At 46.7% G+C, this 57,671-nt stretch carries 44 protein-coding genes and 4 tRNA genes (2 of these 48 cut by a window edge); 31 read left to right on the plus strand and 17 right to left on the minus strand.

What is annotated here, in order from left to right:
• Positions 1-421: the end of a penicillin-insensitive murein endopeptidase gene (gene mepA, locus DPF93_RS11855; RefSeq protein WP_114766378.1), read on the plus strand. It extends 452 nt beyond the left edge of the window; the window shows 421 of its 873 coding nt (coding positions 453-873); its start codon lies beyond the left edge, outside the window; its stop codon occupies positions 419-421.
• Positions 422-668: 247 nt separating this feature from the next.
• Positions 669-977 (plus strand): hypothetical protein, encoded by a 309-nt coding sequence (locus tag DPF93_RS11860; RefSeq protein WP_114766379.1) that lies wholly within the window; start codon positions 669-671, stop codon positions 975-977.
• Positions 978-1,024: 47 nt separating this feature from the next.
• On the opposite strand, the gene DPF93_RS11865 is transcribed toward DPF93_RS11860, so the two are convergent.
• The 3 genes from DPF93_RS11865 to rdgC all read right to left on the minus strand — a co-directional run bounded on the left by DPF93_RS11865 (position 1,025) and on the right by rdgC (position 3,774).
• On the minus strand, positions 1,025-1,279 hold the full coding sequence (locus DPF93_RS11865) for a YfhL family 4Fe-4S dicluster ferredoxin (protein WP_075650395.1): 255 nt from the start codon (positions 1,277-1,279) through the stop codon (positions 1,025-1,027).
• Positions 1,280-1,281: 2 nt separating this feature from the next.
• On the minus strand, positions 1,282-2,682 hold the full coding sequence (gene trhP / locus DPF93_RS11870) for a prephenate-dependent tRNA uridine(34) hydroxylase TrhP (protein WP_114766380.1): 1,401 nt from the start codon (positions 2,680-2,682) through the stop codon (positions 1,282-1,284).
• A 177-nt stretch (positions 2,683-2,859) separates the two neighbouring features.
• The gene (gene rdgC, locus DPF93_RS11875) at positions 2,860-3,774 is read right to left on the minus strand and encodes a recombination-associated protein RdgC (RefSeq protein WP_075650391.1); all 915 of its coding nucleotides are present in this window, start codon (positions 3,772-3,774) and stop codon (positions 2,860-2,862) included.
• A gap of 296 nt (positions 3,775-4,070) precedes the next feature.
• On the opposite strand from rdgC, the gene phoB reads away from it, so the two are divergent.
• The 3 genes from phoB to DPF93_RS11890 are packed head-to-tail and all read left to right on the plus strand — an operon-like array spanning position 4,071 to position 7,051.
• Positions 4,071-4,760, plus strand: a complete 690-nt coding sequence (gene phoB / locus DPF93_RS11880) for a phosphate regulon transcriptional regulator PhoB (RefSeq protein ID WP_114766381.1) — start codon at positions 4,071-4,073, stop codon at positions 4,758-4,760.
• A 23-nt stretch (positions 4,761-4,783) separates the two neighbouring features.
• Positions 4,784-6,082: a phosphate regulon sensor histidine kinase PhoR gene (gene phoR / locus DPF93_RS11885; RefSeq protein ID WP_114766382.1), complete on the plus strand. Its 1,299-nt coding sequence runs from the start codon at positions 4,784-4,786 to the stop codon at positions 6,080-6,082.
• Positions 6,083-7,051, plus strand: coding sequence for a PstS family phosphate ABC transporter substrate-binding protein (locus DPF93_RS11890; RefSeq protein ID WP_114766383.1), 969 nt, complete (start codon positions 6,083-6,085; stop codon positions 7,049-7,051).
• A gap of 64 nt (positions 7,052-7,115) precedes the next feature.
• Here DPF93_RS11890 and ppx read toward each other — a convergent pair whose 3' ends face one another.
• Both ppx and ppk1 read right to left on the minus strand, forming a co-directional pair.
• Positions 7,116-8,621, minus strand: coding sequence for an exopolyphosphatase (gene ppx, locus DPF93_RS11895; protein ID WP_114766384.1), 1,506 nt, complete (start codon positions 8,619-8,621; stop codon positions 7,116-7,118).
• Positions 8,605-10,689 carry a polyphosphate kinase 1 gene (gene ppk1 / locus DPF93_RS11900; protein WP_114766385.1) on the minus strand — a complete coding sequence of 695 codons (2,085 nt, stop codon included), beginning with the start codon at positions 10,687-10,689 and terminating at the stop codon, positions 8,605-8,607. The genes ppx and ppk1 overlap by 17 nt, the downstream gene beginning before the upstream one ends.
• 510 nt (positions 10,690-11,199) lie before the next feature.
• Between ppk1 and DPF93_RS11905 the strand changes: the two genes are divergently transcribed.
• Genes DPF93_RS11905 through phoU form a run of 4 tightly spaced genes read left to right on the plus strand, consistent with a single transcriptional unit; the run spans position 11,200 to position 16,602 of the window.
• Entirely contained in the window at positions 11,200-13,386 is a 2,187-nt protein-coding gene (locus DPF93_RS11905; RefSeq protein WP_114766386.1) for an ABC transporter permease subunit, read from the plus strand.
• Between the two features lie 24 nt (positions 13,387-13,410).
• A complete protein-coding gene (gene pstA, locus DPF93_RS11910; RefSeq protein ID WP_114766387.1) occupies positions 13,411-15,057 on the plus strand; it encodes a phosphate ABC transporter permease PstA in 1,647 nt (548 codons plus the stop codon).
• 2 nt (positions 15,058-15,059) lie between these two features.
• Entirely contained in the window at positions 15,060-15,878 is an 819-nt protein-coding gene (gene pstB / locus DPF93_RS11915) for a phosphate ABC transporter ATP-binding protein PstB (protein WP_114766388.1), read from the plus strand.
• 25 nt (positions 15,879-15,903) lie between these two features.
• Complete coding sequence (phoU, locus tag DPF93_RS11920) at positions 15,904-16,602, plus strand: phosphate signaling complex protein PhoU (RefSeq protein WP_114766389.1); 699 nt, start codon at positions 15,904-15,906, stop codon at positions 16,600-16,602.
• On the opposite strand, the gene DPF93_RS11925 is transcribed toward phoU, so the two are convergent.
• From DPF93_RS11925 to DPF93_RS11950, 6 genes are all read right to left on the minus strand, one after another.
• Positions 16,599-16,910 (minus strand): hypothetical protein, encoded by a 312-nt coding sequence (locus tag DPF93_RS11925; protein WP_244204718.1) that lies wholly within the window; start codon positions 16,908-16,910, stop codon positions 16,599-16,601. The two genes, phoU and DPF93_RS11925, sit on opposite strands and share 4 nt — an antisense overlap.
• Positions 16,911-17,070: 160 nt before the next feature.
• Positions 17,071-17,823 (minus strand): copper homeostasis protein CutC, encoded by a 753-nt coding sequence (locus DPF93_RS11930; RefSeq protein WP_114766390.1) that lies wholly within the window; start codon positions 17,821-17,823, stop codon positions 17,071-17,073.
• 241 nt (positions 17,824-18,064) lie between these two features.
• Positions 18,065-18,149 (minus strand) — tRNA-Tyr (locus DPF93_RS11935).
• A 72-nt stretch (positions 18,150-18,221) separates the two neighbouring features.
• Positions 18,222-18,306: transfer RNA gene (locus tag DPF93_RS11940), tRNA-Tyr, on the minus strand.
• Positions 18,307-18,378: 72 nt separating this feature from the next.
• Positions 18,379-18,463: transfer RNA gene (locus tag DPF93_RS11945), tRNA-Tyr, on the minus strand.
• A gap of 92 nt (positions 18,464-18,555) precedes the next feature.
• A tRNA-Tyr gene (locus DPF93_RS11950) sits at positions 18,556-18,640 on the minus strand.
• 271 nt (positions 18,641-18,911) lie between these two features.
• Between DPF93_RS11950 and DPF93_RS11955 the strand changes: the two genes are divergently transcribed.
• Both DPF93_RS11955 and vexH read left to right on the plus strand, forming a co-directional pair.
• Positions 18,912-19,964 carry an efflux RND transporter periplasmic adaptor subunit gene (locus tag DPF93_RS11955; RefSeq protein ID WP_114766391.1) on the plus strand — a complete coding sequence of 351 codons (1,053 nt, stop codon included), beginning with the start codon at positions 18,912-18,914 and terminating at the stop codon, positions 19,962-19,964.
• Positions 19,964-23,077 carry a vibriobactin export RND transporter permease subunit VexH gene (gene vexH, locus DPF93_RS11960; protein WP_114766392.1) on the plus strand — a complete coding sequence of 1,038 codons (3,114 nt, stop codon included), beginning with the start codon at positions 19,964-19,966 and terminating at the stop codon, positions 23,075-23,077. Before DPF93_RS11955 ends, vexH begins: the two co-directional genes overlap by 1 nt.
• Positions 23,078-23,175: 98 nt before the next feature.
• Here the strand turns inward: vexH and DPF93_RS11965 are convergent, their stop codons facing one another.
• Together DPF93_RS11965 and DPF93_RS11970 are read right to left on the minus strand one after the other, a co-directional pair.
• A complete protein-coding gene (locus DPF93_RS11965; protein WP_114766393.1) occupies positions 23,176-23,481 on the minus strand; it encodes a YebG family protein in 306 nt (101 codons plus the stop codon).
• Between the two features lie 144 nt (positions 23,482-23,625).
• Positions 23,626-24,516: a LysR family transcriptional regulator gene (locus tag DPF93_RS11970; protein WP_114766394.1), complete on the minus strand. Its 891-nt coding sequence runs from the start codon at positions 24,514-24,516 to the stop codon at positions 23,626-23,628.
• A 111-nt stretch (positions 24,517-24,627) separates the two neighbouring features.
• Between DPF93_RS11970 and DPF93_RS11975 the strand changes: the two genes are divergently transcribed.
• The 4 genes from DPF93_RS11975 to recD all read left to right on the plus strand — a co-directional run bounded on the left by DPF93_RS11975 (position 24,628) and on the right by recD (position 35,302).
• On the plus strand, positions 24,628-25,605 hold the full coding sequence (locus tag DPF93_RS11975; RefSeq protein WP_114766395.1) for a TDT family transporter: 978 nt from the start codon (positions 24,628-24,630) through the stop codon (positions 25,603-25,605).
• A gap of 149 nt (positions 25,606-25,754) precedes the next feature.
• Positions 25,755-29,225 carry an exodeoxyribonuclease V subunit gamma gene (gene recC, locus DPF93_RS11980; protein ID WP_114766396.1) on the plus strand — a complete coding sequence of 1,157 codons (3,471 nt, stop codon included), beginning with the start codon at positions 25,755-25,757 and terminating at the stop codon, positions 29,223-29,225.
• Positions 29,226-29,516: 291 nt separating this feature from the next.
• Positions 29,517-33,131, plus strand: coding sequence for an exodeoxyribonuclease V subunit beta (gene recB / locus DPF93_RS11985; RefSeq protein ID WP_114766397.1), 3,615 nt, complete (start codon positions 29,517-29,519; stop codon positions 33,129-33,131).
• Positions 33,128-35,302 carry an exodeoxyribonuclease V subunit alpha gene (gene recD / locus DPF93_RS11990; protein ID WP_114766398.1) on the plus strand — a complete coding sequence of 725 codons (2,175 nt, stop codon included), beginning with the start codon at positions 33,128-33,130 and terminating at the stop codon, positions 35,300-35,302. The genes recB and recD overlap by 4 nt, the downstream gene beginning before the upstream one ends.
• A 123-nt stretch (positions 35,303-35,425) precedes the next feature.
• Here the strand turns inward: recD and DPF93_RS11995 are convergent, their stop codons facing one another.
• On the minus strand, positions 35,426-35,605 hold the full coding sequence (locus tag DPF93_RS11995; protein WP_114766399.1) for a hypothetical protein: 180 nt from the start codon (positions 35,603-35,605) through the stop codon (positions 35,426-35,428).
• 220 nt (positions 35,606-35,825) lie between these two features.
• Positions 35,826-37,166, minus strand: coding sequence for an amino-acid N-acetyltransferase (argA, locus tag DPF93_RS12000; RefSeq protein ID WP_114766400.1), 1,341 nt, complete (start codon positions 37,164-37,166; stop codon positions 35,826-35,828).
• A gap of 158 nt (positions 37,167-37,324) precedes the next feature.
• Here argA and DPF93_RS12005 point away from each other — a divergent pair, with 158 nt between their 5' ends.
• From DPF93_RS12005 to DPF93_RS12065, 13 genes are all read left to right on the plus strand, one after another.
• Positions 37,325-37,753, plus strand: a complete 429-nt coding sequence (locus DPF93_RS12005) for a DUF2850 domain-containing protein (RefSeq protein ID WP_114766401.1) — start codon at positions 37,325-37,327, stop codon at positions 37,751-37,753.
• A 95-nt stretch (positions 37,754-37,848) separates the two neighbouring features.
• Positions 37,849-38,949 (plus strand): murein transglycosylase A, encoded by a 1,101-nt coding sequence (mltA, locus tag DPF93_RS12010; RefSeq protein WP_114766431.1) that lies wholly within the window; start codon positions 37,849-37,851, stop codon positions 38,947-38,949.
• A gap of 96 nt (positions 38,950-39,045) precedes the next feature.
• Positions 39,046-39,855: a tRNA cyclic N6-threonylcarbamoyladenosine(37) synthase TcdA gene (gene tcdA / locus DPF93_RS12015; RefSeq protein WP_075648986.1), complete on the plus strand. Its 810-nt coding sequence runs from the start codon at positions 39,046-39,048 to the stop codon at positions 39,853-39,855.
• A 9-nt stretch (positions 39,856-39,864) separates the two neighbouring features.
• Positions 39,865-40,293 carry a cysteine desulfurase sulfur acceptor subunit CsdE gene (gene csdE, locus DPF93_RS12020; RefSeq protein WP_114766402.1) on the plus strand — a complete coding sequence of 143 codons (429 nt, stop codon included), beginning with the start codon at positions 39,865-39,867 and terminating at the stop codon, positions 40,291-40,293.
• 186 nt (positions 40,294-40,479) lie between these two features.
• Positions 40,480-41,604 (plus strand): dual-specificity RNA methyltransferase RlmN, encoded by a 1,125-nt coding sequence (gene rlmN / locus DPF93_RS12025; protein WP_114766403.1) that lies wholly within the window; start codon positions 40,480-40,482, stop codon positions 41,602-41,604.
• Between the two features lie 409 nt (positions 41,605-42,013).
• Positions 42,014-42,964, plus strand: a complete 951-nt coding sequence (gene rodZ / locus DPF93_RS12030; protein WP_114766404.1) for a cytoskeleton protein RodZ — start codon at positions 42,014-42,016, stop codon at positions 42,962-42,964.
• A 5-nt stretch (positions 42,965-42,969) separates the two neighbouring features.
• Positions 42,970-44,088, plus strand: coding sequence for a flavodoxin-dependent (E)-4-hydroxy-3-methylbut-2-enyl-diphosphate synthase (gene ispG, locus DPF93_RS12035; protein ID WP_114766405.1), 1,119 nt, complete (start codon positions 42,970-42,972; stop codon positions 44,086-44,088).
• A 35-nt stretch (positions 44,089-44,123) separates the two neighbouring features.
• Positions 44,124-45,392, plus strand: coding sequence for a histidine--tRNA ligase (gene hisS, locus DPF93_RS12040; protein ID WP_114766406.1), 1,269 nt, complete (start codon positions 44,124-44,126; stop codon positions 45,390-45,392).
• A gap of 65 nt (positions 45,393-45,457) precedes the next feature.
• On the plus strand, positions 45,458-46,072 hold the full coding sequence (locus DPF93_RS12045) for a YfgM family protein (RefSeq protein WP_114766407.1): 615 nt from the start codon (positions 45,458-45,460) through the stop codon (positions 46,070-46,072).
• Between the two features lie 11 nt (positions 46,073-46,083).
• Entirely contained in the window at positions 46,084-47,244 is a 1,161-nt protein-coding gene (gene bamB / locus DPF93_RS12050) for an outer membrane protein assembly factor BamB (protein ID WP_114766408.1), read from the plus strand.
• 175 nt (positions 47,245-47,419) lie between these two features.
• Positions 47,420-48,907 carry a ribosome biogenesis GTPase Der gene (der, locus tag DPF93_RS12055; RefSeq protein WP_114766409.1) on the plus strand — a complete coding sequence of 496 codons (1,488 nt, stop codon included), beginning with the start codon at positions 47,420-47,422 and terminating at the stop codon, positions 48,905-48,907.
• 79 nt (positions 48,908-48,986) lie between these two features.
• On the plus strand, positions 48,987-49,871 hold the full coding sequence (locus DPF93_RS12060) for an alanyl-tRNA editing protein (RefSeq protein WP_114766410.1): 885 nt from the start codon (positions 48,987-48,989) through the stop codon (positions 49,869-49,871).
• 317 nt (positions 49,872-50,188) lie between these two features.
• Positions 50,189-50,416 (plus strand): zinc ribbon domain-containing protein, encoded by a 228-nt coding sequence (locus DPF93_RS12065; protein ID WP_114766432.1) that lies wholly within the window; start codon positions 50,189-50,191, stop codon positions 50,414-50,416.
• Here DPF93_RS12065 and xseA read toward each other — a convergent pair.
• Positions 50,413-51,744, minus strand: a complete 1,332-nt coding sequence (xseA, locus tag DPF93_RS12070) for an exodeoxyribonuclease VII large subunit (protein WP_114766411.1) — start codon at positions 51,742-51,744, stop codon at positions 50,413-50,415. The genes DPF93_RS12065 and xseA overlap by 4 nt on opposite strands.
• A gap of 230 nt (positions 51,745-51,974) precedes the next feature.
• Here xseA and guaB point away from each other — a divergent pair, with 230 nt between their 5' ends.
• The 3 genes from guaB (at position 51,975) to DPF93_RS12085 (ending at position 56,171) form a co-directional block, all read left to right on the plus strand.
• The gene (gene guaB / locus DPF93_RS12075) at positions 51,975-53,438 is read left to right on the plus strand and encodes an IMP dehydrogenase (protein WP_075648998.1); all 1,464 of its coding nucleotides are present in this window, start codon (positions 51,975-51,977) and stop codon (positions 53,436-53,438) included.
• 210 nt (positions 53,439-53,648) lie between these two features.
• Positions 53,649-55,202: a glutamine-hydrolyzing GMP synthase gene (gene guaA / locus DPF93_RS12080; protein WP_114766412.1), complete on the plus strand. Its 1,554-nt coding sequence runs from the start codon at positions 53,649-53,651 to the stop codon at positions 55,200-55,202.
• Positions 55,203-55,574: 372 nt separating this feature from the next.
• Positions 55,575-56,171: an acetate uptake transporter gene (locus DPF93_RS12085; protein ID WP_114766413.1), complete on the plus strand. Its 597-nt coding sequence runs from the start codon at positions 55,575-55,577 to the stop codon at positions 56,169-56,171.
• A 104-nt stretch (positions 56,172-56,275) separates the two neighbouring features.
• Here the strand turns inward: DPF93_RS12085 and DPF93_RS12090 are convergent, their stop codons facing one another.
• Positions 56,276-57,671 carry the 3' portion of an alanine/glycine:cation symporter family protein gene (locus DPF93_RS12090; protein ID WP_114766414.1) on the minus strand. The gene runs 155 nt beyond the window's last position, so the window shows 1,396 of its 1,551 coding nt (coding positions 156-1,551); the start codon falls outside the window, past its right edge; its stop codon occupies positions 56,276-56,278.

Raw genomic sequence — 57,671 nt, forward strand, 5'->3', positions numbered from 1 at the left:
TACTAAGAACTGGGATAACCGTCATTTTCGTCTGATAAAGATGGCGGCAAAAGATGAAGAGGTCGCGCGCATTTTTGTCCACCCAGTGATTAAAGAGCAGCTTTGTTCCCTTGAGGGGGGCGACCGAACATGGTTGCGTAAGGTTAGACCTTGGTGGGGACACAACTATCACATGCATGTGCGATTACGTTGCCCGAAAGGGGATAGTAGCTGTGTTGATCAGAGCCCACCGCCCAAAGGTGACGGTTGTGGCGCAGAAGTGGCGAGTTGGAAACCAAAGCAGCCAGTAAAAACCTACCGTGGTAGTAGTGAAACAAAGAAAAGTGACAAAAAAACCACGGCTAAAGCGTCGACATCACGACCTAAAGCAAAAAAAATCCTGCCAATGCAATGCGCCCAGCTTATTGATCCTGTTAAATAAAACGCCCAGTCACTTATCTTGTAATACTCCGATGTCGTGAGTTTGACAGTTTTTCGCTGGAGAATCGCCTTATCCTCTCCTAGATTTAAAAGGTCTAAAGATTGATATGTATCTAGATGCGTTAGCTGATTGTTCCGACAGCGGCATCACACTATAAATTTATAATGATAAGTTGGTTATAACGACGTGTAGAGAGAAATAGGATGCTCGGCTTACTTCCTATGAGATGAAAAGCAAGGACACTCCCATGACTATGGTATGTGCAAAAGATTTTGCCGAGTGGCTAAAGCTGAGATTTGGCAGTGCTACAGAATCAGTATCGATTAATCGTGAGGAGGTTAATCATTTAACTGGCCGGCAAAGATTGGACCCTGGATTTGTTCACGATGTGCATTATGAGTTAATGCCACACGGTTTAGCCTTTGTAACCGATACTTCACGCGAGACTTTTTACTTGATCCCCATCGGTAAAGCAGTCAACTGGCGCGAGCATTTGGAGTATCAGTTTGAGAAAGAGCTCTATTGCAACATCTTTCCAATCATCAAATCTGGTTGAGGTCATCACAACAAAAAAGGCTCATCGAATGATGAGCCTTTTGTTTTTTACGCTAAACCTTGAATGATAACGAACTTCTCAAGCAGTTCTTCGTCCGTTTCCACATGGTCTGGGTCAGTGATAATACACTTGGTAATTGGGCATACCGATTGGCACGTTGGCTTCTCGTAGTGACCTTTACACTCAGTACACAGATTAGGATCGATTTCGAAAATGCTATCACCCATTGAGATCGCGCCATTTGGGCACTCAGGGTCACACATATCGCAGTTGATACACTTATCTGTAATTAGTAATGCCATGATTACTTACCCGTTGGGTTACGAGTGTCCTGACCGTCGTTCAGGTTACGCATCAGTAGCGCGTACTCAAGATCCATATCTTGTGGTACTGGAATAAATACAAAGTGACCGTTGCCTTTCGCATCGTCAATCACTTCTGACTTACGGTTTTCCATCGCTTCTAGCGTGAAGTTAACGTTACCTTTTGGCGTCATTAGCTCTAGGTTGTCACCAACCACAAACTTGTTCTTCACTTCTACTTCAGCAAGATCGCCACGGCGTTTACCAGTAAATTCACCCACAAATTGCTGTGCGTCAGACACTGAGTAGCCGTAGTCGTAGTTTTGGTATGCATCGTGAGTATGACGACGTAGGAAGCCTTCGGTGTAGCCACGGTGTGCTAGGCTTTCTAGCGTAGTCATTAGGCTCTCATCGAATGGACGACCCGCAACCGCGTCATCAATCGCTTTACGGTAAACTTGTGCGGTACGTGCACAGTAGTAGAACGACTTAGTACGACCTTCGATTTTCAGTGAGTGAACACCCATCTGAGTCAAACGCTCAACGTGTTGGATAGCACGTAAGTCTTTTGAGTTCATGATGTAAGTGCCGTGCTCGTCTTCAAATGCCGCCATTTTTTCTTCAGGGCGGTGGCTTTCAGATAGCAGCACTACTTCGTCAGTAGGCTTGCCGCGACCGATAGTCGTTTCTGGACGTTCGTCAGCTACTTCAATTGCTTGCGCTTCGTTTGGATCGAACGCTTCAACGATCTGACCAGCATCGTTTTCTTTTGCGTCTTCAACCTTGTACTCCCAACGACATGCGTTAGTGCAAGTACCTTGGTTCGGGTCACGTTTGTTGATGTAACCAGACAGTAGGCAACGACCTGAGTAAGCCATGCAAAGCGCGCCGTGAACGAATACTTCGATTTCTGTTTCAGGACACTGCTCGCGAATTTCTTCGATTTCTTCTAGAGAAAGCTCACGCGACACGATTACGCGCTCAACACCTTGAGTTGACCAGAATTTTACTGTTGCCCAGTTAACTGCGTTCGCTTGAACAGACAGGTGAATAGGCATTTCTGGGAACGCTTCGCGAACCATCATGATTAGACCAGGATCAGACATGATTAGTGCGTCTGGACCCATTTCTACTACAGGTTTAAGGTCACGAATGAAGGTTTTTAGCTTTGAGTTGTGCGGTTGGATGTTACATACCACGTAAAGCTTTTTGCCTAGGGCATGCGCTTCATCGATACCAATTTTTAGGTTCTCGTGGTTAAACTCGTTGTTACGTACACGTAAGCTGTAGCGAGGTTGACCTGCGTATACTGCATCTGCGCCGTATGCGAATGCGTAACGCATGTTTTTAAGGCTACCTGCTGGTGATAGTAGCTCAGGTACGAATACTTTATCTGTCGTCATTGCTCAATTCTCTATGTAATCTGATCTCAAGTCAGGCCAATTCCACCTGATGGAATTGGGGCGCAAATTTTACGTCAAAATGTGATATGTGACTAGGAAAAACTCGATAACTGTCAACCGTGGCGATCAAAAAAGCCTTCCGCAGAAGGCTTTTGTTTTTATTTTGATGCGAGATGACTACGCATTTGGGTTTGGTAGACCACCCAGTGCTTCGTACAGATTTGGTAAGAAGGCACCCATTTCACCGCACATTAGTGAGAAATCGGCGTCAAATCGCGCAGCTTGGTCTTCACGAGGAATGTCATCATTTTGATCTTTCAGCTCGTCAGAGAACTTCAAACGCTTGATGCTGCTATCTTCGGCAAGAATAAATTCAATGCGGTCTTGCCAGTTAAGCGCCAGTTTAGTCACCATCTTATCCGCTTCAATATGGCTGCGAATTTCATCGGCGGTTAACTCTTGCTTCTTACAACGGATCACGCCGCCTTCTTCCAGTACCGATTTAAGCTCCGCTTCATCAAGCATGGTAATGCCAGCTGGTGTATTACCGGTTTTTACCCATTCTGTCAGAGTCAGTTCGACGGCATTTTCTGGAATCGCTGGCACAACCGGCAGGCTACCCATGGTCTTACGCAGTAGAGCAAGTACGTCTTCGGCTTTTTTGTAGCTGCTCGCATCTACAAGGATAAAGCCTAGTTTTGGCATGATCAGCACGTATGTGTGGTTGCTGCGGCTAAACGCGCGTGGCAGTAGATCCATCACGATGTCATCTTTCAGGTTGTCTTTCTCTTTTTTCTTCAGAGGGCGACCTTCTTGTGCTTCCATTGCTTCAACCTTAGCGTTCAGTGACTCTTTGATCACCGATGCTGGTAGCATTTTTTCTTCTTTCTTCGCACAGATTAGGATGTGGTTTTCTGATACGTGAGTCATCATATCGCCATGGCGACCCATTGCTGAAACCCAACCAAACTTTTGCTTATCTTGGCTGCCGCAAGGGGTAAAACGAAACTCAGCCAATTGTTGCTCTAGCTGGTCTGCTTTGAAGTCGATCTCGCGGTTAACGCGATATACCAGACAGTTTTTAAACCACATACATTTTCTCTAATTGAACATTGAAGACGCCCATCTTAGGCAAATTTTCCTCGCTTGTCTGTCTGGATGTGAAAAATATGAATCGAGGCAGAAATCACTAGCGTTTATTGATTGAATTTCAACCATTCAATTGCGAATCTTGTATGAAAATTTGTTTGCAAAGGTCACAAAAGTGTCATAATTGCTAGTAATAATGCCTATGCATCGAGGCAAGCTATCCTCTTCATTTTTATTGTATTGATGAGGAAGAGTTGCTCCTATCATAGAGAAACTGAACTAAAGTAAGGTTATTTATTATGTCTAGAAGGATTCTAGTTGTTGAAGATGAAGCACCTATTCGCGAAATGCTGTGTTTCGTTCTTGAACAAAAGGGTTACCAAGCAGTAGAAGCGGAAGATTATGACACTGCGGTAACTAAACTAGCTGAACCCTTCCCAGATCTTGTATTACTGGATTGGATGCTACCGGGTGGTAGCGGTATCAACTTCATTAAGCACATGAAACGTGAAGAGCTTACCCGCAATATCCCTGTTGTTATGTTAACAGCGCGTGGCGAGGAAGAAGATAAGGTTCGTGGTCTTGAAGTGGGCGCGGATGATTACATCACTAAGCCATTCTCTCCAAAAGAGCTGGTGGCTCGCCTTAAAGCGGTGATTCGTCGTGTAACTCCGACGGCGCTAGAAGACGTGATTGATGTCCAAGGTCTTAAGCTTGATCCAGTTTCACACCGTGTCACGGCGAACGATCAACCGCTGGATATGGGACCAACCGAATTCAAGATGTTGCATTTCTTTATGACGCACCAAGAGCGTGTGTACAGCCGCGAGCAGCTATTGAATAATGTTTGGGGCACCAACGTGTACGTTGAAGACCGCACGGTCGATGTTCATATTCGTCGTCTGCGTAAAGCACTGGAAGCTGAAGGTCATGATAAATTGATCCAAACAGTGCGTGGCGCGGGCTATCGTTTCTCAACCAAGGCTTAATACCCCGTCCTATGGAGAAGTAAGTGGTTGAAAGGTTAACTTGGAAAAGGCTGGCCTGGGAGCTGGCTTTTTTTTACACCCCTTGGGTGATCGTTGGTTTAATTTTCGGATATATGCCGTGGTTGCTACTCGCTGCCACGGTTTTGCAGCTTGTGTGGCACTTACACAACCAAATGCGCCTTGCCGCTTGGTTGTGGGATGAAAAACGCCTGACACCACCTTCAGGGACTGGTAATTGGGAAGAGCTGTTTAATGGCATCTATCGTTTGCAGCAGCGCCAGCGCCGCAAACGTAAAGAGCTGACCAACCTTATTCGTCGTTTCCGCAATGGTGCTGAATCTCTGCCCGATGCCGTAGTGGTGTTTCGTAGCGAAGGTAACATTGTTTGGTGTAACAAACTGGCTCAACACTTATTGGGTTTTCGTTGGCCAGATGATTCTGGTCAGCCAATCTCAAACTTGATCCGCACCCCTGACTTTATCAAATACCTCAATAAGCAAGACTATTCAGAGCCATTAGAGATGCGCTCGCCACTCAATGTCGAACGTATGCTGGAATTGCGTATCGTGCCATACACTGAAGGTGAGCACTTGATGGTAGTGCGTGATGTGACTCAGCTAAAACAGCTTGAGGGCATGCGTCGTAACTTCTTTGCCAACGTTTCTCACGAACTTCGTACACCGATGACGGTGCTGCAAGGTTATCTTGAGATGACGGAAGACCCAGACATGTTGGTGGGTCCAATGTGGTCACGCGCGCATGGCGTGATGACAGAGCAGCTTAACCGTATGAATAGCTTAGTGAATCAGCTATTGACGCTGTCGAAGATTGAAGCGGCGCCGATGCATGAGCTAGAAGAGGTGGTGAACGTGCCTGCGATGCTCGAAGTGCTGGAGAAAGAAGCGGTCAGTCTTAGCGGCGAGCAAAACCATAAGCTTAAATTTGACGTCGACGAGCAACTTTTGGTGCTTGGCGATGATGATCAACTGCGCAGCGCCATCTCCAACCTAGTTTACAACGCGGTGAAATACACCCCAGCAGGTGCTGAAGTGAACGTACGTTGGTACCTCACAGCACAAGGTGCTTGCTTAGAGGTTGAGGATAGCGGTGAGGGCATTGAGCCACAACACATTCACCGTTTGACCGAACGTTTTTACCGCGTGGATAAAGCGCGCTCACGCGATACGGGCGGTAGCGGGCTTGGTCTTGCGATTGTAAAACATGCGTTGACCCACCATGACTCTCATCTTGATATCGAGAGTAAAGTTGGCGTTGGCAGCAAATTCTCTTTCATTCTTCCGCAGCGTTTGGTGGTGAAATAAATGAAAGCAGCTATCGCACTCGCAGTTACTGCACTTTTAACTAGTGTCACGACCAGTTCGGCAAGTGCTCAAGAGCAGTTTCGTCACTACAGCAAAGTGCCGGGCATTAGTGGCGAGTTGACCAGTGTCGGTTCGGATACGTTGGCTGGCATGACCACCTTGTGGGTTGAAGAGTTTAAACAACTCTACCCAGGCGTAAATGGACAAGTCCAAGCGTCGGGATCTTCTACAGCGCCGCCAGCACTTACCGAGCAAACGGCTCAGTTTGGTCCTATGAGCCGCCCAATGCGCAATAGCGAGATTGAAGCGTTTGAGCGCGCACACGGCTATAAACCGACTGCGTTAAGAGTGGCAATCGATGCGATTGGTATTTTTGTGCACCAAGATAACCCGGTTAAAGGGCTTAACTTTGCCGAGCTAGACAGTGTCTTCTCTGCGACGCTGCGTTGTGGCGCCGATAAACCGGTTAACACTTGGCAAGATTTGGGTTTGAACTATTCGTGGGCGCAACGCTCAATTCAAATGTTCGGGCGCAACTCAGTTTCTGGTACCTACGGTTACTTTAAGAAAAATGCCTTGTGTGGCGGCGATTTTCGCAACAATGTCAATGAGCAACCGGGCTCCGCTTCGGTCGTGCAGTCGGTCGCGTCTTCGATCAATACCATCGGTTATTCGGGCGTTGGTTATCAAGTGTCAGGGGTGAAGCGCATTCCTATCGCACGCGAGGGTTCTCAATATGTGGAGCCGACACGAGAAAACATTTTGTCAGGTAAGTACCCACTATCACGCTATTTGTATGTATACATTAACAAGCACCCAAGCAAAGTGTTGTCACCGCTTGAGCGTGAGTTTATCCGCTTTATCTATTCTGAGCAGGGACAAAGCTTAGTTGAAAAGGATGGTTACGTGGCAATTTCGCCACAGATTGCTGAGCAAGAGTTGCGTAAAGTTGGCATTGAGCTCAAGTAATTTTGCTGTTGGTGGTAAACAAAAAGGCGCGAGAAGCGCCTTTTGTCTTTCGCTAGGCAGCGATTTAGCTAAAGGTTAACTGCCACTCTACGCTATGCCAATACGCCTGTTCACTGACAAGGTCTGCGTGTAGCAGTTTGTTATTCTCCAACCAAGTATTATCTTTGCAAGTAAGTGACCACTTATCTTCAGCGTCTACACCAAGCGATATTTCAGGTAGCGGCTCATCACTGCGCTGCCCGTTGAGCACTATCGCGAGGCGCAGCACACGCACCAAGTTGATGATGTGTTTTTTCTTATACAGCGCGAACTCTTCCATTTCGCCGAGCTTGAGAGATTTGCGCTGAAAACGAGCGAGCGTGGCGAGTAAGCGCTGCTGCTCAAGGTTAAAGCCGGGCATTGTAGTATGACGAAGAATATAAGCGGAGTGGCGATGAAAGGCTTTCAAGCTGATGCTCAAACCGACCTCATGCAACAGCGCACTCCACTCCAGTAGAGCAAATAGTTCAGACTTTGCTTTGATGCCAATCTCTTTATGCACTTGTGTTAAAAAGGTACTGGCTTGCGCTTTCACTCGGGCAGCGTGATCAAGATCCACTAAGTGTTTTTGCGCTAAGTTTTCAGTGGTGCGCATACGAATATCTAAACGTTTAAAGCGCTCTTCCATTTCATACAGCAAGCCTTCACGTAGCGCACCTTCCGAAAAGTGCATTTCGCTGATCTTAAGGTCAAGGAAAATGGCGTACATGATCGCCACACCCGCAGCAAAGACGGGCTTACGTTCAATGGTTAAGCCTTCCAGCTCAATCTCGTCAATATGCTTCCACTCACACAGCTTATCAATCAGGGCATTGAGGCGTTTGGCGGTGATAATGCCATCTTCATACCCTAAGCCGATCAATACTTCGCGAATCGCTTTGGTCGTTCCGGACGAGCCAAATGCAACCGTCCAGCCCTTTTGTCGATAAGTGCGCGCGATTGACTCGAGTTTTTGTTCGGCAGCGAGAATGGCATTGGTGAAGTTTTTGTTCGACAGCTTGCCATTGGCAAAGTATTGCTTGGTAAAGCTGACACACCCCATACGTTTACTGTTAAGCAATTTAGGCTCAAAACCTTGCCCGCAGATTATTTCGGTACTACCGCCACCAATATCGACGATGAGCTTGGACTCGGTTTGTGGCTGGGTATGCGAGACGCCCTGATAGATCAAGCGCGCTTCTTCTTCTCCGGGAATAATCTCAATCGGGAAAGGCAGTACTTCACGTGCTCGTTGAATAAAGATGTGCGCATTGTTGGCTTGCCTTAATGTGTGCGTTGCGGCGATACGAACATTGCTAGGCGCAAAGCCTTGTAAGCGTTCGGCAAACATTGCCAAGCAGGCTAACCCACGTTCGATAGCGGCATTGTCGAGGTTACTTTGTCCGTCCAAGCCGTCGGCTAGACGAACCCGTTGCTTATGGCGACTGACTAGTTGCAAGTCCTGTCCCACGACTTTTGCCACTACCATATGGAAGCTGTTGGATCCCAGATCAATAGCGGCGACATCTCTTACATCAGGCGTTTGATTCATTCTTCTTCTTTGCTTGCTTCTCTACATTTTTAAGATAGTCATAAATTGCTAATTGTGAACGAACTTTTTTGCGGTTGCCGCGAGCGACATAGCTGTTGCTCATCTCTTTATCTATCCAGCGCGCTTTTACTGTATCGATAAAATGAATATTAACGATATCGATAATGCGTTGTTTAAGACGTGGGTCACGAACTGGCGCGCCGACTTCAACGCGATGGTCGATATTGCGTGTCATCCAGTCTGCCGAAGAGATATACACCTGAGGATCGCCATCATTGTGGGTGATGAGTACACGTGGATGCTCTAAGAAGCGATCGACAATACTGATGATTTTAATGTTGTCACTGACGCCTTCTACACCTGGCACCAGTGCGCACATGCCGCGAATCACCATCCGGATCTCTACCCCTGACGCGCTGGCGCCATAGAGTTTATTGATTAAGCCCTTGTCGACTAGGTTGTTTACCTTAAGCGTAATTTTCGCCTTTTTGCCTTGCTTGGCGTTGGCAATTTCCGTATCGATTAAGCGATAGAGTTGGCTGCGAGAATTGCGCGGTGAAACAATCAGTTGATTGAATTTCACCGGGCGATAAGGATTTTCAATATAGCCAAACACATTGCGCACTTCATTGGCAATTTCAGGATCGGCAGTCAGTAAAGAGAAATCGGTATAGATGCGCGCGGTTTTCTCATGGAAGTTACCCGTGCCGATATGAGCATAGCGCACAATATCGTTGTTTTCTCGGCGGTTAATAAGCAGTAGCTTGGAGTGAATTTTGAGTCCCGGTGTGCCGAAAATAACTTGGACGCCAGCCTCGGTTAGCACTTTAGCCCACTCGATATTCGCTTCTTCATCAAAACGCGCTTGCAACTCGACCACCACGGTGACTTTCTTGCCGTTGTGTACCGAATCAATTAAGGAATTCATTAAGCGAGAGTCTTTGGCAACACGATAGATATTAATCTTTATGCTCAACACCTTAGGATCAAACGACGCTTGGCGAACCAGTTCGGTAATGTGCTCAAAGGTGTGATAAGGGTAGTAGAGCAGAATATCTTGGTTTTTGATCGCATCAAAGCTATTAGCATAGCCATCAAAATCGGCGCAGCGCATGGGAGGTAGTGGCTTGTTCTCTAAATAGTCACGCCCAACATTGGGAAAGGCGATAAAGTCTTTAAAGTTGTGGTAACGCGCACCGGGGATCAAACTATCGTAATTGGAGATACCAAGCTTTTGGCACAAGAAATGGAGCATAGCTTCGGGCATATCGCGCTCGTAAACAAAGCGTACTGGCATGGCGGTTAAACGCTGGCTAACCCCCTCAGACATTTGTTCCAGCAAGCTGTATTCTACTTCACGACTTAAGTCATATTCGGCATCACGAGTCATTTTCATCGCAAAGCCGCTGATTTCATCATATTCGAAAAAGCCGCGGAACAAGTCATCAAGGCAATAGCGAATAATATTATCGAGCAGAATAATGGTTTTGCGTCGTTTGCCTTTTTGTTCTGGCACCATCACAAAGCGCGGTAGATGATCAGTTGGGATCTCGAGCAGCACGTATTGGGTGTGTTCTTGGCGTTTTAACTCGACGGCGATATAGGCGTATTCGTCCTTGAGAAACTGCAGTAAATCAATCTCTTCGGTTAATAGTACCGGCGACATATGCGGTAGAACTTGGCGACGGAAGTATTTTTGAATCCAGCCTTTTTGTGTGTCACTTAATTGATGCTCATTGACGAGGAAAATACGGCGGCGCGCCATTTCACGGATAAGTTCTTGGTAGAGATCGTCAAAACGTTCATTGAGTTTCAATGCCTTGGACTGCATTTTTGTCAGCAGGTGTTTCGAATTATCGTTCCCACCACGTTCTTGGTTGATCAAGATACGTCGTTTAACGTCAGCAAAGCGGACTTTGTAAAACTCGTCGAGGTTATTGGAGAAAATACCTAGAAAGCGAATTCGCTCAATCAAAGGGACCGATTTGTCAGCGGCTTCTTGTAACACGCGCTCATTAAACGACAACCAACTCAGCTCTTTCTCTATATATAGTTTTTCTGAACTCATCCTAAGATCCTTGCATTCCTATACCTAAGCAACCTCTAGGGATTCGTTGTAAAAAAATCGCTGCTAACGCTAGTTGATTGAAGTTACTGGGGTATAACCATAAAAAGTGTAGGTTAGGTGAAGAAAAGTAATGCATTTTTGTGACGGTTTTATTGCAAAATATGACTAGTTTGTGAACGATGCGAGATGGAAGAATGATCACTTTAGGCAAAAAGATAATTGATTATATTCAGTAATTTATTAAACGCTGTAATATAATTGTCATCAAAGCGAAATAGTATATCCTCGGGCAGAAATAGAAACTTAGCGGCTAATTTATACGCATTTAGTTTTTTATCACTCCATGATCCCATCACGGCTCTCTTAGCAAATATGCAGACAGAGAGTAGTTGGTGCTGTCGATAGTCCCCGTTGCAAGATAAAGCGGATAGGTAGCGACTCATCGCGCTAATCTATTATTAACTCGCGATTTTTCGCATAACCACAGGTATAAGGTAAGAGAATCGGACAATGACCAAAGCTGACTTTTCGCTCAAGGAAAAAGATCGCAAGCGGCTGATCAAAGATCGCCTGGTCAAATTTGCCGTCTCTGCTGGTGGGGTGGGAGTGCTAGCGGCGTTGGTACTGATCTTCGTCTATTTGGCGATGATGGTATTGCCACTCTTTTCTGATGCCAAGTTAACGCCCAATATTGCCCAGCAAACCATCACCACGCCGGAACCGCTGGCGGCGGGAATTGACGATTATGGCGAGCATGCTTTTGTTATTTCTAAGCAAGGGCAAGTCGATTTCTGGGCATTGGGTAAAGGCGAGTCTGCGCCAAAGCTTTCGGTCGACTTTGCACAAGAATTTACGCTATTTTCGGCATTATCAACCGCGGATGACTGGTTTGCTTTTGCGACCACGAGTGGACAAGTAAAACTTTTTCAGCCGAAGATGGACCACGTGATTGAAAATAATCACCGCGTGTTTGCGCCAGAAGTTGCGCAATACGATGCCCCAATCGATTTACGTTTTGCGGATGTTGCGCTGAAAAAGTTTGCATTTGCCAATGACAAACAACTGGTTTTGGCCGGCTATTACAACGATAACAAAGTGCGTATCCGTTGGCTTGATGAGCAGGGTGAAGCCTATAGCTATCAGTTTCCACAGCCATTCGGTCATCTTGATCAGTTAATTGTTACTCCGGATGGTCAGACGATTTATTTACGCCAAGGCTCAGAGTTGATTGTGGTGAAAAATCATGGCGATCACTTTGCAGTGCGAGAAATTCTCGATTTAAGCCAAGGTAAAGCTAAGCATGCGGTGACCAATATTGATTTACTCTCTGGTGCTTCTTCTTTGCTGGTCAGTCATCGCGATGGTTTGGTTTCTCAATGGTTTGACGTGCTAAAAGATAGCCAGCGCCAACTGACTTTTATTCGCGAATTTAAGCTCGCGGCAGAGCTGCAATTTCTGCTGCCGGACTCTTATCGCAAAGGGTTTTACAGCTTTTACATCAATGGCATGGTGCAAAGCCACTACACCACCAGTGAAAAACTGGTGATTTTTGAACGCGCCTACAACAAAGCTCCTCAGTTGGCTGCGATGTCCGACAACGAACAATATTTAGTCGCGTTTGCTGACGGTGCGCTGAGCGTGGCTCACTTAGACAACCCATTCCCAGAAGTGTCATTGTCGTCACTGTGGCAAAAAGTTTGGTATGAAAGTTACCCAGAGCCGGTTTATGTGTGGCAAACCACGTCCGCCAGTGATGAATTTGAAGCCAAGTTTAGTTTGGTTCCGATTGCCTTTGGTACGCTTAAAGCAGCCGCTTTTGCCATGCTGTTTGCGATACCGATAGCGGTTCTTGGCGCGATATATACCGCGTACTTTATGACGCCGCGCATGCGCCGCTTTGTTAAGCCATCGATTGAACTCATGGAAGCGCTACCGACCGTGATCATCGGCTTTTTGGCTGGGCTTTGGTTTGCGCCAATTGTTGAGACGCACTTAACGGCAGTGGTGGTACTGTTGCTGTTTTTACCCATCGCGATCATTGCCATTGGCGTGTTGTGGCATAGTTTACCAACGCGTTGGACACGCCGTTTACCCAATGGCTGGCATGCGCTGATTTTAATGCCCTGTTTAGTTGCTATTACCGCTTTGATTTTAGGGCAAAGTTACAATCTAGAGGCGTGGTTATTTGCCGGTGATGTTCGTATTTACTTGGCGGAAATCGGCATTGATTTTGACCAGCGTAACGCTTTAGTGGTGGGCTTCGCCATGGGCTTTGCGGTTATCCCAACCATTTTTACCATCGCCGAAGACGCCATTTTCTCGGTGCCTAAGCACCTTTCTGATGGCTCGCTCGCACTGGGTGCGACGCCATGGCAAACCTTGATTCATGTGGTGTTGTTAACGGCCAGCCCAGGTATTTTCTCCGCCATTATGATGGGGCTTGGACGAGCAGTGGGCGAAACCATGATTGTGTTGATGGCAACCGGTAATACGCCAATTCTTGATTGGAATATTCTCGAAGGTATGCGCACGCTATCGGCAACCATTGCTGTGGAAATGCCAGAGTCTGAAGTGGGCAGTTCACACTTCCGTATTCTGTTCTTAGCGGCGCTAATTTTGCTGGTCTTCACCTTTGCCGTGAACTCGATAGCAGAGTGGGTACGCCAACGTCTGCGTGAAAAGTACCGAGCGTTATAGATTGAATGAATAGGATTTTTGTTTGTGTTTAAGTGGCTAAAATCAGGCGCGCCTTGGATATGGTTAACGGGCGGTGCGGTAAGCATTAGTTTGCTTTCTGTGCTGGGCTTGTTGCTACTTATTGGCTGGAAAGGTCTGTCCTATTTCTGGCCTGCTCCTTTATATCAATGGACCAAAACTGATGGTGAGATCTTAGTTGGTCAGCTGTATGCGCAAGACTCGGTCTCTGTCGATTACCTGCAAGAGTTAGGCATCGCGCTACCGCCAGAGGTACTTAAGCAAGATCAAGTAGAACGACTGAATATCAAAGTTGCCAACCGCGATATCTATCCCGCTGATTTTGTTTCTATTTTGGATATTGATATCCAAAGTCGTACTCAACCGCCTGAATGGGCGGTGATTGAGCGGACACGCAGTGGTGATTTTTATGGTCGCCCGGTCGCTTATCAAGATGCGCAAGGCAAGGTACACCAAGATTTTCAAGCACGTTTGACGGAATCTCTCGAGTTTAGCCAGTTAGTCCGTGAGGAGATTAAACGCGTTATTGAAGAAGAAGTGCAGACCATCAGTGCTAAGGCGAACGATCTGCGGCTAGAAAAGCGTAAGCGCGAATTAAACGCTCAACTGGATGAAGATTACCTAGCCAAGTACAACGCGCAATCTCAGCAATTTAGCCTGCAACTGTCGCGTGCAGAAGCGAAATTGGATGATTTGCGTAGTAAGTTGGCGAAACAAGGTTTGTTGGTGGAAGATATGACCGGACAGCAAGTGTTGCTGCCGCTCAGTCAAATCCTCGACTTTTGGTACCCAAACCAAATGAGCGTGACAGAGAAAGCGTTGCAGTGGTCTAAAGAAGTGTGGAAGTTTCTTTCGACATCACCACGTGAGTCAAACTCAGAAGGTGGGGTCTTCCCGGCGATGTTTGGTACGGTATTACTGGTGCTGATCATGTCGGTGATCGTGATGCCACTTGGGGTTGTTGCTGCGATTTATATTCACGAGTACGCTAAGAACAATATCTTTACCCGCATTATTCGCGTCGCTGTTATTAACTTGGCTGGCGTACCTTCGATTGTTTATGGCGTATTTGGTTTAGGCTTTTTTGTATACACATTAGGCGCTTCAATCGATAACCTGTTTTATGCCGAGCGTCTGCCAACCCCAACCTTTGGTACCCCAGGTCTGTTGTGGTCGGCTTTAACGCTTGCGGTATTAACGTTACCAGTGGTGATTGTTGCCACCGAAGAGGGTTTAACTCGTATTCCTAACTCAGTGCGTCATGGCTCGTTAGCGCTGGGAGCAACACAATTTGAAACCATGTGGCGCATTGTATTGCCTATGGCAAGCCCAGCGATTATTACGGGCTTGATTCTGGCGGTGGCACGTGCTGCAGGTGAGGTAGCGCCATTGATGCTGGTTGGCGCAGTCAAACTAGCGTCTAGCTTGCCGGTGGATGGGCAGTTCCCTTATATCCACCTAGAGCGTAAGTTTATGCACTTGGGCTTTCATATTTATGATGTGGGTTTTCAAACCACCAATATCGAAAGCGCGCGACCTCTGGTATACGCAACTTCATTCTTGCTCGTGACAGTGATTGTCGGGTTAAACTTAACCGCAATCAGTATTCGCAATAACTTACGCGAGAAATATCGAACTTTAGGACAAGACTAAGTATGTTTTCAGTCAATCAAACATTGGGCTACCAAGCCCCATTAGATGTGAATAACCTCAGTGATGAGCAAACGGCCATCGCGATTGAAGGGCTGAATTTGTTCTATCAAAACAGCCAAGCGCTGAGCGATATTTCAATGCGTATTCCTAAAGGGCAAGTGACCGCATTTATCGGTCCATCGGGCTGTGGTAAATCGACCCTGCTGCGCTGCATAAACCGCATGAATGATCTGGTCGAAGGCTGTCGTGTCACTGGTGAAGTGAAGCTGCATGGTAAGAACGTTTACCATCCTGATGTTGACGTTGCCACTTTGCGCCGCCGTGTTGGTATGGTGTTTCAACGTCCGAACCCATTTCCTAAGTCGATTTATGAGAATGTGGTGTATGGCTTGCGCTTGCAAGGGGTGAAGAACAGTCGTGTGCTTGATGACTCAGTTGAGCGAGCACTGCGAGCGGCTGCGCTGTGGGATGAAGTAAAAGACCGTCTGCATGAGAATGCCTTTGGTTTGTCTGGCGGTCAGCAGCAGCGTTTGGTCATTGCCCGTGCGATTGCGATTGAGCCAGAGGTATTATTGTTAGATGAGCCGACTTCAGCGCTCGATCCTATTTCTACTTTAACCATCGAAGAGCTTATTAATGAGCTCAAAACCAAATATACTGTAGTTATCGTTACCCACAACATGCAGCAAGCGGCGCGCGTGAGTGATCACACCGCATTTATTCATATGGGGAGATTGATCGAGTACTCAGATACCGATTCTATTTTCACTTCCCCATTGAAAAAGCAGACAGAAGACTACATTACAGGTCGATACGGATAATCATCACTTTTTGCTAAGGATCCCAATGAACTTTGGACGTCACATTTCAGGTCAATTTAACGTCGAACTAGAGTCGATTCGTACCCATGTTCTTACCATGGGCGGCTTGGTTGAGCAGCAGCTCTCATTTGCGATGCAGGCTTTGCACAATGATGATATTGAGCTGGCACGTAAAGTCGTGCGTGATGATCATAAAGTGAATGCGATGGAAGTGTCGATTGATGAGGCGTGTACCCGCATTATTGCCAAGCGTCAGCCAACCGCAAAAGATCTGCGTTTGATTATGGCTATCATCAAGACCATCACCGACCTTGAGCGTATTGGCGATGTAGCAACTCGCATTGCCAGAGTGGCGATAGAGACGCCTTCATCGAAAGATAAGCTGTTTAATGTCTCTCTAGAGCCTTTGTGTCGTCAAGCGGTAAACATGTTGCATCAAGTGCTAGATGCGTTTGCTCGTATGGACGTCGATGCGGCAGCCACCGTATATAAAATGGATGATCGCATTGATACTGAATATGAAGCGGTGATCCGTCAGCTAATGACTTACATGATGGAAGATCCGAAGAATATTCCGCAGATCTTACAGGTTATGTGGTCAGCTCGCGCGATTGAACGTGTCGGTGACCGCTGTCAGAATATCTGTGAGTACATTATCTACTTTGTAAAAGGCAAAGATATTCGCCACTTAGGTGAACAGAGCATTGACGACGTGCTGCGTTAAAAGCGCAGCACAATACCGGTATTGAGGGTGGTGGAAAAATTGCTGCTGAGATAAGTTTTGTCATTATCGATGTAGTTAAGATCCATGCCCGCTCTCAATGCCAGATTATCATTCACATCTAACACCCAAGCCGCTGCCACACTCCCCCCAGAGCCTTCGCGATACTCGGTAGGTTTACTCCAAAAATAGTAACGGCTGCCTTCATATTTCACCCCACCGACTTCCAACTGAAAACCCAGCATAGGCACTTGCGGCAAATTGTATTGCGCGCCGATGCGATAGGTTTTTAAGCGGTCTTTGTCTGTCAAAATCTCTGCTGAAGTGTGGCTAATACCCGAAAAGTGCACAGTAAGTTTAAATCCAAATTAAAAAATAGATCTTTGTTCATCGGGGAATCTGTTGCCTCCTTGCAATGCTTTCATCCTAGCATCACAAGGAGTGACTGCACTATAGCGACGTCGCGAGAGATTAACCCAGAGTAGAGAGTGTTTTCACTACCTGGGCGATAGTTTGCGTTGAGGTAATGGGAACGATGAAATCATCCAGATCTTGATTACCCATTTTGGCTTGTTCGGCGATAAGCATCATGCCGCTGGCTCGTGTAGTTTTACCTGATAAGTGCAATTGAGTAATGCCAGTCATCGAAGCAATTTTTACCGCGTTATCAGGGGTTACGCCGGCGCCAGCCATAATCGCGAAGCGACCGTTTGCCAACTCAACCATCTGATTTAATATATCAATCCCTTGCTCAGCATTGGCTGCAAGTCCAGAGGTAAGAATGCGTTCACAGCCTAGCTCGGCAATTTGCTCAATAGCTTGGGTAAAATCACGGCACTGATCGATGGCACGGTGGAAGGTTATACCCAGTTGATGTTGGTTCGCTCGCTCGGCTAAGCGCTGGGCTTGCTGCATATCGATATCACCTTGGGCTGTTAAGGTGCCGAACACGACCCCTTGCAGACCTGCTTGCGCTGCAGAATCAATATCGAGCAACATAGCTTCAATATCTTCTTCACTATAAAGAAAATCACCTTGGCGTGGGCGGATCATGGCATAGACTGGAATGGTGGCAATCTTGGCGGCTTGTTGCATAAAACCAAAGCTTGGTGTTAAACCACCTAAAGCCAGTGAGGAACAAAGTTCAATTCGACTTGCACCACCGGTAATGGCGTAGTGCAGTGATTCTAGGTTGTCGATGCATACTTCTACTTGGCATGTCATTTTTAAATGCTCTTACAGATACAGATGTGATTATTTTAGCTAACTAGAGATCGCTGAATAGGGTAAAGATAGCAAGATTGATTTCCACAATTTAGCCGTCGCGATAGTCGCTGAGCTTCACTTAGCTGAATGGTGTTGTGGCGTGAAGAGGAAAATGCGCAAAGCAATATAGTATTGAAAGAGTGGGATAAATTTTGCGTAGAAATGAAAAAAGCCAGCTCGATGAGCTGGCTTTTCAATATGGTGGAGGGGGACGGATTCGAACCATCGAAGGCGGAGCCGGCAGATTTACAGTCTGCTCCCTTTGGCCACTCGGGAACCCCTCCAGGGTGTTTTTATCCTTAGCTGTTGTTTTCCCAACACAAACATCCAAGCTTTTCTCTCTACTGAGAGGAATATGGTGGAGGGGGACGGATTCGAACCATCGAAGGCGGAGCCGGCAGATTTACAGTCTGCTCCCTTTGGCCACTCGGGAACCCCTCCAGGGTATTTTTATCCTTAGCTGATGTTTTCCCAACACGGACAGCCAAGCTTTTCTCTCTACTGAGAGGAATATGGTGGAGGGGGACGGATTCGAACCATCGAAGGCAGTGCCGGCAGATTTACAGTCTGCTCCCTTTGGCCACTCGGGAACCCCTCCAAGGGATTTTTATCCTTAGTTGCTGTTTTCCCAACACGAACAACCAAGCTGTTTCTCACGACTGTCTCTATTGAGCGTCACAAGAAGAAATATGGTGGAGGGGGACGGATTCGAACCATCGAAGGCGGAGCCGGCAGATTTACAGTCTGCTCCCTTTGGCCACTCGGGAACCCCTCCAGGGGATTTTTATACTTAAGAGTTGTTTTCCCAACGCTTCCCTCAAGTGCGGAGCGCATCATAGCAAACTCATAAACACTGTAAAGCGTTTTTCTTCTAATTTTGAGTTGAATGGTGTCTTTTTCGACAAAGAAGCTTAGAAATGAACGTTTTGCTTGCTTGTTGAGCGGATAAATTTGCGAATAGTGTATGAGGATTTACATTCCTTGACGTTACTTGCCCTCTTTTGCGCGTACAATATTTGATAGATTATTCTGGAAGTATATCAACGATGAAAAATAAACTGATTTTAAGCTTACTGACGGTTTCAATTTTGAGTGCTTCGCCAGCCGTTTTGGCGCAAGGACCACGCGGACCTCAGGCAGTAACGGTTGTTACTGAGCAAGTCCAAACCCATCAAGTTTCTCAATCTCTTTCTTTAGTGGGTAAATTGGAAGCGGCTCAATCGGTGATGGTCTCTCCTGAGACCACGGGCAAAGTGGAAAATATTGCCGTTTCAGCGAACCAAGATGTCAAAAAGGGTCAGTTACTGATCCAATTAAATGATGACAAAGCGCGCGCGGCAGTCAAAGAAGCCAGCGCTTACCTTAGAGATGAACAGCGTAAACTGAGAGAGTTTGAGCGCCTTGTATCACGTAATGCGATTACTCAAACCGAAATTGACGCGCAAAAAGCCAGCGTTGAAATTGCCCAAGCACGTTTAGATGCGGCTAACGCGAACCTCAAAGATCTGCACATCAGTGCGCCATTTGCCGGTACGGTAGGTTTTATTGATTTTAGCCGCGGCAAAATGGTCTCGGCAGGGACAGAGCTTCTGTCTCTCGATGATTTGTCGGTGATGGAACTCGATCTGCAAGTGCCAGAGCGTTATTTATCTCAAATTTCAAAAGGTATGGCGGTGACAGCCACTACCAGTGCTTGGGGTGAACAAGTGTTTAGTGGTGAAGTGGTGGGCATTGACTCGCGTATTAACCAAGAGACCTTGAACTTACGAGTTCGAATTAACTTCCAAAACGACGAATTGAAACTAAAACCGGGGATGTTGGTCTCTGCCGATATGGACTTCCCAGCAATTAATGCGCCGATTATTCCAGTTCAAGCGCTGGAGTACTCAGGTACTAAACGCTTTGTCTACGTGATTGGTGACGATAATGTGGCTAAGCGCACGGAAGTAATTTTGGGTGCTCGCGTTGAAAACCAAGTTGTGATCAACAAAGGTCTTGAGATTGGTGAGCGTATTGTGGTGCAAGGCATTGTCAATATGCGTGATGGCGCAAGCGTAAAAGAGCAAGGTGCGAAACCTGCGGTTAAAGGTGACAAGTAATGTGGTTATCTGACGTATCGGTTAAGCGTCCAGTCTCGGCACTGGTGCTCAGCCTATTGCTTTGTGTGTTCGGTATTGTTTCGTTCTCGAAACTGGCCGTACGCGAAATGCCGGATATTGAAAACCCGGTAGTATCGATCAGTACCCGTTATGAAGGGGCATCAGCCACCATCATAGAAAGCCAGATCACCTCTATTTTAGAGGATCAGCTTTCGGGTATCAGTGGTATTGATGAAATTACCTCAACCACGCGTAACAGTATGTCGCGTATCACCATCACCTTTGATTTAGGTTATGACCTCAATACCGGGGTTAGTGATGTGCGTGATGCGGTTGCGCGTGCCCAGCGTGCGCTGCCTGAAGAAGCTGACGATCCGATTGTGTATAAAAACAACGGTTCTGGTGAGGCATCACTCTATATCAACCTGAGCTCGTCCGAGATGGACCGTACTCAGCTGACCGACTATGTTGAACGCGTGCTAATTGACCGTTTCAGCCTATTAACGGGTGTCAGCTCGGTCGATATCTCCGGTGGTCTTTATAAGGTTATGTACGTCAAGCTGAAGCCTGAGCTGTTAGCCGGTCGCGGCGTGACGACTGCTGATATCACCCAAGCGCTACGCAGTGAGAACTTAGAAAGCCCGGGTGGTCAGGTCCGTAACGATCAAACCGTGATGTCAGTGCGTACTGCTCGAACCTACCAACAAGTTGAAGACTTTGAATATCTAGTAGTTCGCCGCGCCAGCGACAATACGCCTATCTACCTCAAAGATGTTGCTGATGTGTACATCGGTGCTGAGAACGAAAACTCGACCTTTAAGAGCGATGGCGTGGTTAACGTCAGTTTAGGTATTGTGCCGCAATCCGATGCCAACCCATTGGAAGTTGCCGATTTAGTGCATGCCGAAGTCGAAAAGATCCAAAAGTTCCTACCAGATGGAACTCGCCTTGCGATTGACTACGACTCGACGGTATTTATCGAGCGTTCCATTGAAGAAGTCTACAGCACTCTGTTTGTGACAGGTGGCTTAGTGATACTGGTTTTGTATGTGTTTATCGGTCAAGCGCGTGCGACCTTGATCCCAGCCGTCACTGTGCCAGTGTCTTTGATTTCAGCTTTTATTGCCGCTTACTTCTTTGGTTTTTCAATCAACCTAATCACCTTGATGGCGCTGATCCTCTCAATCGGTCTCGTGGTGGATGACGCTATCGTGGTGGTAGAGAATATTTTCCACCATATCGAACGGGGTGAAAAACCTCTGCTAGCGGCTTACAAAGGTACTCGTGAAGTTGGTTTTGCCGTTATCGCCACTACGCTGGTATTGGTAATGGTATTTTTACCAATTTCCTTTATGGATGGCATGGTTGGTCTGCTGTTTACTGAGTTCTCGGTACTCTTGGCAATGTCGGTGATTTTCTCATCGTTGATCGCGCTAACGTTAACGCCTGTACTTGGCAGTAAGATCCTAAAAGCGAACGTTAAACCAAGTCGATTCAACCGCTTTGTTGACCGCGTCTTCTCGCGCTTAGAAGGTGGCTACCGTAAAACGCTTGCTGTGGCTTTAAAAGCCAAATGGGCTGCGCCTTTGGTGATCCTTGCTTGTCTTGGCGGCAGCTATGGTTTGATGCAACAAGTCCCGGCGCAGCTGACACCAAGTGAAGACCGTGGTGTGATTTTTGCCTTTGTACGTGGCGCGGATGCGACCAGTTACAACCGCATGGCAGCCAACATGGATGAAGTCGAAGAGCGTTTAATGCCGCTGCTTGGACAAGGCTTCTTGAAGTCATTTTCGCTGCAATCACCAGCTTTTGGTGGTATGGCTGGGGACCAAACTGGTTTTGTGATCATGATTTTGGAAGACTGGAATGATCGCACCGTGACCGCGCAACAAGCATTGGGCGAGGTACGTAAAGCGCTCAATGGCATGGCCGATGTGCGTGTGTTCCCATTTATGCCGGGCTTTAGAGGTGGTTCAAGTGAGCCAGTACAATTTGTCCTTGGTGGCTCAGATTATCAAGAGCTAAAAGGTTGGGCGGAAAAGCTGCAGCAACTTGCTGAAGACTCGCCTTACATGGAAGGTGCGGAGATTGATTACTCTGAGAAAACCCCAGAGCTGTTAGTGACAGTGGATAAGCAGCGCGCGGCAGAGCTAGGTATTAGTGTTGCTGATATTTCTGATACGCTGGAAATCATGCTTGGCGGTAAACGTGAAACGACCTTTGTCGAGCGTGGTGAAGAGTACGATGTGTACCTGCGTGGTGATGAAAACAGCTTTAATAACGCGGCGGATTTAACCCAGATCTATATGCGCACGGCATCGGGCGAGTTAGTTACCTTAGATGCCATCACTAAGATTGAAGAAGTTGCTTCGGCAGTACGTTTATCGCACTACAACAAGCAGAAATCGGTGACGGTGTCAGCTAACCTATCGGATGGCTACACCCTAGGTGATGCGCTTGATTACTTAGATCAGCAAGCGATTGATAATCTGCCCAGCGACATCAGCGTGAGCTACTCGGGCGAGTCAAAAGACTATAAAGAGAACCAATCGAGCGTGCTGGTGGTGTTTGCGCTGGCATTGTTGGTGGCTTATTTAGTATTGGCGGCGCAGTTTGAAAGCTTTATTAACCCGCTGGTGGTGATGTTTACCGTGCCGATGGGGGTATTTGGTGGCTTCCTTGGCTTGTTTGTGATGCAGCAAGGTTTCAACATCTACAGTCAGATTGGCATGATCATGTTAATTGGTATGGTAACCAAAAACGGTATCTTGATTGTGGAATTTGCCAACCAGCTGCGTGACCGTGGTTTGGAGTTTGAAAAAGCGATCATTGATGCCTCAGCGCGTCGCCTGCGCCCAATTATGATGACAGCGTTTACCACGCTTGCTGGTGCGATTCCATTGATTATCTCAACTGGTGCCGGTTATGAGAGCCGCGTGGCGGTTGGTACGGTGATCTTCTTTGGTATGGGCTTTGCGACATTGGTTACGCTGTTTGTCATTCCGGCGATGTACCGTTTGATTTCAGCGAATACTCAAGCGCCTGGTCATATTGAAGCTGAGCTGAAGCGCGAACTTGACCATGATGTCAAAGGGCGTGTTTCTCACGGCTAGCCAGTTAAAGGCTGAAAAACAAAAACCGAGGCATTGCCTCGGTTTTTTTATCTATAGTGACATCTTCGCTAGAGCAAAAATGTACTGTGCAAAAGTGCTTATGCTGCGTCTTCTTGCTGCTCTTCTGCAACGTCAGCCACAGCTTCAACTTTCTTTGCTTTCTTAGGCGCTGGGCGGCGTTTTGCGCCAAGTGCGTAAAGCACTTCTTCTTTGTTTTGCGCTAAGAACATCGCTAAGTCTTCTTGCTTCGCTTCGTCTTCTAGTAGTTCGCTTTTACCTAGCAGACCGAAAAGCTCGTCTGCCATATCCAGCATTTTGTCGTATGCGTCAGCGTCCGCTTTAGAGGTAAAAGTCATTTTCTCTTCTCCGTTGCGTTCTACCACGTACTTAACGATTACAGCCATGGTTATTCCTCTAGCTCGAATGAATGGTTGATTAATTACTGTCTTTTTATACAGTTTTTATTTGACTAAGTCTAGGTGAGGCAGCAAAACTGCGACTCACGTGCTTGCTAAATACACTTTCTAAACGTAAGGGCATAATTCTACTTATTGGCGCCACTGATAGCAAAACTCAATAAAGGCTTTCAGTAGTGGGCTTTGGTATTTTTCTTTATGCACCAGTAGCCAAAAGCGACGCTTCATATCGAGCGGCAGCTCAATGGTGACCACTCGACCATCTTTAATTGCTGGCGCAGCAGCGAGACGCGATAAGCAGCCCAAACCAAGTCCGGCAGAAACGCAGTTGATCAAAGCTTCTGTGGTATTTAATTGAAATGCTTCATGCCAATGTTCGATGCGCGGCGCGATGGCGCGCAGGAAAAACTCTCGTGAGCCCGATCCCGGCTCGCGTAAAATCCATTCGCTATTTTCTAAGTCGCCGACGCGCGGATTAGCCAGCTGCGCTAGTGGCGAGCTCGGGCTACAAATCACGCACATTTCATCTTGGCTAAACTGAGTAGAGATAAGTTCTGGGTGTAGGGTCTTTCCCTCTATTAAGGCGATATCGAGTTCGTATTCGACCAGCTTTTGACAAATTAATGCCGAGTTGGAGATAAACAAACTTTGCGCGTAATGGGCAGTTTGTTGGCGAAAATCACTGAGTAGGTAAGGCGCAACTTGATTGCCGATGGTATCACTGGCGCCGATACGCAGCTGTCCGGTTAAGGTTGAGTCATCATCGAGGAGCAGTTCGATATCTTCTACTCTATGCAGCAGTTCATCGACCAAAGGCAGTAATTTTTGTCCTTCTTGGTTAAGTACCAAGCGCTTATTCACGCGGTCAAACAGCGAATGTCCTAGCTGCTTTTCCAATTCAGACAGCGCCATACTCACTGCGGCTTTAGAAAGAAACAGCGCTTCTGCCGCTTCGGTTAACGTGTCGTAATGGTTGATGGTGGCAAAAACTTTGAGTTGTTTGAGCGAGATATTGACAGCCATAAAATAATGTTTAGTTAAATTGAACTACTGTTCTAAATAATTAGATGTAACTAAACAAAATACAAGCGTAGAATCCTTGCCAGAACAGAAAGAAAGTAAAGAGTGTGAACCATGATTAACGCAACTAAAGCAAAAGTATTCGGCGCGCCAACCCCAATGGCAGGTTTAGCGCTTGGTATTGCTAGCCTTGGCTGGTGCTGGGAAAACGGTGCGGCACTCAATGGTTATGGACAAATGACAGGGGCAGTGATCGCCTCAGTGCTACTGGTTATCTTGAGCGTAAAATTCCTTTTTCATCGCCACCTATTGGCGCAAGACCTTGCTCACCCTGTAGTTGGTAGCGTCGTCCCTACTTTTGCGATGGCAACCATGGTGGTTTCCAATGCGCTTGGTAAATGGTCTCCTGCTGCTGGTGATACGCTATGGTTGATTGCCGTAGCATTACACATTAGCTTCCTCGCAAGCTTTGTTTATCACCGCGCAAAAAGTTTTGAATTGTCACATATGGTGCCAAGCTGGTTCGTACCACCAGTGGGCATTGTGGTTGCGGATGTCTCGTTTTCAGGTAACCCACACTTAGCGTGGATAGCTCAAGCAACACTGATCTTCGGTCTAGTAGCTTATGGAGTGATGCTTCCAGCGATGATCTACCGTTTGATTTTTGCCGGTGAGATCCCTGATGCAGCTAAACCAACATTAGCAATTATGGCGGCGCCAGCAAGTCTCTCGTTAGCCGGTTACTTCAGCGTAACAGCCGATCCATCACCAGTGATTGTTGGTGTGCTATTTGGTATCGCAGTATTGATGACAGTGGTGATTTACTTAGCGTTTATTAAATTGCTTCGCTTACCATTTAGTGCAGGTTATGCCGCGTTTACCTTCCCTATGGTAATTGGTTCAACTGCACTCTTTAAACTCAGTGCGTGGATGGTTCACCTAAACGTTGCTGACCATTACATTGCACAAGTACACGCTCTGGCGGTGGGTGAGCTTTGGATTGCAACCTTAGTGGTGGGTTATGTCGCAGCGCGTTATTTCCACTTCTATCAACCACATCGGGTGATTGTGCGCAGTGAGTCTGCAGCGTAACTAAGACGCTAAAAAGTCAGATCTAGTCTAGGTCTGACTTTTTGTATAAAGAAGCTGCAACCTAGCGCAAACTCTCGTTTTTCCCTCAGTAAACCTTCCTTAGCTATGCTAATCTCAGCTCCATTGAGTCAACCATTTGAGCGCGCATTTTGTTTACTGTTTATCACTCCAACCAAGTTGATGTTTTAAAGTCGCTACTTGTTGAGCTGGTCAGAATTGATCCGCTGGAAAACCCTTTCGATAAAGAACAAATTCTGGTGCAAAGTCCCGGCATGTCTCAGTGGTTGAAGATGGCTTTGGCAAAGGAATTTGGCGTTGCCGCCAATATTGAGTTTCCGCTGCCAGCGACCTTTATTTGGAACATGTTTACCGAGGTTCTACCCGACGTACCTAAGCGCAGTGCATTTAACAAAGAGTCGATGAGCTGGAAGCTAATGCACATTCTGCCAACCATGCTCGACCTGCCTGAATTCGCACCGTTGCAGCGTTATCTGTTAGATGATCAAGACAGTTCTAAGCTGTATCAATTGGCGGAAAAAATTGCCGATATTTTTGATGGCTACCTAGTATATCGCCCAGAATGGATTGCGAGTTGGGAGTCTGGTCAAGTGGTAGCTGAAATTGGCGAAGAACACCCATGGCAGCCGATTTTATGGCAAGCGCTTTACGATCATACTGTGGCGCTGGAGCAGTCACCTTATCACCGTGCCAATCTTTATGAGCATTTCATCGATAGCCTAGAGAGTTACCAAGGTTCACTGGAAGGGCTGCCAAAACGTTTATTTGTGTTTGGTATTTCTTCTTTGCCGCCACGCTATATGGATGCGCTTAAAGCCCTTGGTGAACATATTGATGTCCACCTGATGTTTACCAACCCATGTCGCTACTACTGGGGCGAAGTGCGAGACCGTAAATTCCTCGCCAAACTGGCAGCCAAGCAGCGCAAACACTTGGTATGGCGTGATGAGCAATCGCACCATGAAGGGGAAAGCGAGCAGCTAAAAGGCTCGATTGAAGATAATCTTGCCGCTGCTGGCGATGAGCTGCACACCGATGTGGTGGGCAACAGTTTACTCGCATCAATGGGTAAATTAGGACGCGATAATATGTACTTATTGTCGCAACTCGAGTCCCATGAGATTGAAGCCTTTGTTGAGATTGAACGTGATTCACTACTGCATCAATTGCAAGCTGATATCTTAAATCTTGAAGAGCATCAAGATGATCATCAGCTGATCACCAGTCATCACAAACAAGCGGTGACGCTTAGCGATCACTCGCTGACGTTACACGCCTGCCACAGCCCAATGCGTGAAGTCGAAGTGCTGCACGATCAGCTCTTGGCAATGTTTGATGCCGATCCAAGTCTGAAACCGCGCGATATTATTGTCATGGTGGCAGACATCAATGCGTATAGTCCAGCTATCCAAGCGGTATTTGGTAATGCGCCGGGTGAGCGTTATATCCCTTACTCAATTTCCGACCGTACTGCTGACCAAGAGAGCCCAATTCTTGCGGCGTTTATGCAGTTGGTGAATTTGCCCAATACTCGCTGCCTAGCTTCAGAGCTATTAGAGCTGCTGGAAACTCCGACCATTTTAAGCCGTTTTGGACTCAGTGAAGATGAGTTCTTGCAAGCGAAGTTATGGGTAGAAGAGTCCGGTATTCGTTGGGGTTTAAACCCAGCCACTGGCGGTGAATTTGATTTGCCTGCCACTGCGCAAAACACCTGGCAGTTTGGTATCGAACGCATGTTACTCGGTTATGCAATGCCAGAATCGGCGGGTTTGTTTGACGATGGTGAGCAAACGCTAGCCCCTTACAATGAAGTGCAGGGGATGGGTGCTGAACTTGCCGGTAAGTTGGCGCACTTTATCGAAACCGTTAGTCATTACCGTCATGCGCTAGCGCAAACTCAAGGCATTGATAGCTGGCGACAGCTGTTAACCAGTATGCTTGATGACTTTTTCAGTGTTGAACTGGAAGGGGAAGTGGCGCTTAAGTCAATTCGCGATACCTTAGCTGCACTCAAAGAGCAGTTAGATGACGCTGCGTTCAATCAACCGCTGGCACCAAGCATTATGGCGCAGTACCTCAACAATAAACTCTCTGGTACGCGCGTGAGCCAGCGTTTCCTCGCTGGACAAGTCAACTTTTGTACCTTGATGCCGATGCGTTCGATCCCGTTTAAGACGGTTTGTCTGCTTGGCATGAATGATGGTGTCTACCCGCGTTCGATGCCACCAGAAGGATTTGATCTTATGAATGGTCGCACGCGTGCTGGTGACCGTTCCCGTCGCGATGATGACCGCTACCTATTTTTAGAAGCGACTCTCTCAGCGCAGCAAACCTTGTATATCAGCTATGTAGGGCGTTCGATTCAAGACAACACCGAGCGTGTACCATCGGTATTGGTGTCGGAATTAATGGAGTACTGCCATCAAAACTATTGTCTGGTTGGCGATGAAGAGCAGAGTGTGGATGACTCGGGTGATCAGCTTCTCGCGCATCTGCATCAACACCACACTATGGTGCCATTTAGTCCGACCGCGTTTAGTCATGATCAAGCCAGCTTAACTTATGCCAGCTACGCTAAAGAGTGGCTACCTGCGGCCAATCGTCTTGGTCAGCGCAGCGGTGAGTTTAACCGCGAGCTCAGTGATTATCTGTTGGATGTCACCTATCCACTTGAGTTGGATATGGTCGAGTTACAACGTTTTTGGCGCTTGCCAGTGCAGTACTTCTTTAATCGCCGCTTAAAAGTGGTTTTTGAGCCGCCACTGCCGATCTTACCTGACGATGAACCGTTTGTGTTAAATGGTCTAGAGAGCTATCAGATGCGTGATGGTTTGTTGCATCAGTTATTGGCTCAGCAAAGTGCCAATGACCAAGTGGTGCAGCAATTTGTTGCCGAGCAAAGAGCGCAGGGCAAACTGCCGGTGGCGGCATTTGGTGAGATTGAATTTGAGACCAACCGCGTGCAAGCAGAGCAGATGCTTGAAGCGCTGAGTTTTGTCTCAAATGCACCCAGTGACGATATTGAGATTAATCTCAGTCTCAATGTGCTCGGTGAGGACAAACTGGTCAATTTGCAAGGTTGGCTGACGCAAAACTACCAAGCAGGTTTGGTGCGTTACCGTAGCAGTAAGATTCGTCCGCAAGATTACCTCGCTGCTTGGATTGATCACTTGGCGATGTCGGCAATGGGCGTGGCTAAGCGCACCCACATGCTGGGTTACGATCGCAAAGAAGGCGTGGTGCACTTAGTTTATCCTGCGCTTGATGATGCCCAACAGGCAAAAAGCATGCTTTCTGAGTTGGTGCGACTTTTCTATCAAGGCATGACTAAGCCTTTGGCTTATTTCCCGAAAACCTCATTGGCTGCGATAGAAGCGGGCTTTAGTCGTGGTGGCGAATGGGCGGATGATGAAGAAAAGTCACTGAAGAAAATGGCCGATGCGTTTAACGATAGTTTCATCGCGCCAGGCGAAGGCAAAGATACTTATATTGCGCGCATTTGGCCGCAATGGAATGAGCAGTTAGCACAAGAGGTGCGCACGTTGGCTGCGCTTGTGATGCAAGCACCGAGATTACAGATGCGAGATGCACACGATGTATAACGGGGAAAAGCAAAGGAATAAGTGGCCGCCAGAAAATCATTATTTTGTGTAGGGCGTTCGCTGTACGGCCACAGGTCAGAGGGACCATGATTCGGTTGGTTACAGTATCGCTTGCGATTACTGAACACGTGGCGCGGATAGTAAAGCCTTAGCAGAGGATCTTCTGTGAGTGCGATCCCATTAAATCGGAATGATGGCTGCAACGTGCAGCTAAACCGCCAATATCACGATTAGATCACACCAAGTGGTGTGAATTAATTGCTTTAAAAGTTACATAAAGGTTTGATTGTTATGACATCTTCATCAGTTGTCACACCATTGGAAACAATGACATTTCCACTACATGGTGCCAGATTAATCGAAGCGTCAGCAGGGACAGGTAAAACTTTTACCATTGCTGGCTTATATTTACGTCTTTTACTTGGGCATGGTAGCCAAGAAACGCGCCACCAAGTTCCTTTGACGGTCGATCAAATTCTGGTGGTAACTTTTACTGAAGCGGCAACCGCCGAGTTGCGCGATCGTATTCGGGCGCGAATTCATGATGCGCGCATTGCCTTTGCCCGCGGTGAAAGTAGCGATCCGGTGATCCAGCCTTTATTAACTGAAATTAGCGATCATCAACAGGCGGCGGCGATTTTGCTACAAGCAGAACGTCAGATGGATGAAGCGGCGGTCTACACCATTCACGGTTTCTGTCAGCGTATGCTGACGCAAAACGCGTTTGAATCTGGTAGCCGTTTTGACAATGAATTTGTCACCGACGAAAGTCATCTTAAAGCGCAAATCGTGGCGGATTACTGGCGTCGCAACTTCTACCCATTGCCATTAAAACTGGCGGGTGAAGTGCGCTCAATTTGGGGCTCGCCAGCCGCATTGCTTGGTGATGTTTCCGGTTATTTAACTGGCGCGCCACTGAAACTCTCGGTTGAGGCGATGCAAGGTGATTTGGCTGAGCTGCATCAAGCTAACCTTGAACAGATTGACCAACTTAAAGCGCAGTGGTGCAGTGAGCAAAAAGACTACCATGATCTGATTGCGAATTCGGACATCAATAAGCGCAGTTACAGTAAAAAATCACTGCCGACATGGCTTGCAGCTGTCGATCAATGGGCCAGTGTTGAAACCACCGGTTATGACTACCCAGAACAGTTAGAAAAATTTGCTCAGAATGTACTTCTAGAGAAAACGCCTAAAGGCAGTGCACCACAGCATCCGGTGTTTGAATCGATAGAAGCGTTTCTCGCCGAGCCGATTAGTCTGAAAGCGCCACTGCTCGCCCATGCAATTGAACATTGCCGCACTATGCTAGCCAAAGCCAAGCAGCAAAAGCAGTGGCTCTCTTTTGATGACCTACTGACCAACTTATCGGCGGCGCTTGATAACGATGATGATGGCTTATTGGCAGGGCGCATTCGCGAGCTCTATCCAGTGGCGATGATTGATGAATTCCAAGATACCGACCCACTGCAATACAGCATTTTTAGCCGCATTTATCTTCCGCATCCTGAGTGTGGTTTGTTTATGATCGGCGATCCTAAACAGGCGATTTACGGTTTCCGTGGCGCTGACATTTTTACTTATATCAAGGCGCGTAATCAGGTTTCGTCTCACTTTACCCTCGGCACTAACTGGCGCTCGAGCGCCGATATGGTCGCGGCAGTTAACCAAGTGTTTGCTTTGCCCGATAGTGCCTTTATCTATGATCAAGATATTCCCTTTATCCCTGTCGCCGCCAGCCCAAATGCCGATAAGCGTCAGTGGCAACTGGGCGGTCAGGTTCAACCTGCCTTGACCTATTGGTTGCAAGAGGCGGAAGACAAACCGCTCGCCAAAGGCGAATACCTTGATGCGATGGCACAAGCGACCGCTGATCAGATCCAGACCATATTAACCGCTTCCCAGCAAGGGCAAGCGAGTTTTCACACAGGTAAAGCTGAACACGCGATTCAAGCGGGCGATATTGCGGTGTTGGTGCGCACCGGTAGTGAAGGACGAATGATCAAAAAAGCGCTGGCGAAACAGGGTATTGCCAGTGTTTATCTCTCTAACCGTGATAGCGTATTTAGTGCCACGATTGCTCAAGATGTGCAGCGTTTGCTGCAAGCGGTGTTAACCCCAGAAAATGACCGCGCCCTGCGTGCCAGTTTGGCTTCGGAATTGTTTGCACTGGATGCTGGCAGTCTTGATGCGCTCAATAACGACGAAAGCGTGTGGGAAAACGCGGTTAATGAGTTTAAAGAGTATCGCAAACTGTGGCTGCAACGCGGCGTACTGCCTATGCTGCGTGCGGTGATGAGCAAACGTCATGTTGCTGAACGTTTGTTAGAAGAAGAGAGTGGTGAACGCCACTTAACCGATTTGATGCACCTTGGTGAGCTATTGCAGCAAGCGAGCGGCGAACTCGATAGCGACCATGGTTTGCTGCGTTGGTTGGCGCAAGCGATCAGCGATGCGCAAAATGGTCTTGGCGGCAGTGAGGATCAAATTCAGCGTTTGGAATCAGAGCGCAATTTGGTGCAGATCGTCACCATCCATAAATCGAAAGGTCTGGAATATGACTTGGTGTTTTTGCCATTTGTGCTGAGTTACCGTGAGGCAAGTGAAGCGAAATACTACGATGCGCAAACTGACTCGACCATTTTAGATATCACTAAAAATGAAGCGGCACTAGCACAGGCGGACAAAGAACGTCTAGCGGAAGACTTACGTCTGATCTATGTAGCCTTAACCCGTGCGGTTTATGGCTGTTTCATTGGCGCGGCGCCACTGAGAAATGGTCGCTCAACCAAAGAGCCAACGGGCGTACATAATAGTGCCATGGGTTACTTGCTGCAAAACGGTCAAGCGGGTGGCATTAGCGATCTCACTCAAGCGATTGAACAACAAGCGAAAGCTTTAGCATGTGTCACGCTAAGTGGCTTACCTGACAGTAATGACGTGCCATTTGTTGCCGAGCAGCAACAGCCAGCGACTTTGCATGCGCGTGAGTTGGCGCAAGAGATTGATCGCAGCTGGCGTATTACCAGTTATTCAGGGCTGATTAAACAAGGTTCGCACCATTCAGCCGATGATGATTTACTTCGGCTTGATGTCGACTCCTCTCAAGAAGAGGATGAGCAAGAAATGCTAGAGCCTGAGCGTTCAATTTTTACTTTCCCACGTGGCGCGCGTCCGGGTACGTTTTTGCATAGCTTGTTTGAAGAGGTAGAGTTCACCGAACCTGCCAACACTGAAGCCAATCAACAAGCGATCATCGCTTTGATGGAAAGTGAGCAATTGGATCTTGAGTGGCTGCCAATTTTGCAGCAACTGGTGGATACCGTATTAGCCACGCCACTGGATGGTAAAGAGTTACGTTTAAATCAGAAATCACCCAGCCAACGTTTAGTTGAAATGGAGTTTCTGCTGCCGATTGAAGTATTGGCATCCGCGGAACTGAATCGCGTGATTCAACGCAACGATACCCTTTCGGCGAAAGCGGGCGATCTCGGTTTTCAAACCGTGCAGGGTATGTTGAAAGGTTTTATCGACTTAGTGTTTGAGCATCAAGGCAAATACTATGTACTCGACTGGAAGTCGAACCATCTTGGTGATGAGATCCACGACTATCACGGTGATGCGCTGCGTCAAGCGATGGCGGACCACCGTTATGATCTGCAATATCAAATTTACGCGCTCGCCTTACATCGTTTTCTGCGTAGTCGCTTAGCCAATTATGATTATCAGCAACATTTTGGTGGGGTTTACTATTTATTCTTACGCGGCATGGATGGGGAAGGGGAACATGGTATCTTTTCCGCGAAACCAAGTTTGCAATTTTTAACCGAATTAGACCAACTGATTGATGGCGAGACCATTGAAGTACGTGGCAATTCCGCAGGACAAATGGCGCTAGATCTATGAGTAATGTTATCACCCCTTCGTTATCTGCTGAGCCACTAGGCAATGCCCCACTTATGGCGACGCTACAACGTTTGGCACAAAAAGGTTCACTGCGCCAGTTGGACTACCAATTAGCGCGCTTTATTTTCAGTAAATCTCACAGTGATCAATTAGCGTTTATTGCTGGAGTGGTGAGTAGTGAGCTGGGCAAAGGACACATTTGCTTGCCGCTGCGTGATGCGCAATCGCAACCGGTCGATCTTGCTAGCAAGCTAGGTTTGTTTGGCGATGCGGCGTTAGAGCTTAACCAAGTATTAATCGCGATTGATTGGCAGCAACTGCTGAGTCACTCTATTTGGGTTGCCAATCCGACTCACAAAAAGGCTTCAGCTTTACCGTTGGTGTTTGACGGTGAGCGAGTTTATTTGCACCGTTACTGGCATTATGAAGTGACACTCGCCGAGCGATTAAATAGCTTTGGGACACCGATGATCTTAAAGCCTATCGAGATCCAAAAGCTGACCAATTTGCTCGATCATTTGTTCGCCCGCAGTTACCAATACTTGTTTGCCGCCTTAAGTAGTGCGGCGAAAAATCTAAACCTTAGTCAAGTGCAGCGTCAGCAGTTAGTGTGTGATCATTTAGATGTGGTTGAAGATAGCTCACTGGATTGGTCGGCAATTGATCAAGTATTGCTGCAAGCAAAACGCGCCGAACAATTGGCACCATTGGATCAGCTGGTTCCTCAAGCGGTGTGTGTCAACTGGCAGAAAGTTGCGGCTGCGATCGCGTTGACTAAACGTTTTGCCGTGATTTCGGGTGGTCCTGGTACCGGTAAAACTACTACGGTGACTAAGTTGCTGGCAGCCTTAATTGAACAGGCGCAAAACTCTGAGAGTGGTGTTAATGTCGTTCCTACTATCAAGCTGGTGGCTCCAACGGGTAAAGCCGCGGCTCGCTTGACCGAATCGATTGGTAAGGCGGTAGCTGAGCTGCCGGTTAGTCCAGAGCTAAAAGCGGCGATCCCGACCGAATCGAGCACCTTGCATCGCTTGTTAGGTGCATTGCCAAATAGTGTCGAGTTTCGCCATAACCAAGCAAACCCGCTACACCTCGATATTTTGGTGGTCGATGAAGCGTCGATGGTTGATTTGTCGATGATGTACAAGCTGGTGGATGCCCTGCCAAAGCATGCTCGTTTGATCTTGCTGGGCGATAAAGATCAGCTCGCTTCGGTAGAAGCTGGCGCAGTACTGGGCGATATTTGTTCGTTCCATCAATATGGCTATAGCAGCCAGCAAGGCGAACTGATCGCTCAGCTAACTGGCTTTAATACTCTTGCGCAAAGTCCGCAAAAAGGCAGCCAAGTCGGCGATAGTCTTTGTATGCTGCAAAAGAGTTATCGTTTTGATGCGCGCTCAGGCATTGGTCAGCTTGCTAAAGCCGTCAATGCGGGTTCGGGCTTTAAGTACGATGCCGTGTGGCAGCGTGACTTTGCTGATATTGCCCAGTACCCACTTGATATGCAGCACTACAATCAGCTGATTCAAACCATGGTCAGTGAATACAGTGTATACCTCAAGCGCATCGCCAAGCGCGAAGTGAATCCTCAAACCGAACAGCTTGAATCTGTCACAGCTTTGGCAAAGGCGGGTTTAGACGCGTTTGCTGGTTGCCGTCTGCTGTGTGCGATACGCGAAGGCGATTTTGGCGTGACAGGCTTAAACCAGCGTATTGAACGTGCGTTAGTCGCGCGCAAACTGGTGCAAACTCAAGATGAACTTTGGTATCACGGTCGACCAGTGATGATCACCCGTAACGATCACGCTTTAGGTTTGTATAACGGTGATATCGGTATCTGTATTTGGGATGACTCGCTGGAAGAACCGCGCTTAAAGGTCTTCTTTGAGTTGCCAGATGGTAGTGTGAAATCGGTACTGCCAAGTCGCGTGCCAGAGCATGAAACAGCCTACGCGATGACGATTCACAAATCACAGGGTAGTGAGTTTGAGTTTACTTTGATGATTTTGCCAAAAGAGTTTAGTCCGATTTTAACCCGGGAACTGATATACACCGGCATTACTCGCGCGAAAAAACGTTTGGCGATGTACGTTCAACCTGATGTGGTTAAGCGGGGTATCAAAGTGATGACTGAGCGTGCCAGCGGCTTGGTGGAAAAGCTGAAAGGTTAATAGAGAATAGAGAATAGAAAAGGCTGAAAACCATCCTTGGTTGTCGCCAGCAAAGCGAAGGTTTAGTTATATCAATCGGGTAAGTAATCAATTAGTAAGAGTGCTTACTTGTTCTGATTGCTATCAGTTAAATGCGGTAGTAAAAGAGATATTGCGGATCTTGTATTGGTCTTGATAGGTCAGAATAAAGTCTTTCAAGCTCTCAGTTACAGGGAAAACGCAATGCACGCTGAGGTCGGTCAGCAATTCGTTTTCAGCCATATCCCAAAAGCTTTGCAGCGAGTTACAAATTACGGTTTTCATGATGTTTGCTCATAGTTGACGTTGTTGTTATCTACTTAAAGCAATCCATAGCCAAATGAGTGATTCCAATCTAGCTTCCTTGAAAGCGGGTGAATAATATACAACTCTTGTTGTGAAATAAAGCTCATAATTAAGACATTCGACTAAAAAGACCATCTTTTTCGATGGTCTTTTTTTGACCAATCGTTTGCTGGTAAAAACAGCTGATTTACGCGGTAGCCTATGCGGTTCTGATCGCCAAGATTTTAGAGTTACGTTGATAGTTGTAGAGGTTCTTTTTCTGTGATGGTAGCGACTCGACACCCACCTCATAAAAACCTTGTTCTCTAAACCAGTGCAAGCTGTGGGTGGTTAACACAAACAGTTGGTTGATCCCTTGCTGCTTACATTGCTGGCGCATATGGTTTAGTAAAATAAGTCCACGGTTGCCATCACGATATTCTGGATGAATGGCAACACACGCCATTTCAGCCATGCTGTCTTCCTCATAAGGGTAGAGCGCGGCACAACCGATAATAAGACCATCTTTTTCAATAATGGTGAACTGGTGGATCTCTTGCTCTAATTGCTCACGTGAGCGACGAACCAAGACCCCTTGCTCTTCCAATGGACGAATCAGATCCAAAATACCACCGATATCATCAATCTTTGCCAAGCGCACTCGCTCAGAGCTAGCATAAACAATCTGCGTACCGATACCATCAAGTGAAAACAGTTCTTGGATCAGCGCGCCATCAACCTTATAGCTCACCAAGTGGCTGCGCGGTACGCCGGCACGGCATGCTGTGATAGCTGCACGTAAGAAACGTAAGCTACCCGAAACATTGTCATTGGATTGATCAACGTCTTGCTCTAGCTTGTCTAAGATCTGCTCTGCTTCGCGCGGCACGAGTTCAGCAATGACATCACCGTGTTCGTCCAAAATACCTTGCGCTGAACAAAAACCGATGAGTTTATCTGCATTAAGGCGGATAGCGACTTGGGTAGCAACCTCTTCTGAAGTGAGGTTAAACGACTCGCCGGTTACTGAACTGGCAATGGGGCCGAGTAGCACAATTGAGTCTTGCTCAAGCATGCGGTTGATGCCAGAAATATCGATGCGGCGAATTTTTCCGCTATGACAATAATCGATGCCATCATCGACTCCAAGCGGTTGGGCAATCACAAAGTTACCACTGACCACATTGAGTTGCGTGCCTGCCATCGGGGTGTTGCTTAAGCTCATAGAAAGCTGTGCCGTGATTGCAAGCTGCAATTGTCCTGCCGCTTGCATAACTAGTGGCAATGAATGCTCATCAGTGATTCGAATATCTTTATGGTAGGCATTATTAATATCGTTATTCGCAAGGATAGAGTTGATCTGAGGTCGTGCACCATGTACCAGTACAATCTTAACACCCAAACTATGTAGTAGGGCTAAGTCGCTGATTATATTTTTGAAATTACCATCTGCTACTGCTTCTCCGCCGAGCATGATCACGATGGTTTTACCACGGTGTGCATTAACGTAAGGAGCAGACTGACGAAATCCTTTTACAAGTGCGGTACTACGTATTTTCACATCAAGTCCATCTTTGGTGAATTTGTATGTAATTATAGTGCAAATTTATTCCGAAATAGGCAAGTGTTTTTTTGGAATAGATATCCAATATTACACAGCTAAAATTGAGGCAGTGTGAGACGCATGCTATAGAGAATTTTTCCGTTAGGTAATATTGCATGAGCGTGACTATTAAAAGTAAATCAGCGCAGGGAAAAGAATCTGCTTTAGTAGCCTCACCACGTAAGTGGCTGTTAGGGCTCGCTGGCATGGCCGCGATTGGCGTTAGCTACGTTATGATCCAAGGCGGGGTTATGCTGTATCAACAGTATCAGCAAGTTACTCACCCTAAATCACTTATCTATGGTACTTGGGTGGAGTACGATGTCGCACCTTATCGTGCTGATAGGCTGGTTATAAGCGCGGCAGGTATTACTATCGATGGCGGCGTCGTGGACACTGATTTCCAATTTGATGGCGAGTTTCTGACTTATCAACATGGCTCGCAAGAGCGCCGTTTTAAGTTTCAATATGAAAACTGGAACGAGATGACTCTGCAAACCGATAACGCGTATCAGCCTGTCTTTGTTAAAAGCCCATCAAATTAACATTCATTAACGCTCATACCATTGACGAGAATATTGAGAGTTTGTCATGCTCAAGGTATCTCGTTAATGGAACTCAATAACCAATGCAACAAGCAATGAAAAAAATCTTTCCTTTAGCCGCAGTGACGCTGCTGTTTGGCTGTGCTCAACCTACCGATCGCGCGCAACAATACTTTGATCAAGAGTTTGAGACTACCCTCAATCGTACCGATAGCGTGCAATCAAACGTAACGCGAGATTTTACCGAGTTTCATAAACAAGCTGAGCAGGTGGTCGATAAGTCGCCTTCGATGGCGAAAGTGTATCAACCGCTGTACGAAACGCTCAATGAATGGGTGCTGCAAAGTGGCGATCCGAGTGAGCTAGGCAACTTTGGTATTCAAACTGCACAGCTAGGTGGTGGCGATAAGCAAGGCAATGTACTGTTTACGGGCTATTTTTCACCTGTGATGGAATTGCGCCATGAGGCGAATGAAACCTACAAATACCCAGTTTATGCCAAACCTGATTGCAACAAAAACTGCCCAACGCGCGCCGAGATTTATGCCGGTGCATTGGAAGGGCAAGGTTTAGAGCTAGGCTATGCGGCTAACATGATCGACCCTTTCTTGATGGAAGTGCAAGGCAGTGGCTTTGTTCACTTTGAAGACGATGACACGCTTGAGTATTTTGCTTACGGCGGTAAGAACAACAAAGCGTATGTCAGCATTGGTCGAGTATTGATTGAGCGTGGTGAAGTCTCACGTGAAAAAATGTCGATGAAAGCGATTAAAGAGTGGGTACTCGCTAATGACGAAGCAACCGTACGAGAAGTGCTAGAGCAAAACCCATCGTTTGTCTTTTTTGCCCCGCGAGCTGACGCGCCAGTAACGGGTTCAGCAGGTATTCCATTGTTGCCAATGGCGTCTGTCGCGGGAGACCGAAGCATTTTGCCTATGGGAACCCCAATCCTTGCGGAAGTACCATTGTTAAACGCTGATGGCTCATGGAGCGGCGCTCACCAACTGCGTCTCCTTATCGTGCTAGATACTGGTGGTGCGGTAAAACAGAACCATCTTGATCTCTACCATGGTATGGGACCGCGCGCGGGTACTGAAGCTGGTCACTACAAACATTTCGGTCGCGTGTGGAAGCTAGGGTTAGAAAACTCCCCGACGCAAGCGCCTTGGGCAATGCCGCCAGAAAAACAAAACTAGTCGCTATGCCCTATTAGGGGCGAGTATAGACATTTCCATAAAGAGTGCGTATAAATCGCACTCTTCTTTTTTGTAACCGATTTACGGGCTTAAACTATGCGTGAATTAGACACCCCAGCGTCAGACAACTACAACCAACGTTTTGGTGGTACACGTCGTTTATATGGCAATAGCGAAGTGGAAATACTTCGTGCGGCACACGTATGTGTGATCGGGATTGGTGGTGTAGGTTCATGGGCTGTGGAAGCTCTGGCACGTACGGGTATTGGTGAACTGACGTTGATCGATATGGACGATGTGTGCGTGACCAATATTAACCGTCAGATTCATGCCATGAGCGGCACTGTCGGTCAAAGCAAAATCGAAGTGATGGCGGAGCGCGTTAAATTGATTAACCCTGAGTGTAAGGTTAATTTGATTGATGACTTTATTACGCCAGATAATCAGCATGAGTACCTATCTAAAGAGTACGACTATGTGCTGGATGCGATCGACAGTGTAAAAGCGAAAGCGGCATTACTGGCTTACTGCCGTAGCAACAAAATTAAAGTGATCACCACAGGTGGTGCTGGTGGTCAGGTTGACCCAACCCAAATTCAAGTGGCGGATCTGACTAAAACCATTCAAGATCCGCTGGCGAAGAAGATTAAAGACACCTTGCGTCGTCATCATAACTTCCCGAAAAATCCACAACGTAAATTTGGTATCGACTGCGTGTTCTCTACCGAGCAGCTAAAATACCCACAAGCGGATGGTTCGGTGTGTGGCGTGAAAGCGACCGCTGAAGGTCCAAAACGTATGGATTGTGCGAGTGGTTTTGGCGCTGCAACCGTGGTGACCGCGACGTTTGGTTTTGTTGCGGTCGCGCGTATCGTTGAAAAACTGATTCAAAAGCACAAGAAGTAGGGTGGTGTGATGTCGACATTTCCATTAAGTCCATTTGGCACGCAAATTACAGCCGAAGAGATTGTCGAGACCATGCAAGGTATGCGTGGTTGGGAAGACCGTTACCGTCAAGTGATCCAATGGGGTAAAAAACTGCCAGTAATGCCTGAAGAGTTTAAGTCACAACAAGTCATCGTGTCAGGCTGTGAAAGCCAGGTATGGTTGGTGAGTGAACAAGTTGGCGAGACGTGGTCATTGTGCGCGGATTCAGATGCGCGTATTGTGCGTGGGCTGATCGCTTTGGTGATGGCGGCGTACAACTACAAAACCAGTGAGCAAATCCAACAGTTTGATATTGATGATTATTTTTCCAAGTTAGGCTTAATTGATCATCTGAGCCCTTCGCGTGGCAACGGTCTAAAAGCGATTGTTGAGCAGATCAAGCAGCTTAGTGCCTAAGGCGAAAGCAATTTGAAATTCCCGCGATTTAGCGGGATTTTTTGTATTTGGATGTAGTGGTGGTTAATTTTTAATCACTGCTTTTTTAATGTCTTAGCGAAAACAGGGTCTTGTCACACTTGTTGTCTTTAGTTAAAGGCTGTAAAATTCGCGCCCTTATTTATTGTTCCGTTGTTGAGAGGCTTCATGACTACTGAAAAAATCAACCTGCTTGATTTTGATCGCCAAGGATTGCGTAAATTCTTTGCAGAAGAATTAAACGAAAAAGCATTCCGCGCCGAACAGGTGATGAAGTGGATCTACCATTTTGGTGTCGATGATTTCGACAACATGAACAACATCAACAAGCAATTGCGTGAGAAGCTAAAGCAACGCTGTGAGATTAAAGCTCCAGTGGTATCGGCTGCTCAACACTCATCTGATGGTACCATCAAGTGGGCAATGCGTGTGGGTGATCAAGACGTAGAAACAGTTTACATCCCTGAAGATGATCGCGCGACGCTTTGTGTCTCTTCACAAGTGGGTTGTGCATTGGAATGTAAATTCTGTTCAACTGCTCAGCAGGGCTTCAACCGTAACCTGAAAGTATCTGAAATCATCGGTCAGGTATGGCGCGCAGCGCGTGAAGTGGGTCTTGAGAAAGAAACTGGTCGCCGCCCAATTACCAACGTGGTAATGATGGGTATGGGTGAGCCACTACTAAACATGAAAAACCTGATCCCAGCGTTAGAAATCATGCTGGATGATCTAGGTTTTGGTCTGTCTAAGCGTCGCGTTACCGTATCGACTTCAGGTGTGGTATCAGGTCTTGATCAAATGACGGGTAAAATCGACGTTGCACTAGCGATCTCGCTACACGCACCAAATGACAAGCTACGCAGCGAAATCATGCCGATCAACGACCGTTGGGACATTCAAGAGTTCTTAGCGTCAGTGCGTCGTTACCTTGCATCATCAAATGCTAACCGCGGTAAAGTGACGGTTGAATACGTGCTGCTGGACCATGTCAACGATGATATGGACCATGCTCGCGAGCTGGCGGAGCTGATGAAAGATACGCCATGTAAGATTAACCTGATCCCGTTTAACCCGTACCCAGGTTCACCTTACAAGAAGCCAAGTAACTCACGTATCGACCGCTTCCAAAAGACACTGATGCAATATGAGCACACCGTAACGATTCGTAAGACTCGTGGCGACGATATTGATGCCGCATGTGGTCAGTTGGTTGGTGATGTTATCGACCGTACTAAACGTACAGCAGCTGCAAAAGCGGCGAAAGGCGAAACAATCGACGTTAAAGCGCTATAAAAGCCAAAATTAACCATCAAGCCAGAGCAATGCTCTGGCTTTTTTGTTGCAAGTTATTTCTCACTAAAATAAAGATTTAGCGCACTTTGTTAGTTTTATCTTGTTTCATTATGTCAGTTTTTCGAAAAACCTTGAGCTTGCTGTAATTTATCTACCCAGATTGTGTTGTTTCGCGGTTGATATCTATTAGAATTAGTAATTACACCTTGATATCGATTATCTGATAGTTTCAATAGAGGTTATAAAACAGGCTTAACTTGTTTAACAGTGATACAAATTCAATCTTGTGCGCAAGGTGCCTTTTGACTGATAAATAAGTAAGCGAATTAATTTACCTTAGGTAATGCCGGCAACTAACTAAAAATAACTAAGACAGGCAAACCTAAAGGAACATGAGAGACACAACAATATGAACACTGAGCAACCGACTCCAGTTGTAGAAGAAAACACCGAAGCATTCCACATTGAGCCTGGCACCCTGTTAAAGCAACATCGCGAGCAAGCGGGATTAACGCAAAAACAAGTGGCTGATCGCCTTAGATTGCGCGTAGCGATTATTGAACAGATTGAACGCAATGAGTTCGAACCTGATCAGGTTGCGACATTTACGCGTGGCTACCTGCGCTCGTATGCCAAAGTGGTGAATGCGGATGAGGGGGAAGTGCTGGCGGCATTGGATCATATGCTTGGTACTCAGCCTCCTCAAGAACAGAAAATGAAGAGTTTTTCACGTAAAACCAACCGTGAGAAGCACGACAGCCGTATTATGGCGCTCACTTGGGGCATCGTGATTGTGATTGTCGCAATTTCATCGGTTTGGTGGTGGCAGAATCAACAAAAAGATGATCTTGAATTGCGTGCAGAACAAGAAAACGCGCTGGTGGCTGATTTAGAAACTCAACCGCAGCTTGATACGAGCATTGATGAACTATCTGCTGACTCGGCAGCGCCTGAGGCACCTACCGCTGAGACAGAACAAGCGCCAAGTAGTGAAACTGAATCAACAGCCGTGGCTGATGATGCTAACAGTACTGCGATTTCTGCACCTCAAGAAGCAGAAGAAACGGTAGTGGCAGAGCAACCACAAGTGGCTGCCGAAGTTGTTAAACCTGAAATTGTTGCTAATCGTCTGGAAATGAATTTTAAAGATGAATGCTGGGTTCAGGTGAAAGATGCGACAGGTAAAACACTGATTAGTGGCATTAAACGTGGTGGTGAAACCTTAGAACTTGAGGGTAAACTGCCATATAACGTCATTTTAGGTGCGCCAGAAAACGTTTCTATCACCTTAGCGAGTGAAACTGTCGACCTTTCTGGGTATACTTCAGGCAAAGCAGCAAGATTCACCTTACCTTTATAAAGACTATGCAACACGAATCTCCTATTAAACGTCGCCCATCGACTCGAATCTATGTGGGCGATGTGCCTATTGGTGATGGCGCACCGATTGCGGTGCAGTCTATGACTAACACCAGAACAACAGACGTGGAAGCGACTGTTGCACAAATTCGAGCACTGGAAAATGTCGGCGCAGATATCGTGCGTGTATCTGTACCAACCATGGATGCCGCTGAGGCGTTCAAGCAAATTAAACAACAAGTCAACATACCGCTTGTGGCAGATATTCATTTTGACTATCGCATTGCCCTGAAAGTGGCGGAGTACGGCGTTGACTGTTTACGCATTAACCCAGGTAATATCGGCAACGAAGAGCGTATTCGCTCAGTGGTTGATTGCGCGCGTGACAAAAACATCCCAATTCGTATTGGTGTAAATGGTGGCTCTCTGGAAAAAGATATCCAGATGAAATACGGCGAACCGACACCGGAAGCTTTGGTAGAGTCCGCGATGCGTCATGTTGATATCCTTGATCGCCTTAACTTTGATCAATTCAAAGTCAGTGTGAAAGCTTCGGATGTCTTCCTTGCGGTAGATTCTTACCGTTTGCTGGCGAAGAAGATCGATCAACCCCTTCACTTGGGTATTACCGAAGCGGGTGGTGCGCGTGCTGGTGCGGTTAAGTCATCGGTAGGTCTTGGTATGCTACTTGCGGAAGGTATCGGTGATACACTTCGCATTTCCCTTGCGGCGAACCCAGTAGAAGAGATCAAAGTTGGCTTTGATATTCTAAAATCACTGCGCATTCGCTCACGTGGTATTAACTTTATTGCTTGCCCTAGCTGTTCTCGTCAAGAGTTTGATGTTATCGCGACAGTAAATGCACTTGAAGAACGTCTTGAAGACATCATTACCCCAATGGATGTATCTATCATCGGTTGTGTGGTAAATGGTCCTGGCGAAGCCGAGGTATCACACCTAGGTTTGGCCGGTAGCAACAAGAAGAGCGCATTTTACGAAGATGGTAAACGTCAAAAAGAGCGTTTTGACAACGACGATCTGGTGAACCAGCTAGAAGCAAAAATTCGTGCGAAAGCAGCCGTAATGGATGAAAGCAATCGCATCGAAATTAAAGTGCAAAACTAAATCTCAACGAAGTAATTAAAATTACGGTAAATATTGTGGCAAAACCAATTCAAGCAATTCGAGGCATGAACGATTGTCTCCCAACTCAATCACCACTGTGGCAAAAGCTAGAAAATACAGTGAAGAACGTAATTAGCGCATACGGTTATAATGAAATGCGCATGCCAATCGTTGAGATGACGCATCTATTTAGTCGCGCAATCGGTGAAGTGACTGACGTTGTAGAAAAAGAGATGTACACCTTTGAAGATCGCAATGGTGACAGCCTAACTCTACGTCCAGAAGGCACTGCGGGTTGTGTGCGTGCAGGTATCGAAAACGGTCTACTGTACAACCAAGAACAACGTGTATGGTACATGGGTCCTATGTTCCGTCACGAGCGTCCACAAAAAGGTCGTTACCGTCAATTCCACCAATGTGGTGTGGAAGTGTTTGGTCTAAACGGTCCAGACGTTGATGCAGAACTTATCATGATGACTGCACGTCTATGGCGTGAGCTAGGCATCGAAAAGCATGTGCGCCTTGAGCTGAACTCAATTGGTTCTCTTGATGCGCGAGCTAACTACCGTGAAGCTTTGATTGCTTTCCTAGAGCAACATATGGATGTTCTAGATGAAGATTGTAAACGTCGTATGCACACTAACCCGCTACGTGTACTGGATACTAAAAACCCAGATGTACAAGCGATCTTAGGTGATGCACCGCGTCTATCTGAATACCTAGATGAAGAATCTAAGCAACATTTTGCAGGTCTATGTGAACTTCTTGATGCGGCTGGTATCGAATACACAGTAAATGAGCGTCTAGTACGTGGTCTTGACTACTACAACCGTACGGTATTTGAGTGGATCACTGAAAGCCTAGGCTCACAAGGCACAGTATGTGGTGGTGGTCGTTATGACGGTCTAGTTGAACAACTAGGCGGTAAAGCGACGCCAGCAGTGGGCTTTGCAATGGGTCTTGAGCGTCTAGTACTCATGCTAGAAACTCTAGAGCTAACCGACGTTCGTCGCAGTGTTGATGTTTACATGGTGACTGCAGGCGAAGGTACTATGATGGCGGGTATGAAGCTGGCTGAACAGCTACGCGAACAAGTACCAGGTCTACGTGTGATGAACCACTTCGGTGGTGGTAACTTCAAGAAGCAATTTAAGCGTGCAGATAAAGTAGGCGCAGTAGTTGCGCTTGTATTGGGCGAAAACGAAGTTGCTGACAACAGCGTAGTATTGAAAGACCTCGTTGGCGGTACGCAAGAAACTTACAGCCAAGCGGATGTGATTGCGAAACTCGCTGAGCTAATCTAACCAAATTTAAGTTTAAAAAAGTGGCGATGAGAGTCGCCACTTTTGTGATGTTAAGAGGACAGGAAGTGGAACTCTACGATACTGAAGAACAACAAGTTGAAGCGATTAAAGATTGGTGGAAAGAGAACGGTAAAGCAGTCATCTTTGGTGCTGTTATCGGTCTAGGCGGTCTATTTGGCTGGCGCTACTACCAAGATTCAACTATTGCTGCTCAAGAAGCTGCTTCTGAAAGCTACACCAAGACAATTGAGCAGTTGGCAGCCACTGGTGCAGACGCTGAAGCTCAAGTACAAAGCTTCATCGATGCTAATGGTGAGACTGAATACGCGGTACTAGCCTCACTGCAATTGGCAAAAGTTCAGGTTGAAGCAAACCAACTTGATGCTGCGATTGAACAGCTACAATGGGCAAGCACAGCATCGAAAGATCAAGCTCTTCAAGCGGTAATTAACTACCGTCTAGCTCGTCTGCAATCTGAGCAAGGCAAATTTGACGCTGCCGTTGCTCAACTAGACAAGATCACTGACGAAGGTTGGGCTGGTCGTGTTGATGAGCTAAAAGGTGACATCTTACTGCGCAAGGGAGATGCAGAAGGTGCATACGCAGCATACACCGAAGCACAACAAGCGGGTGATGCAAGCGAAGCACTACAAATGAAATTGGATGATCTAGCCAAGTAAGGGCAAGTTGGATGAAGAAATTGCTGAACAAGGCATTGACGACAGTTGCAGTAATCGGCGTGTTAGCAGGTTGTGCGAGTGAAGAAGACACCATCATTATGGCGCCAGTGCCACAAGTGGACAGCGAGTTTACGACCTCTTCGGTATGGCGCAGTTCAGTTGGTGATGGTGTTGAGCAATACTTTTCTAAGTTAGCACCGGTATACGCTTACGACACAGTATTTGTTGCAAGCCGTAATGGTGAAGTGAAAGCGCTAAATCCTGAAACTGGCGACGAGCTTTGGTCTATCGACTTAGAAGAAGATGTACCGGCTCGTTTGTCTGGTGGTATTGCTGCTGCTTATGACAAGCTGTTTATTGGTAGTGAAAATGGTGAAGTGATTGCGCTAAACCGCGAAACAGGTGAGCTGTTATGGCGCACCCCTGTGCAAGGTGAAGTGTTATCTGTACCAGCAACTGATGAAAGCCTTGTGATGGCGCATACAAGTGAAGGTTTGCTTGTGGCTCTTGATCAGCAAAGCGGTGAGCAAAAATGGGCAATCAGTACTGAAGTGCCAACTTTGACGCTACGTGGCACCAGTGCACCAGTGACTGTATCAGGTGCAGTGTTCTGGGGCACGGCAAATGGTCGTTTAGCCGCAGCTATCATTCAACGTGGTCAGCTAATTTGGCAACAACCAATTGGCACACCGAAAGGCGCGACTGAGATCGATCGTATTGTGGATGTTGACGCATCACCAATGTTGATGGGCAGCACCCTGTATGTGGTGGGCTACAATGGTCAGCTAACCGCAATCGATCTTCGCTCAGGTCAACCAGCGTGGAAGCGCACCTATTCATCTGCGACTGATATGGCCAATGATGGTAGTCGTTTGTTCTTAGTGACAGATAAAGATCACTTGGTTGCAGTCGATGCGCGCAGTGGTACTGAACTGTGGACGAACAAGCAGCTAGAACACCGTCTGCTGACCGCACCTAAAGTAATGGGTGACTATCTAGTGGTTGGTGATAGCGAAGGCTACCTATATTGGGTAGATCGTAGCACGGGTGAGTTTGTTGCGATGCAAGAAGAGGGCAATGGTGGTTTTGCAGTTGCACCGATTCAACTTGATGATGGATTTTTAATCACGACACGCGATGGCGATGTAAAGAAACTAACGCTCAGCGAATAATTTCGTGATATAATTCACATTCGGCTCCTGGCTGGTAACAGCTAGGAGTCGTTTTGTTTATAAGAAACAAGTATTTAAGTGTAGATAGTGTTGCTATAGGTAACAATTTGGCGAGAGGACATTTTGTCAGTCGTTACCTATAACTACATAAGAATAGAATATTGTAGAGGTTGTTATGGTTCCTGTTGTTGCTCTAGTAGGGCGTCCGAACGTAGGTAAGTCTACGTTGTTTAACCGCTTAACTCGCACACGTGATGCGCTAGTGGCGGACTTCCCTGGCTTAACTCGTGACCGTAAATATGGCCAAGCTAAGCTTGGTGAGCATGAATTTATTGTGATTGATACCGGCGGTATCGATGGCACTGAAGAAGGCGTAGAGACAAAAATGGCACAGCAATCGCTAGCGGCGATTGATGAAGCTGATGTTGTACTATTTATGGTAGATGGCCGCGCTGGTCTAACTGCCGCTGATGAAGCAATTGCACAACACCTACGCAAGCTAGAAAAGCCAGCGATGCTGGTAGTAAACAAAATTGACGGTATTGATGCTGACGCAGCAAGCGCAGAGTTTTGGCAACTTGGTATGGAAGATATGTACCAGATTGCTGCTGCTCACGGTCGCGGTGTTGCAGCGCTTATCGATCTAGCGCTAAACCCATTTGCAGAAAAATTCGCAGAAGAAACTCAAGGTGAGATCACTGACCTGACTGAGTTTGAAGATGAAGAACAAGAGCAACTGGATTACAGCGAAGAAGAAGCGGAAGCTGAATTCAAACGCCTACAGGATCAGCCAATCAAATTGGCAATCATCGGTCGTCCAAACGTAGGTAAATCAACGCTGACTAACCGTATTTTAGGTGAAGAGCGTGTGGTTGTTTACGATATGCCAGGAACGACTCGTGACTCTATCTACATTCCGATGGAGCGTGATGGTCGTGAATACGTACTGATTGATACTGCGGGTGTTCGTCGTCGTACGCGCATCAACGAAACAGTTGAGAAGTTCTCAGTTGTTAAAACGCTAAAAGCGGTTGAAGATGCCAACGTGGTACTTTTGATCATCGACGCTCGTGAAAACATCTCTGATCAAGATCTAAGCCTACTAGGTTTTGCGCTAAATGCAGGTCGTTCGATTGTTCTTGCGGTAAACAAGTGGGATGGTCTGGATAACGATGTAAAAGAATCAGTGAAGAAAGAGCTAGACCGTCGTCTAGGCTTCGTTGACTTTGCGCGTATTCACTTTATCTCAGCACTACACGGTACAGGTGTTGGTCACCTATTTGAATCAGTACAAGAAGCATACAAGTCAGCCACGACGCGTGTAGGTACTTCTGTTCTGACTCGCATCATGAAGATGGCAACCGACGATCACCAGCCACCAATGGTTCGTGGTCGCCGTGTGAAACTGAAATACGCGCACGCGGGTGGTTATAACCCACCAATTATCGTGATCCACGGTAACCAAGTTCGCGAACTACCAGATTCATACAAGCGTTTCTTGATGAACTACTACCGTAAGTCGCTAGAGATCATGGGTACGCCGATTCGTATTCAGTTCCAGAACAGTGAAAACCCATTTGAAGGTAAAACAACCAAAATGACACTGTCTCAAGAGCGTAACCGTAAACGCCTAATGAGCATGGTTAAAAACCGTAAAAAGTAACCACTAACGATTTACTTGAAAAGCGCCTACAATGTAGGCGCTTTTTTTATCTTCAAAGAACAATGAAATCGAAATTACAATGACTGTAACCCCAACTATTACTCAGTTTTGTCATCAAACTTGGCAACTCACTGCACAAATACAGCTTAGCCAAACATCAGGTGACGTTGTCTATATCGTGACCGATAAAACCCCATTCCACCCAGTTAGCCATGTTTGGCCTGATCATCCTGCTGACAGAGGTACACTTGCGTTAAATGGTAGTGAGTATCCGCTCATCGACTGTCTAGTTGGTGCGGTAGAACTTGCCAGCAATACGCTCTACGTTGATAAAGCCATCCCGGTAAAGCGTGATGAAGCAGGTTGGGCATTTGTAGTGGTTCATGTGGTTGAAAATACAAACGCAGTATTTTCTACTGGTGATAGCTTAGTGCTATCGGTTGATAAGCACTACCAACAGGCTTTGAGTCGCGGTCACAGTGCTGGGCATCTTGCCTTTTTAGCCTTGAACAAGGTTTTAACTGATCAAGGCTACTGGCGAAAAGACGCTGACCGTAAAGATACCCTTGGCAGTTATGATTTCAACAATTACGCCCAAGAGACTAGCTTTGTCACTGCCGATAAATGCTTAGATAGTTACCGCCTAGGTAAAACGCTGCGTAAACGTGGGTTAAATAGTGCCGATGTTTCCGAACAGCTTCAATCGATAGAAAATAATGTAAATCAAATGGTTAGCGATTGGTTGGCGCAGAAAGGTGATGTGGTTATGCACTGTGAAGGGGAGGCTTTAACCGACTCGCGTTACTGGCGCTGCGATTTAGGTGATGGCAAGATTGCCGAGATTCCCTGTGGCGGCACTCATGTAAATAGCTTAAAAGAATACGCGAGTATTAAGGTGAGTTTGCGCGAAACAAGTCCAAATTACATTGAAATGCAGACCGATGTAATTGCAGCCAGCGCATAATGCGATCTTTTTATTAAAAACTAAAAATGTGATTTTTTGAAAGTCATTTTAGATTTAAATCTGGTTTAAAATCCAAAAACAGCACATGTAACTTATGCTTTCGGTGTGTGGTTATATAAATATTCTTTTTAGGGCAGATCGCTGATCAAAATGGATTTAGCAGATGATCTTATGAAGATCATCTTGGCAGATAGAGTGCTTTTTAGTCAATTAATCGATGCACGCAATGTGACGGCAATACGGACGTGACAAAGATCAAGGAGCGATGGGTGATGTGCGTTCACAATGGGATCCAGTGGAACCATGAGGGAAAAACAATGAGTGATAATATGTGCCCACAATGTCAGCAAGAACTTGATTGGCAAGGTCACTACCACTGCAATAACTGCGCAGAGTCCTTTATCAAGATCGGTTATTGCCCTGATTGTCAGGCGCAACTGGAAAAGCTACAGGCATGCGGCTCAGCGAGCTATTTTTGCAATAGCTGCAATGAGTTGAAATCGAAGTCGCGAGTGCGGTTCGAGTTTGAGAAAAAGGCAGATTAATTGACGGTTGAACGCAGTTCGCCATCAGCTAAACGGGTGATCAGGGTATCGCCCGTTTTTACATCTTGCGCTGAGTGAACCACGTCACCCTGCTCAGTTTGAGTGATTGAGTAACCACGTTTAAGCGTTGCCAGTGGGCTTACCGTATCGAGTTTTTCAGCCGCCAGTGCCAGTTGATGGCGAGATTTAAGTAGCTTTCTGTCCATCGCATCTAATAGCTTTTGCTCAAGGCGAGCAAGAGTCGCTTGCTGCGCACTGAGACGTTTGGCTGGCGAATGGAGTTGAATACGATGCAGCTGGCGCTCAATTTTTTGCTGATGCTGAGCAATAAAGCGCTGCATCGCACGCTGAAGGCGCGCATCTAACTCATCAAGCTGCTGGCTTTGACGCTGCAACTGTTGATTTGGATGTTGTCTGTCTAAACGGTGCTCTAGTTGGCGCAAACTCTGCTTTTGTTCAGCAAAGTAGTAACGCATCGCTGCAAACAGTTTCTGCTCGCGAGTCGCTAAGCCTTGGGCTTTATGGCTGTTATCACGGCTAACCAGCTCTGCTGCCGCAGAAGGTGTAGGTGCACGCATGTCAGCAACAAAGTCTGCAATGGTGACATCGATTTCATGACCTACCGCACTGATGATCGGGATCTGGCTTGCCGCAATGGTGCGCGCCAAGATTTCATTGTTGAAACACCATAGATCTTCTAGGGAGCCACCGCCACGACCGACAATCAACACATCACACTCATTACGGCTATTGGCACAACCAATTGCTTGAGCAATTTGAATCGCCGCGTCTTCACCTTGCACCATGGTTGGATAGATGATGACAGGTAGAGAAGGATCACGACGCTTTAACACATCAAGAATATCGAATAGCGCAGCGCCAGTTTTCGAGGTGACAATACCCACGCACTTTGGATGCTCAGGCAAAGGCTGTTTGCTGGTTTGAGCAAATAAACCTTCTGCCGCGAGTTTCATCTTCAGCTCTTCGAATTGCTGCTGCAAGCGACCGTCACCTTCCGGCTGCATACTTTCGATGATCAACTGGTAGTCACCACGTGGCTCATAGAGCGACAAACGAGCTTTTACTAACACTTGATTACCGTTAGTCGGCTTAAATGATACGTGACGATTGTTACCACGGAACATGGCACATTTGACTTGAGCGCGAGCGTCTTTAAGAGTGAAGTACCAGTGACCAGAGACTGGTGCAGAGAAGTTAGATATCTCACCAACTAACCAAACGATCCCCATTTCATTCTCAAGCAAAAGGCGCACTTCTGCGTTAAGTCTCGATACGGTAAAGATATTTTGATTGGTCAGAGATGACACAGCTAATCTCGTAGGCGTGAGTATGGAAATTAGCGGCAATATAATACATAGCAAGGGGGTAAATGCAAGAAAAAAATTAAAAATATTTGTGGTCAAGCGACAATCTTCACCGTATAATCCCACCGCAATATCTAATCCAAATGCAGCAAAGTTTCCTTACTTTCTGTGCTCATTATGCGAAACGATGAGATTGGATTTTCTTTCTACCTATCTATTGTGAGATATTGCAAATGCTAAGAATTGCCAAAGAAGCGCTGACATTCGATGACGTACTACTCGTGCCAGCTCACTCCACTGTTCTCCCAAACACTGCTGATCTTCGCACTCAGCTAACTAAGAACATCACCCTAAACATCCCTATGATTTCGGCGTCTATGGACACCGTTACTGAAGCTCGTCTAGCAATCGCGCTAGCGCAAGAGGGTGGCATTGGCTTTATCCACAAAAACATGTCAATTGAGCAGCAAGCTGCGGAAGTTCGTGCGGTTAAAAAGTACGAATCAGGTGTGGTTACCGATCCGGTAACTGTAAGCCCTGACGCAACGATTGCTGATGTTGTTGCTTTAACTGAAAAGCACGGTTTTGCTGGTTTCCCAGTAGTAACTGAAAGCAACGAGCTAGTGGGTATCATCACTGGTCGTGACGTTCGTTTTGTAACTGACCTATCTAAGAAAGTATCAGCAGTAATGACGCCGAAAGAGCGTCTAGCTTCTGTTAAAGAAGGTGCAGAGCGTGCTGAAGTGCAAGAGAAAATGCACGAAGCGCGTGTTGAGAAAGTGCTGGTTGTGAACGATGACTTCCAACTAACCGGTATGATCACCGCGAAAGACTTCCATAAAGCGGAAACTAAACCAAACGCATGTAAAGATGCGCAAGGTCGTCTACGTGTTGGCGCGGCAGTTGGTGCTGGCGCTGGTAACGAAGAGCGTGTTCAAGCGCTAGTTGAAGCGGGCGTTGACGTACTACTTATCGACTCTTCACACGGTCACTCTGAAGGTGTTCTAAACCGTATTCGCGAAACTCGCGCTGCGCATCCAAACCTAGACATCATCGGCGGTAACGTAGCAACAGGTGCTGGTGCTCGTGCTCTGATTGAAGCGGGTGTAAGTGCAGTTAAGGTGGGTATCGGTCCTGGCTCTATCTGTACAACTCGTATCGTTACAGGCGTAGGTGTTCCACAAATCACAGCTATCGCAGATGCTGCAGAAGTAGCGAATGAATTCGGTATCCCAGTTATCGCTGACGGCGGTATCCGTTTCTCTGGCGACATCTGTAAAGCAATCGTAGCGGGCGCATCATGTGTAATGGTTGGCTCTATGTTTGCTGGTACTGAAGAAGCACCAGGTGAAGTGATTCTTTACAACGGTCGTTCTTACAAAGCTTACCGTGGCATGGGCTCACTAGGTGCAATGTCACAAGGCTCTTCTGACCGTTACTTCCAGTCTGACAACGCAGCAGACAAGCTAGTACCAGAAGGTATCGAAGGTCGTATCGCATACAAAGGTCTACTTAAAGAGATCGTTCACCAACAAATGGGTGGTCTACGTTCAAGCATGGGTCTTACTGGCTCAGCAACGATCGAAGACATGCGCACTAAAGCTGAATTCGTTCGCATCTCAGGTGCGGGCATGGCTGAATCGCACGTACACGACGTTCAAATTACTAAGGAAGCACCAAACTACCGTCGCGGTTAATTTTTACTGATTATTTCAATTAATAGCGGCATCGAAAGTGCTCATTTATGCTTATAAACTGCGCGCTTTCTCTTTGCTCTTAGCTGAAATACTGAAGTAAAAATAAAATCTATATATCTGACGTAAACGTTTGCTTTTTTCCTTGAAGCATTGATAAGAGGCGGGTAAACTCGCCTCGTTTTCATAACCTAGCTTATAAGACTGCTCAAAATGACTAAAAATATCCATGACCAACGTATTCTGATCCTGGACTTCGGTTCTCAATACACTCAGCTTGTTGCACGCCGTGTTCGTGAAATCGGTGTTTACTGTGAACTATGGAGCTGGGATGTAGAAGAAGCGGATATTCGTGAATTCAACCCAGACGGCATCATTCTATCTGGTGGTCCTGAAAGCGTAACAGAAGAAAACTCTCCACGCGCTCCACAATACGTATTTGACTCTGGCGTGCCAGTACTAGGTGTATGTTACGGCATGCAAACTATGGCGGAGCAGCTAGGTGGTAAAGTAGCAGGTTCAACTGAACGTGAATTTGGCTACGCACAAGTTAAAGTTTCTGGCGAATCTGCAATCTTTAAAGATCTTGAGCTTACTCAAGACGTGTGGATGAGCCACGGTGACAAAGTAGTAGAAATCCCAGCAGACTTCGTGAAAGTAGGTGAGACAGACACTTGTCCTTACGCTGCGATGGCGAATGAAGAGAAGAAATACTACGGTGTACAATTCCACCCAGAAGTAACGCACACCAAAGGTGGCATGCAAATGCTTGAGAACTTTGTTCTTGGCGTATGTGGCTGTGAGCGTCTATGGACTTCTGAATCTATCATTGAAGATGCTGTTGCACGTATCAAAGAGCAAGTAGGTGACGACGAAGTTATCCTTGGTCTATCTGGTGGTGTGGACTCTTCAGTAGTTGCTATGCTGGTACACCGTGCAATCGGCGACAAACTAACGTGTGTATTCGTTGATAACGGTCTACTTCGTCTAAACGAAGGTCAACAAGTAATGGATATGTTTGGCGACAAGTTCGGTCTAAACATCATCAAAGTTGATGCAGAAGAGCGTTTCCTAGAAGCACTAAAAGGCAAATCGGATCCAGAAGAGAAGCGTAAGACCATCGGTCACGTATTCGTAGACGTATTCGACGAAGAGTCTAAGAAGCTGAAAAATGCTAAATGGTTGGCGCAAGGTACTATCTACCCTGACGTAATCGAATCAGCGGCTTCTAAAACAGGTAAAGCGCACGTGATCAAATCACACCACAACGTGGGCGGTCTACCAGAAGATATGGCGATGGGGCTAGTTGAGCCACTACGCGAACTATTTAAAGACGAAGTGCGTAAGATTGGTCTAGAGCTAGGTCTACCGTACAACATGCTTTACCGTCACCCATTCCCTGGTCCAGGTCTAGGTGTTCGTGTTCTTGGCGAGATCAAGAAAGAGTACTGTGACTTGCTACGTCGTGCTGACGCTATCTTTATTGAAGAGCTGCACAACGCAGACCTATACGACAAAGTATCGCAAGCGTTCACTGTATTCCTACCAGTACGCTCTGTAGGCGTAATGGGTGATGGTCGTAAATATGACTGGGTAGTATCACTACGTGCAGTAGAAACCATCGACTTTATGACAGCGCATTGGGCACACCTACCATACGACTTCCTAGGTAAGGTTTCTAACCGCATCATCAACGAAGTAGATGGCATTTCTCGCGTGGTTTACGATATCTCAGGTAAGCCACCAGCGACAATCGAGTGGGAATAATATTCCCATCATATTTGCAGTAGCAACGTTGTTGACTGCTGCAAATATTTTGGCAATGACTTTGCGTCTTTGACGTAAATATTAAGATAGTAAAACCAGCCTTCGGGCTGGTTTTTTTGTATATTTTGTTAGCAATCAGCATGAAAATTGCTGATTTTTCACGCAAATATTGCTGGGTGATCTTGAAATTTTAACTGCTTTTTTCTGTCTATTTCTTTGCATTTCATGAAATATGTCAGCATTTTAATCGCAATATGATGAATTGTTTATTTGTGTAATATAAGTTTTCAGTCGCTAGCTGTTGTGTTTACTGCCGGCACTACTAAAATCTGCGCGTAATTTTTATCACATTTTTTGAAAAGGTACGCCCCCATGTCTACAAAACTGGCTAACCCAGCACCATTAGGTCTGATGGGTTTCGGTATGACAACCATCCTGCTAAACATCCACAACGCAGGCTTTTTCCCAATCGACTCTATGATTCTGGCTATGGGCATCTTCTACGGTGGTCTAGGTCAAGTACTTGTAGGTATGATGTGCTTTAAGCGTGGTGACACGTTTGGTACAACAGCGTTCACATCTTACGGTCTATTCTGGCTAACACTTGTTGGTCTACTAGTGATGCCTGAAATGGGTCTACAAGCAAGCCCACATAGCTTCATGGGCTGGTACCTAACTCTATGGGGTATCTTCACTGGCTTCATGTTTATTGGTTCACTATGCTACCCAACTGCTAAGCAAGTTGTGTTTGGTTCTCTAACCATCCTATTCTTCCTACTAGCAGCGCGTGACTTCACTGGTAGCACAGTTATCGGTACTATTGCGGGTATCGAAGGTATCTTCTGTGGCGCAAGTGCAATCTACTTCGCGATGGCTCAAGTTCTAAATAACGAATTTGGTCGCGTAGTTCTACCAATCGGTGAAAAACGCATTAAGCCAATCGTTGCTGCTGAGCAAGTAACAGCGTAATCAACGCTTAAAAGTTTACAAAAATAAAAGGGCTAACCATTTGGTTAGCCCTTTTTTTGTCTTCGGCATCTAGCGATGCAATAAACCGTATAACAATTTAGATTTTATGATGAAGTGTTGTTGACCACTTCTACATCGACTTCTTTATCAACCGCAGCTTTTGGGTTGCCATGTTCACGGCGGTAGCGCTCTTCCCAGTAATCAGCGCCTTTAATGCCAAGTTTTACCGGGTTAAAAGTGTATTCAGTCACGCCAGCTTTTTGCTGCTCTTCGTAGTCATTAAGTGCTTTGATGGCAGGTTTTGACATAAAGAAGATAATCAAAATACCGACGATGTTGAGCCAAGCCATTAGACCTACGCCGACATCACCCATCGCCCATGCAAGTCCCGCCGTTTTCACCGTGCCGTAAAATACCGCAGAGATCAGTACCAGCTTAAGCACAAACATCAGACCGTTTACTTTGAAAGTACGACGGATGTAAGCAATATTGGTTTCAGCGATGTAGTAGTAAGCCAAAATGGTCGTAAAGGCGAAGAAGAATAGCGCCACGGCAATAAACGGCTTACCGACACCTGGTAGCGCGCTTTCAATTGCCATTTGAGTAAAGACTGGACCATTCGCACTGATGTCTGCCGCAACGTTTTGAATCAAGAACGCTTCGCCAGCACCATGTACGTTGTATGCGCCGGTGATCAGGATCATAAACGCGGTCGCAGAACACACTAGCAGAGTATCGATGTAGATTGAGAAAGACTGTACCAGACCTTGCTGTGCAGGGTGATCAACGTTTGCTGCCGCTGCTGCGTGAGGGCCAGTACCTTGACCCGCCTCGTTAGAGTAAACACCACGTTTAACGCCCCAACCAATTGCCGCACCCACACCTGCCATTGGTGAGAAGGCATCTTCGATGATCATGGCAAAGATAACTGGAACCGCACTGATGTTAAGTAGGATGATAACGAATGCCGTTACGATGTACGCCAATGCCATAAATGGCACGACGATTTGTGTGAAATGCGCAATACGTTTTACGCCACCAAAGATGATAAAGGCAAGAATGATAGAGATAACGGTACCAGTAAGGATCTTGGCAAAGCTAAAAGTACCAACTGCGGTTTCAATCATCTCGCCTGAGCCAAATGCTGCTTCTACCGCATTACCAATACTGTTTGATTGTACGCCCGGTAGTAGCACACCACAGGCAAAGATGGTCGCGATAGCAAAAATCCATGCGTACCACTTTTGCCCCATCGCTTTTTCGATGTAGTAAGCCGGACCACCACGGAATTCACCGTCGTCATCCTCTTTGTAGATTTGCGCCAGAGTTGATTCTGCGTAAGCGGTTGCCGCACCAAAGAAGGCAACCATCCACATCCAGAATACTGCCCCAGGACCACCAAAACCAATCGCCGCTGCCACACCGGCAATGTTACCTGTACCTACGCGACCAGAAAGTGAGACGGCAAGGGCTTGGAAAGATGAGATACCTTTCTTTGAG

Origin of the sequence: Vibrio rhodolitus (assembly GCF_003350325.1) — a bacterium.
Lineage (GTDB): Bacteria > Pseudomonadota > Gammaproteobacteria > Enterobacterales > Vibrionaceae > Vibrio > Vibrio rhodolitus.

Excerpts from the sequence above, each read along its gene's own strand:
- DPF93_RS12085 (WP_114766413.1), top strand. The coding sequence starts at position 55,575 with ATGTCTACAAAACTGGCTAACCCAGCACCATTAGGTCTGATGGGTTTC.
- tcdA (WP_075648986.1), top strand. The coding sequence starts at position 39,046 with ATGCGTGAATTAGACACCCCAGCGTCAGACAACTACAACCAACGTTTT.
- ppx (WP_114766384.1), bottom strand. The coding sequence starts at position 8,621 with ATGAATCAAACGCCTGATGTAAGAGATGTCGCCGCTATTGATCTGGGA.
- phoU (WP_114766389.1), top strand. The coding sequence starts at position 15,904 with ATGAACTTTGGACGTCACATTTCAGGTCAATTTAACGTCGAACTAGAG.
- mltA (WP_114766431.1), top strand. The coding sequence starts at position 37,849 with ATGAAAAAAATCTTTCCTTTAGCCGCAGTGACGCTGCTGTTTGGCTGT.
- DPF93_RS11970 (WP_114766394.1), bottom strand. The coding sequence starts at position 24,516 with ATGGCTGTCAATATCTCGCTCAAACAACTCAAAGTTTTTGCCACCATC.
- bamB (WP_114766408.1), top strand. The coding sequence starts at position 46,084 with ATGAAGAAATTGCTGAACAAGGCATTGACGACAGTTGCAGTAATCGGC.
- csdE (WP_114766402.1), top strand. The coding sequence starts at position 39,865 with ATGTCGACATTTCCATTAAGTCCATTTGGCACGCAAATTACAGCCGAA.
- guaA (WP_114766412.1), top strand. The coding sequence starts at position 53,649 with ATGACTAAAAATATCCATGACCAACGTATTCTGATCCTGGACTTCGGT.
- pstB (WP_114766388.1), top strand. The coding sequence starts at position 15,060 with ATGTTTTCAGTCAATCAAACATTGGGCTACCAAGCCCCATTAGATGTG.
- DPF93_RS12005 (WP_114766401.1), top strand. The coding sequence starts at position 37,325 with ATGAGCGTGACTATTAAAAGTAAATCAGCGCAGGGAAAAGAATCTGCT.
- rdgC (WP_075650391.1), bottom strand. The coding sequence starts at position 3,774 with ATGTGGTTTAAAAACTGTCTGGTATATCGCGTTAACCGCGAGATCGAC.
- rodZ (WP_114766404.1), top strand. The coding sequence starts at position 42,014 with ATGAACACTGAGCAACCGACTCCAGTTGTAGAAGAAAACACCGAAGCA.
- DPF93_RS11865 (WP_075650395.1), bottom strand. The coding sequence starts at position 1,279 with ATGGCATTACTAATTACAGATAAGTGTATCAACTGCGATATGTGTGAC.
- DPF93_RS11975 (WP_114766395.1), top strand. The coding sequence starts at position 24,628 with ATGATTAACGCAACTAAAGCAAAAGTATTCGGCGCGCCAACCCCAATG.
- ppk1 (WP_114766385.1), bottom strand. The coding sequence starts at position 10,689 with ATGAGTTCAGAAAAACTATATATAGAGAAAGAGCTGAGTTGGTTGTCG.
- DPF93_RS11930 (WP_114766390.1), bottom strand. The coding sequence starts at position 17,823 with ATGACATGCCAAGTAGAAGTATGCATCGACAACCTAGAATCACTGCAC.
- recD (WP_114766398.1), top strand. The coding sequence starts at position 33,128 with ATGAGTAATGTTATCACCCCTTCGTTATCTGCTGAGCCACTAGGCAAT.
- DPF93_RS11995 (WP_114766399.1), bottom strand. The coding sequence starts at position 35,605 with ATGAAAACCGTAATTTGTAACTCGCTGCAAAGCTTTTGGGATATGGCT.
- DPF93_RS11890 (WP_114766383.1), top strand. The coding sequence starts at position 6,083 with ATGAAAGCAGCTATCGCACTCGCAGTTACTGCACTTTTAACTAGTGTC.
- DPF93_RS11860 (WP_114766379.1), top strand. The coding sequence starts at position 669 with ATGACTATGGTATGTGCAAAAGATTTTGCCGAGTGGCTAAAGCTGAGA.
- der (WP_114766409.1), top strand. The coding sequence starts at position 47,420 with ATGGTTCCTGTTGTTGCTCTAGTAGGGCGTCCGAACGTAGGTAAGTCT.
- trhP (WP_114766380.1), bottom strand. The coding sequence starts at position 2,682 with ATGACGACAGATAAAGTATTCGTACCTGAGCTACTATCACCAGCAGGT.
- DPF93_RS11965 (WP_114766393.1), bottom strand. The coding sequence starts at position 23,481 with ATGGCTGTAATCGTTAAGTACGTGGTAGAACGCAACGGAGAAGAGAAA.
- DPF93_RS11905 (WP_114766386.1), top strand. The coding sequence starts at position 11,200 with ATGACCAAAGCTGACTTTTCGCTCAAGGAAAAAGATCGCAAGCGGCTG.
- rlmN (WP_114766403.1), top strand. The coding sequence starts at position 40,480 with ATGACTACTGAAAAAATCAACCTGCTTGATTTTGATCGCCAAGGATTG.
- DPF93_RS12065 (WP_114766432.1), top strand. The coding sequence starts at position 50,189 with ATGAGTGATAATATGTGCCCACAATGTCAGCAAGAACTTGATTGGCAA.
- ispG (WP_114766405.1), top strand. The coding sequence starts at position 42,970 with ATGCAACACGAATCTCCTATTAAACGTCGCCCATCGACTCGAATCTAT.
- recB (WP_114766397.1), top strand. The coding sequence starts at position 29,517 with ATGACATCTTCATCAGTTGTCACACCATTGGAAACAATGACATTTCCA.
- DPF93_RS11955 (WP_114766391.1), top strand. The coding sequence starts at position 18,912 with ATGAAAAATAAACTGATTTTAAGCTTACTGACGGTTTCAATTTTGAGT.
- vexH (WP_114766392.1), top strand. The coding sequence starts at position 19,964 with ATGTGGTTATCTGACGTATCGGTTAAGCGTCCAGTCTCGGCACTGGTG.
- phoB (WP_114766381.1), top strand. The coding sequence starts at position 4,071 with ATGTCTAGAAGGATTCTAGTTGTTGAAGATGAAGCACCTATTCGCGAA.
- DPF93_RS12060 (WP_114766410.1), top strand. The coding sequence starts at position 48,987 with ATGACTGTAACCCCAACTATTACTCAGTTTTGTCATCAAACTTGGCAA.
- guaB (WP_075648998.1), top strand. The coding sequence starts at position 51,975 with ATGCTAAGAATTGCCAAAGAAGCGCTGACATTCGATGACGTACTACTC.